The 56,602-nt window shown below is 71.4% G+C and carries 54 protein-coding genes, 1 other RNA gene and 2 pseudogenes (1 of these 57 running past the window's edge); 16 read left to right on the forward strand and 41 right to left on the reverse strand.

The features are described from left to right. From mptB (AB0C22_RS15205) to AB0C22_RS15220, 4 genes are all read right to left on the reverse strand, one after another. Positions 1-1,607 (reverse strand): polyprenol phosphomannose-dependent alpha 1,6 mannosyltransferase MptB (mptB, locus tag AB0C22_RS15205; protein ID WP_357535421.1); only part of this gene is annotated, 1,607 nt, incomplete at its 3' end. Between the two features lie 13 nt (positions 1,608-1,620). Next, positions 1,621-3,036 carry a polyprenol phosphomannose-dependent alpha 1,6 mannosyltransferase MptB gene (mptB, locus tag AB0C22_RS15210; protein WP_357535423.1) on the reverse strand — a complete coding sequence of 472 codons (1,416 nt, stop codon included), beginning with the start codon at positions 3,034-3,036 and terminating at the stop codon, positions 1,621-1,623. 154 nt (positions 3,037-3,190) lie between these two features. After that, complete coding sequence (locus AB0C22_RS15215; protein ID WP_357535425.1) at positions 3,191-4,804, reverse strand: hypothetical protein; 1,614 nt, start codon at positions 4,802-4,804, stop codon at positions 3,191-3,193. 109 nt (positions 4,805-4,913) lie between these two features. Beyond that, on the reverse strand, positions 4,914-5,528 hold the full coding sequence (locus tag AB0C22_RS15220) for an XRE family transcriptional regulator (RefSeq protein WP_308290865.1): 615 nt from the start codon (positions 5,526-5,528) through the stop codon (positions 4,914-4,916). A gap of 101 nt (positions 5,529-5,629) precedes the next feature. Here AB0C22_RS15220 and AB0C22_RS15225 point away from each other — a divergent pair, with 101 nt between their 5' ends. Further along, positions 5,630-6,697, forward strand: coding sequence for an NAD(P)/FAD-dependent oxidoreductase (locus tag AB0C22_RS15225; RefSeq protein WP_357535427.1), 1,068 nt, complete (start codon positions 5,630-5,632; stop codon positions 6,695-6,697). Next, a complete protein-coding gene (locus AB0C22_RS15230; protein ID WP_357535429.1) occupies positions 6,690-7,424 on the forward strand; it encodes a class I SAM-dependent methyltransferase in 735 nt (244 codons plus the stop codon). The genes AB0C22_RS15225 and AB0C22_RS15230 overlap by 8 nt, the downstream gene beginning before the upstream one ends. A gap of 259 nt (positions 7,425-7,683) precedes the next feature. On the opposite strand, the gene AB0C22_RS15235 is transcribed toward AB0C22_RS15230, so the two are convergent. Further along, complete coding sequence (locus AB0C22_RS15235; protein ID WP_219464070.1) at positions 7,684-10,698, reverse strand: bifunctional [glutamine synthetase] adenylyltransferase/[glutamine synthetase]-adenylyl-L-tyrosine phosphorylase; 3,015 nt, start codon at positions 10,696-10,698, stop codon at positions 7,684-7,686. 1 nt (position 10,699) lies between these two features. Next, positions 10,700-11,464 (reverse strand): type 1 glutamine amidotransferase, encoded by a 765-nt coding sequence (locus AB0C22_RS15240; protein ID WP_219464071.1) that lies wholly within the window; start codon positions 11,462-11,464, stop codon positions 10,700-10,702. A gap of 79 nt (positions 11,465-11,543) precedes the next feature. On the opposite strand from AB0C22_RS15240, the gene AB0C22_RS15245 reads away from it, so the two are divergent. Together AB0C22_RS15245 and AB0C22_RS15250 are read left to right on the forward strand one after the other, a co-directional pair. After that, positions 11,544-12,479, forward strand: coding sequence for an LD-carboxypeptidase (locus tag AB0C22_RS15245; RefSeq protein WP_219464073.1), 936 nt, complete (start codon positions 11,544-11,546; stop codon positions 12,477-12,479). Between the two features lie 221 nt (positions 12,480-12,700). Beyond that, positions 12,701-13,177, forward strand: coding sequence for a hypothetical protein (locus AB0C22_RS15250; RefSeq protein WP_219464075.1), 477 nt, complete (start codon positions 12,701-12,703; stop codon positions 13,175-13,177). A 189-nt stretch (positions 13,178-13,366) separates the two neighbouring features. Here AB0C22_RS15250 and AB0C22_RS15255 read toward each other — a convergent pair whose 3' ends face one another. From AB0C22_RS15255 to glnA, 4 genes are all read right to left on the reverse strand, one after another. Then, complete coding sequence (locus AB0C22_RS15255; protein WP_208568771.1) at positions 13,367-13,741, reverse strand: VOC family protein; 375 nt, start codon at positions 13,739-13,741, stop codon at positions 13,367-13,369. Positions 13,742-13,961: 220 nt separating this feature from the next. Beyond that, on the reverse strand, positions 13,962-14,654 hold the full coding sequence (locus AB0C22_RS15260) for a WYL domain-containing protein (protein ID WP_357535433.1): 693 nt from the start codon (positions 14,652-14,654) through the stop codon (positions 13,962-13,964). A 103-nt stretch (positions 14,655-14,757) separates the two neighbouring features. After that, a complete protein-coding gene (locus tag AB0C22_RS15265) occupies positions 14,758-15,183 on the reverse strand; it encodes a DUF350 domain-containing protein (protein ID WP_219464077.1) in 426 nt (141 codons plus the stop codon). 209 nt (positions 15,184-15,392) lie between these two features. Next, the gene (gene glnA, locus AB0C22_RS15270) at positions 15,393-16,742 is read right to left on the reverse strand and encodes a type I glutamate--ammonia ligase (RefSeq protein WP_208568774.1); all 1,350 of its coding nucleotides are present in this window, start codon (positions 16,740-16,742) and stop codon (positions 15,393-15,395) included. A 245-nt stretch (positions 16,743-16,987) separates the two neighbouring features. Here glnA and AB0C22_RS15275 point away from each other — a divergent pair, with 245 nt between their 5' ends. From AB0C22_RS15275 to AB0C22_RS15285, 3 genes are all read left to right on the forward strand, one after another. Continuing rightward, positions 16,988-18,748 carry an NAD+ synthase gene (locus tag AB0C22_RS15275; RefSeq protein ID WP_357535435.1) on the forward strand — a complete coding sequence of 587 codons (1,761 nt, stop codon included), beginning with the start codon at positions 16,988-16,990 and terminating at the stop codon, positions 18,746-18,748. 245 nt (positions 18,749-18,993) lie between these two features. Next, positions 18,994-19,839 (forward strand): 3-methyl-2-oxobutanoate hydroxymethyltransferase, encoded by an 846-nt coding sequence (panB, locus tag AB0C22_RS15280; protein WP_357535437.1) that lies wholly within the window; start codon positions 18,994-18,996, stop codon positions 19,837-19,839. A gap of 66 nt (positions 19,840-19,905) precedes the next feature. Next, positions 19,906-20,421: a hypothetical protein gene (locus AB0C22_RS15285; RefSeq protein ID WP_219464079.1), complete on the forward strand. Its 516-nt coding sequence runs from the start codon at positions 19,906-19,908 to the stop codon at positions 20,419-20,421. Between the two features lie 204 nt (positions 20,422-20,625). On the opposite strand, the gene npdG is transcribed toward AB0C22_RS15285, so the two are convergent. The 4 genes from npdG to AB0C22_RS15305 all read right to left on the reverse strand — a co-directional run bounded on the left by npdG (position 20,626) and on the right by AB0C22_RS15305 (position 24,279). Further along, complete coding sequence (npdG, locus tag AB0C22_RS15290) at positions 20,626-21,324, reverse strand: NADPH-dependent F420 reductase (protein ID WP_357535439.1); 699 nt, start codon at positions 21,322-21,324, stop codon at positions 20,626-20,628. 105 nt (positions 21,325-21,429) lie between these two features. Next, complete coding sequence (locus AB0C22_RS15295; RefSeq protein WP_219464081.1) at positions 21,430-22,860, reverse strand: RNB domain-containing ribonuclease; 1,431 nt, start codon at positions 22,858-22,860, stop codon at positions 21,430-21,432. A gap of 65 nt (positions 22,861-22,925) precedes the next feature. After that, entirely contained in the window at positions 22,926-23,993 is a 1,068-nt protein-coding gene (locus AB0C22_RS15300; protein ID WP_357535442.1) for a hypothetical protein, read from the reverse strand. Between the two features lie 82 nt (positions 23,994-24,075). Continuing rightward, positions 24,076-24,279: a hypothetical protein gene (locus AB0C22_RS15305; RefSeq protein WP_088644869.1), complete on the reverse strand. Its 204-nt coding sequence runs from the start codon at positions 24,277-24,279 to the stop codon at positions 24,076-24,078. A gap of 714 nt (positions 24,280-24,993) precedes the next feature. Between AB0C22_RS15305 and AB0C22_RS15310 the strand changes: the two genes are divergently transcribed. Together AB0C22_RS15310 and AB0C22_RS15315 are read left to right on the forward strand one after the other, a co-directional pair. After that, positions 24,994-25,365: a hypothetical protein gene (locus AB0C22_RS15310; RefSeq protein ID WP_067306011.1), complete on the forward strand. Its 372-nt coding sequence runs from the start codon at positions 24,994-24,996 to the stop codon at positions 25,363-25,365. After that, the gene (locus tag AB0C22_RS15315; RefSeq protein ID WP_308290867.1) at positions 25,362-25,850 is read left to right on the forward strand and encodes a roadblock/LC7 domain-containing protein; all 489 of its coding nucleotides are present in this window, start codon (positions 25,362-25,364) and stop codon (positions 25,848-25,850) included. The genes AB0C22_RS15310 and AB0C22_RS15315 overlap by 4 nt, the downstream gene beginning before the upstream one ends. Positions 25,851-26,809: 959 nt before the next feature. Here AB0C22_RS15315 and AB0C22_RS15320 read toward each other — a convergent pair. Next, positions 26,810-27,283, reverse strand: a pseudogene (locus tag AB0C22_RS15320) (hypothetical protein); the annotation flags it as partial. Between AB0C22_RS15320 and AB0C22_RS15325 the strand changes: the two are divergent. The 3 genes from AB0C22_RS15325 (at position 27,231) to AB0C22_RS15335 (ending at position 29,027) form a co-directional block, all read left to right on the forward strand. Continuing rightward, positions 27,231-27,791 (forward strand): hypothetical protein, encoded by a 561-nt coding sequence (locus tag AB0C22_RS15325; protein WP_208568782.1) that lies wholly within the window; start codon positions 27,231-27,233, stop codon positions 27,789-27,791. The pseudogene AB0C22_RS15320 and the gene AB0C22_RS15325 overlap by 53 nt on opposite strands. A gap of 176 nt (positions 27,792-27,967) precedes the next feature. After that, complete coding sequence (locus AB0C22_RS15330; RefSeq protein WP_219464082.1) at positions 27,968-28,450, forward strand: hypothetical protein; 483 nt, start codon at positions 27,968-27,970, stop codon at positions 28,448-28,450. Positions 28,451-28,718: 268 nt separating this feature from the next. After that, a complete protein-coding gene (locus tag AB0C22_RS15335; RefSeq protein ID WP_219464083.1) occupies positions 28,719-29,027 on the forward strand; it encodes a hypothetical protein in 309 nt (102 codons plus the stop codon). Positions 29,028-29,489: 462 nt separating this feature from the next. On the opposite strand, the gene AB0C22_RS15340 is transcribed toward AB0C22_RS15335, so the two are convergent. The 15 genes and pseudogenes from AB0C22_RS15340 to AB0C22_RS15410 all read right to left on the reverse strand — a co-directional run bounded on the left by AB0C22_RS15340 (position 29,490) and on the right by AB0C22_RS15410 (position 40,830). Further along, positions 29,490-30,554, reverse strand: a complete 1,065-nt coding sequence (locus AB0C22_RS15340; RefSeq protein WP_357535444.1) for a hypothetical protein — start codon at positions 30,552-30,554, stop codon at positions 29,490-29,492. A 49-nt stretch (positions 30,555-30,603) separates the two neighbouring features. Beyond that, a complete protein-coding gene (locus tag AB0C22_RS15345) occupies positions 30,604-31,374 on the reverse strand; it encodes a site-specific integrase (protein WP_357535446.1) in 771 nt (256 codons plus the stop codon). Between the two features lie 104 nt (positions 31,375-31,478). Further along, positions 31,479-31,814 (reverse strand): annotated as a pseudogene (locus AB0C22_RS15350) (site-specific integrase); the annotation flags it as partial. Continuing rightward, positions 31,814-31,993 (reverse strand): helix-turn-helix domain-containing protein, encoded by a 180-nt coding sequence (locus tag AB0C22_RS15355; protein ID WP_204959655.1) that lies wholly within the window; start codon positions 31,991-31,993, stop codon positions 31,814-31,816. The gene AB0C22_RS15355 and the pseudogene AB0C22_RS15350, both read right to left, overlap by 1 nt. Positions 31,994-31,995: 2 nt before the next feature. Then, a complete protein-coding gene (locus tag AB0C22_RS15360; RefSeq protein WP_357535448.1) occupies positions 31,996-33,750 on the reverse strand; it encodes a replication initiator in 1,755 nt (584 codons plus the stop codon). Then, entirely contained in the window at positions 33,747-34,322 is a 576-nt protein-coding gene (locus AB0C22_RS15365; protein ID WP_357535450.1) for a DUF2637 domain-containing protein, read from the reverse strand. Before AB0C22_RS15365 ends, AB0C22_RS15360 begins: the two co-directional genes overlap by 4 nt. Then, positions 34,319-34,510 (reverse strand): hypothetical protein, encoded by a 192-nt coding sequence (locus AB0C22_RS15370; RefSeq protein WP_208565250.1) that lies wholly within the window; start codon positions 34,508-34,510, stop codon positions 34,319-34,321. The genes AB0C22_RS15365 and AB0C22_RS15370 overlap by 4 nt, the downstream gene beginning before the upstream one ends. A gap of 5 nt (positions 34,511-34,515) precedes the next feature. After that, a complete protein-coding gene (locus tag AB0C22_RS15375) occupies positions 34,516-34,770 on the reverse strand; it encodes a hypothetical protein (protein ID WP_067305988.1) in 255 nt (84 codons plus the stop codon). Then, the gene (locus tag AB0C22_RS15380; RefSeq protein WP_357535453.1) at positions 34,767-36,386 is read right to left on the reverse strand and encodes an FtsK/SpoIIIE domain-containing protein; all 1,620 of its coding nucleotides are present in this window, start codon (positions 36,384-36,386) and stop codon (positions 34,767-34,769) included. The genes AB0C22_RS15375 and AB0C22_RS15380 overlap by 4 nt, the downstream gene beginning before the upstream one ends. Positions 36,387-36,662: 276 nt before the next feature. Further along, entirely contained in the window at positions 36,663-37,058 is a 396-nt protein-coding gene (locus AB0C22_RS15385) for a transcriptional regulator (protein ID WP_104113758.1), read from the reverse strand. 512 nt (positions 37,059-37,570) lie between these two features. Beyond that, positions 37,571-38,041: a hypothetical protein gene (locus tag AB0C22_RS15390; RefSeq protein ID WP_357535455.1), complete on the reverse strand. Its 471-nt coding sequence runs from the start codon at positions 38,039-38,041 to the stop codon at positions 37,571-37,573. A 387-nt stretch (positions 38,042-38,428) separates the two neighbouring features. Continuing rightward, on the reverse strand, positions 38,429-39,205 hold the full coding sequence (locus AB0C22_RS15395; protein ID WP_357535457.1) for a glycosyltransferase: 777 nt from the start codon (positions 39,203-39,205) through the stop codon (positions 38,429-38,431). Continuing rightward, positions 39,193-40,014, reverse strand: coding sequence for a GntR family transcriptional regulator (locus tag AB0C22_RS15400; protein WP_357535459.1), 822 nt, complete (start codon positions 40,012-40,014; stop codon positions 39,193-39,195). The genes AB0C22_RS15395 and AB0C22_RS15400 overlap by 13 nt, the downstream gene beginning before the upstream one ends. 149 nt (positions 40,015-40,163) lie before the next feature. Then, on the reverse strand, positions 40,164-40,361 hold the full coding sequence (locus AB0C22_RS15405) for a precorrin-4 C11-methyltransferase (protein ID WP_357535461.1): 198 nt from the start codon (positions 40,359-40,361) through the stop codon (positions 40,164-40,166). Positions 40,362-40,497: 136 nt separating this feature from the next. After that, positions 40,498-40,830, reverse strand: a complete 333-nt coding sequence (locus tag AB0C22_RS15410; RefSeq protein WP_357535463.1) for a hypothetical protein — start codon at positions 40,828-40,830, stop codon at positions 40,498-40,500. Between the two features lie 554 nt (positions 40,831-41,384). Here AB0C22_RS15410 and AB0C22_RS15415 point away from each other — a divergent pair. Further along, positions 41,385-41,807, forward strand: a complete 423-nt coding sequence (locus AB0C22_RS15415) for a GntR family transcriptional regulator (protein ID WP_357535465.1) — start codon at positions 41,385-41,387, stop codon at positions 41,805-41,807. 233 nt (positions 41,808-42,040) lie between these two features. Here the strand turns inward: AB0C22_RS15415 and AB0C22_RS15420 are convergent, their stop codons facing one another. After that, a complete protein-coding gene (locus AB0C22_RS15420; protein ID WP_357535468.1) occupies positions 42,041-43,537 on the reverse strand; it encodes a Fic family protein in 1,497 nt (498 codons plus the stop codon). Between the two features lie 797 nt (positions 43,538-44,334). Further along, positions 44,335-44,753, reverse strand: an RNA gene (gene rnpB, locus AB0C22_RS15425) — RNase P RNA component class A. A gap of 136 nt (positions 44,754-44,889) precedes the next feature. On the opposite strand from rnpB, the gene AB0C22_RS15430 reads away from it, so the two are divergent. Continuing rightward, positions 44,890-45,651, forward strand: coding sequence for a sulfite exporter TauE/SafE family protein (locus AB0C22_RS15430; RefSeq protein WP_357014313.1), 762 nt, complete (start codon positions 44,890-44,892; stop codon positions 45,649-45,651). A gap of 16 nt (positions 45,652-45,667) precedes the next feature. Here the strand turns inward: AB0C22_RS15430 and AB0C22_RS15435 are convergent, their stop codons facing one another. Beyond that, entirely contained in the window at positions 45,668-46,891 is a 1,224-nt protein-coding gene (locus AB0C22_RS15435; RefSeq protein WP_219464086.1) for an MFS transporter, read from the reverse strand. Between the two features lie 69 nt (positions 46,892-46,960). Here AB0C22_RS15435 and AB0C22_RS15440 point away from each other — a divergent pair, with 69 nt between their 5' ends. Then, entirely contained in the window at positions 46,961-47,440 is a 480-nt protein-coding gene (locus AB0C22_RS15440; protein WP_357535471.1) for a MarR family transcriptional regulator, read from the forward strand. 276 nt (positions 47,441-47,716) lie between these two features. Here AB0C22_RS15440 and mctP read toward each other — a convergent pair whose 3' ends face one another. The 7 genes from mctP to AB0C22_RS15475 form a co-directional block, all read right to left on the reverse strand. Next, the gene (mctP, locus tag AB0C22_RS15445) at positions 47,717-49,372 is read right to left on the reverse strand and encodes a monocarboxylate uptake permease MctP (RefSeq protein ID WP_357535473.1); all 1,656 of its coding nucleotides are present in this window, start codon (positions 49,370-49,372) and stop codon (positions 47,717-47,719) included. A gap of 118 nt (positions 49,373-49,490) precedes the next feature. After that, positions 49,491-49,733: a DUF3311 domain-containing protein gene (locus AB0C22_RS15450; protein WP_219464089.1), complete on the reverse strand. Its 243-nt coding sequence runs from the start codon at positions 49,731-49,733 to the stop codon at positions 49,491-49,493. Between the two features lie 251 nt (positions 49,734-49,984). Then, positions 49,985-51,220 carry a bifunctional RNase H/acid phosphatase gene (locus AB0C22_RS15455; protein ID WP_357535474.1) on the reverse strand — a complete coding sequence of 412 codons (1,236 nt, stop codon included), beginning with the start codon at positions 51,218-51,220 and terminating at the stop codon, positions 49,985-49,987. Positions 51,221-51,224: 4 nt separating this feature from the next. Then, on the reverse strand, positions 51,225-51,962 hold the full coding sequence (locus AB0C22_RS15460) for a C4-type zinc ribbon domain-containing protein (RefSeq protein ID WP_219464091.1): 738 nt from the start codon (positions 51,960-51,962) through the stop codon (positions 51,225-51,227). Further along, positions 51,959-52,825: a Nif3-like dinuclear metal center hexameric protein gene (locus AB0C22_RS15465; RefSeq protein ID WP_219464092.1), complete on the reverse strand. Its 867-nt coding sequence runs from the start codon at positions 52,823-52,825 to the stop codon at positions 51,959-51,961. The genes AB0C22_RS15460 and AB0C22_RS15465 overlap by 4 nt, the downstream gene beginning before the upstream one ends. Positions 52,826-52,880: 55 nt before the next feature. Further along, positions 52,881-53,462 carry a flavoprotein gene (locus AB0C22_RS15470; protein ID WP_208568793.1) on the reverse strand — a complete coding sequence of 194 codons (582 nt, stop codon included), beginning with the start codon at positions 53,460-53,462 and terminating at the stop codon, positions 52,881-52,883. 16 nt (positions 53,463-53,478) lie between these two features. After that, a complete protein-coding gene (locus AB0C22_RS15475; RefSeq protein WP_219464093.1) occupies positions 53,479-54,705 on the reverse strand; it encodes a helix-turn-helix domain-containing protein in 1,227 nt (408 codons plus the stop codon). A 251-nt stretch (positions 54,706-54,956) separates the two neighbouring features. Here AB0C22_RS15475 and AB0C22_RS15480 point away from each other — a divergent pair, with 251 nt between their 5' ends. Next, positions 54,957-55,628 carry a bifunctional DNA primase/polymerase gene (locus AB0C22_RS15480; RefSeq protein ID WP_208568795.1) on the forward strand — a complete coding sequence of 224 codons (672 nt, stop codon included), beginning with the start codon at positions 54,957-54,959 and terminating at the stop codon, positions 55,626-55,628. A gap of 461 nt (positions 55,629-56,089) precedes the next feature. Here AB0C22_RS15480 and AB0C22_RS15485 read toward each other — a convergent pair whose 3' ends face one another. Then, on the reverse strand, positions 56,090-56,602 hold the 3' portion of the coding sequence (locus AB0C22_RS15485; protein ID WP_357535753.1) for an FAD:protein FMN transferase. The gene runs 210 nt beyond the window's last position; 513 of the gene's 723 nt are visible here — the last part of the coding sequence; the start codon falls outside the window, past its right edge — the gene reads right to left on this strand; the stop codon is at positions 56,090-56,092.

Here is a 56,602-nt window from a genome sequence, read left to right on the forward strand (position 1 = left end):
CGACACGCCTCGAGTTCGCTCTTTCCCCCCCCTGCTGCTGCGCGCCGCCTCTTAGCTTTTCCACCGGCCGGGCCGGCTCCGCTTCCGCGGAGCCGGCCCGTTCCGTCACGCGGACCTGCACCGTCACGCGGACCTGCACCGTCACGCCGGCCCGTTGGATGCCACCGGCCCCGTGCCGCGCCGACCAGCAGCACCAGCAGCAGCGCGGTCATCACGATCGCGCCGGGTGCCTTGGTGTACCGGGCGACCGACGTGCCGTCGGGCAGGGTGAGGAAGGCCGCCACCGCCGCCGGCGCCACGAACCAGGTCGTCCGGGTCGCCGACACCGCGAGCAGCAGCAACGGCCAGGTCACGTACCACGGGTGCAGGACCGGGGCGAGCAGAACCGTCGCGGCCAGCGCCGCGCCCGCCGCGCCCAGGGTGACCCGGGGCCGGGCCGCCGCCAGCCGGTGCACCCGCTGCCGGACGTCGTTGAGCCGGCGCAGCGCCGTCCACGCCCGCCACCAGAGCAGCACCAGCAGCCCCGCCAGGAGCAGCAGGCCCACGGCCCGGGTCACCGGCACCGCGTCCGGCCGCCGACCGGCCAGCTCGCCGACGTAGTCGACCACGAAGCCGACCGCCGTCGGCGCCGACGTCCACTGCTGTGAGTCACCGCTGCGGGCCAACCCGGCGACCCAGCCCAGCCCCAGGCCGGACAGCGCCGAGACCGCCGCCAGGGTGGCCAGGGCCACCCCGGCTAGCCGGCCGCCGTCGCACAGCAGGGTCCGGAGGGTGTAGCGGCCGTGCACCGCCGCCAACGCCGCGAACGGCAGCACCACCACCGCTGTCGCCTTCACCGCCACCGCCAGCCCGAGCAGCACCCCGGCGACGAGCAGCCCCCGGGTCCGGCCGGGCGCGCGCACCAGCACCAGCAGGCCCAGCAGGAGCAGACCGAGCATCACCACGTCGTTGTGCGCGCCGGCCACCAGGTGCACCCCGACCAGGGGGGAGGCCAACCCCAGCCAGGCCGCCCGGCGGGTGGGTACCCCGGCGGCGCGGGCCAGGCCGGGCAGGCAGAGCGCCACCAGCAGCACCCCGGCCACCGCGTACAGCCGCAGCACCATCAGGGTGCCGACCAGGGTCCCGCCGAGCACCGCGGCGAGCGCGGCCAGCAGCACGAAGGCGGGGCCGTACGGGGCCGGGGTGTCCCGCCAGATCGGCGCGACCGCGTCGACCCACGGGCAGCCGGCCGCCGCCACCCCCACCCGGTACGGGTCGTGCCCGGCCGCGTACGACCACCCCTGGCAGGCGTACGAGTAGACGTCCCGGCTGGCCAGCGGTGGGGTGAGCAGCAGCGGCAGGGTCCACAGCCCGGCGGTGACGTACGCCCACCGGGTGGACGGTGCACCGGCGCGCAACGCCCACCAGGCACCCACCATCAGCGCCGTCCCGACCAGCCAGCAGAGGACCGCTGCCGGCCCGTGTGGCGCGCGCCACGGCCCGGTCGGCGGCACCTCGGGCAGCACCCCGCCCAGCCAGCCGGCCACGGCGAGCAGCACCGCTCCGGTCAACCCGAGGTGACGCGCCGCACGGGCCCGCCTCCTGGTCGGCACGCCGGGCTCGGTCACCGGCCACCTCTCCTCAGTCGGCGGGCGCGTCCACGGGGGCGGGCCGCCGGCCCGCCCGAGCCGACCGTACCAACCGGACGGCCACCACGATCACCAACAGCGTCATCAGCGGGGCACCGGGCATCTTGGTGTACCGGGGCAGCCCGGTGCCGTCGGGCAGCACCAGGAACGACGAGAGCAACGCCACCAACGCGAACCACCGGGTCGGCCGGTGGGTGGTCGCGGCGAGCACGGCCAGCGGCCACAGCCAGTACCAGGGGTGGAACAGCGGCGCGAGGGCCACCGTCGCGGCGAGTGCCAGGCCGGCGTGCCAGAGCGGGTCGCGGGTGCGGGCCCGCCACCACAACCAGACCAGCAGCACCGCCAGCACCAGCATGCCGATCGTCCGGGTCACCGGTAGCGCGTCGATGTCCGCGCCGAACAGGGCCGCGACGTAGCCGGCGGTCTGCCCGACGGCGGTCGGCGGCGACGTCCAGGCGATCGCCAGGCCACCCTGCTGCAGGCCGGAGATCCAGCCGAAGTTCAGTCCGGCCGCCAACGTCGCCCCGACCACCGTCCCCACCGCGCCACCGACCACCCAGCCGCCGTCCCGGCAGAGCCTGCGGATGGAGTACGTTCCGGCCAGCGCGGCCAACGCGGCGAAGGGCACGACGACCAACGCGGTCACCTTGATCCCGGCAGCCAGGCCGAGCAGCACACCGCCGGCCAGCAGCGGGCCGGGGCGGCCGGGATGTGACGCCACCACCGCCAGCCCGGCGACGAGCAGTCCGACCATCAGCGCGTCGTTGTGCGCGCCGGCGACCAGGTGCACCCCGACCAGCGGCGACCCGAGTGTCAGCCACAGCGCCCGTTCCGGTGCCACCCCGCATCGGCGGGCCAGTACCGGCAGCACCGCCGCGAGCAGGGCGACCCCGGCCACCGCCAGCAACCGGAACAGCACGATGCTGCCGACCAGTGAGTCCGTCGCCGCCACCGCCGCGCCGGAGAGCAGGGCGAACAGCGGCCCGTACGGGGCCGGGGTGTCCCGCCAGATCGGCGAGACCGTGTCCAACCACGGGCACGGCAGCGCCGACACCCCCTGCTCGTACGGGTTGAACCCGGCGGCGTAGGTGGCACCCTGGCAGGCGTACGCGTACACGTCCCGACTGGCCAGTGGGGGGGCGACGAGCAGCGGGACGAGCCAGAGCCCGATGGTCACCAGCGCCCACCGGGTCGACGGGACGCGATCGCGCAGCGTCCACCACACTGCGGCCATCAGCCCCAGCCCGACCACCCACAGCGCGACGAGCAGGGGCCCGTTCGGGCCCTGCCAGATGCCGACCGGGGTGTTTCCGTGCCGCGAGGAAGGCAGCGCGCCGCCCAGGAACGCTGCGACGGCGAGCATCGTCGAGCCGGCCAGGCCGGTCCAGCGCGCCAAGGGGAGGGGCATGGGAGAACATGCTGCCAGTACCACGGTGACGCCACGGGGGTGGGCTATGGCAGTGGGCTACGGCGGCGGTGGGCGGGAGCGCCCTGGTGTCGGCACCGGGGCCACTCGGCGGGTGGGCGCGGGCCGGCCACGTCGCGGCGGCCGGTCGACCCGGTCAGCAGTGACGCGCGGGCAGGAGGTCGCTCGACATCCAGAACTCACCCGGGCCGTCCACCCTGATCTCGGTCCACCCGTCGGGTCCCGGCCGCAGACAGCCGGCTGCCCCCGACAGCGAGAGCCAGCGCGACCACCGTACGCGCACCTGCACGTTCCCGGTCCGGTCGGCCGTGAACCGGACCCCGCTCTGATCCGCGGAGACCAGCCGTCCGGGAGCGCTCACCATCGGCGCGGGGTCGGCGACGGCGTACAGCCGCCAGTCGGCGTTGCGCCACACCTCGCGCAGGTAGGGCTGGCCGCCCAGCACCAGGTTGGCTTCGTCGCGCGCCCACCGGTCGGGTGGCGCGTCGGGCGCGACGGCGACGTAGCGGACGGCGTTGGCGCGCAGCCATCGGGCGTACGACTCGGCGGTCAGCCGGCCGGTGTAGAAGATCGCGTTGCGGTCGGCGTCGACCTGCCGTTCCCACCCCCGGGCCAGCGGGACGGTCGGTGAGAGGTACGCCGACTCCCAGTGGTCGCGCAGCGGCACCACCTCGGCCCGGCCCACCGGTTGCCGTCGGGCCAGTTCGTCGACGAGCGGACGGTAGAAGGCGGCGCCGCTCTGCACCGAACCGGCGCGCGTCACGTCGCTGACCATCACCGGGTTCTGCCACCAGACAGCGGCGACGAGCAGACCGGCCAGCCACGGTCCGCGCACCGCAGCGAACGCGGCGAGCAGCGGCAGGCCGAAGAGCATCGGCAGCCGCAGGGCGTTGGAGCCGATCGGGCTGGGCAGGTAGAAGGCGGCGACCAGCAACACCACGGTCAGCAGCGCGCCGATGCGCAGCACCCGGTGTTGCCGGCCGAGGACGGCGTACCCCAGCACGGCCAGCGCCACGTTGATCCGCATCGACTCGGCCGAGTACGGCTGGGTGCCGCCGTTGCCGAACAGCACCGCCATCGGCGCGAGGGCGAGCGCGGGGGTGAGGCTGAGGACGAGTCCGTCGGCCACCGGGCTGGTGGTCCGCCAGCCGCCGGGCAGTGCTCTGCCCGGGCCGTCGCCTCGTCGCAGGGCGGCCAGCAGCACTGCGGCACCGGCCAGTCCGGTGAACAGACCGGCGACCGGGCTGGCCCAGGTGGCGAGGGCGGCGAGCAGGGCGGCTGCCACCAGCCGCAGTGGCCGGCCGGGTCGTTGCGCCGCCACCGCGCAGAGGGCGAGCAGCCCGAACGCGAGCCCGACGGCGAAGGTGATCCGGCCGCTCGCCAGGTTCCCGACCAGGACCACCGCGCCCAGGACCGCGCCCAGCAGGCAATGACGGGCACCGGAGCGGACGAACAGCCAGGCCAGTGCCGCCGACGAGACGACCGCTGCCGACGCGCCGAGCGGCCGTACGCCGACCAGCGCGCCGAGCAGTTGGGTGTAGAGGCTGTAACCGCCCTGGTGGACTCCGCCGTACCAGGCGAAGTCGATGGGGGCCAGGCCGTTGCGGTCGGCGAAGCCCGCGCGGGCGACCTGGGCCGACAGGTCGGTGCCCATCGGCGGGGCGAGCAGGAATGCGACGGCGAGCAGCAGCGACACCGCCAGCGCCGCGAGGACGGGACGCGCGGACTGCTCACGGCGGGTCGTCGGCACCGAGCAGTCCTACCACGGTAGGCGCGGTGACACCCGCCCGGGGTGGTCGCGCGTACCGCCAGCGCACGCCGCCAGTGCACCGCCAGCGCGCCGGCACCCGGGCTGCCGGTCAGGGGCGGGTGGGGCGGACCGGGGACGGGCGGGCGCGGACGTGCAGGCGCTCACCCTGGGGGCCGAAGAGGCTGAGGATCTCCGCCGGCTCGTCGTAGGGGTTGCCGAACCAGTGCGGGGTGCGGGTGTCGAACTCGGCGACCTCACCGGCGTCGAGGGTGAGATCGTGGCTGCCGAGCAGCAGCCGGACCCGGCCGGAGAGCACGTAGAGCCACTCGTACCCCTCGTGCGCCTGCTGGGTCGGCTCCCCCACCGGCACCTGCGGTGGATAGATCATCTTGTACGCCTGGACGCCACCCGGGCGACGGGTCAACGGCACGATGGTGACGCCGTGACGGACGACGGGCCGGCGGTGGACCCGGGGGTCGCGGGTCTGCGGCGTGCCGACCAGATCGTCCAGCGGCACCCGGTGGAAGCGGGCCAGGGCGAGCAGGAGTTCCAGGGTGGGCCGCCGGCCACCGGACTCCAGCCGGGACAGCGTGCTGACCGAGATGCCGGTCGCCGCGCCGAGCTGACCCAGGGTCACGCCGCGCTGCTGCCGCAGCGCCCGCAGCCGGGGTCCGACGGCGGTGAGCACCTCGTCCGGGGGGATGTCGCTGTGGTCGTCGGTCACCGCACCAGTTTGCCATTTCGGCAACCAGATTTGGCAGTACGGTGATCCGGGCGCACGATCCGGGGCATCGGCGGGACGGACCCGCCCGTGAGGAGGCGGTCATGACGTACCCGGTGGTGCACGACGTGGTGGTGGTCGGTGGCGGTGCGGCCGGGCTCAGCGGTGCGCTCGCCCTGGGCCGGTTCCGCCGCGACGTGGTGGTGGTCGACGGTGGTGCCCCGCGCAACGCCCCGGCCGACCACGTGCACAACTTCCTGACCAACGAGGGTGTCCCACCCGCCGACCTGTACGCGACGGGCCGGTCCGAGGTGGCCCGGTACGGCGTGACCGTCCTCGACGGCACCGTCACCGCCACCCACCCGATCGACCCTACCCACCCGATCGACCCGGCCCACCCGCACGACGCCACGGCACCGGCGGGCGACGTCGGTCCGGGGCGGTTCGCGGTGACCCTGGCCGACGGCCGTACCCTGCACACCCGCCGGTTGCTGGTCACCACCGGCCTGGTCGACGAGTTGCCCGACGTGTCGGGCCTGGCCGACCGCTGGGGCCGCGACGTGCTGCACTGCCCCTACTGCCACGGGTGGGAGGTACGCGACCAGGCCGTCGGGGTGCTCGCCACCGGCCCGATGGCCGCCCACCAGGCGCTGCTGTTCCGTCAGCTCACCGACGACGTGGTGGTCTTCACGCACACCGCCGGGCCGTTGCCCGCCGACGAGGCGGAGAAGCTGGCCGCCCGGGGCGTCACCGTGGTCGACGGGGAGGTGGCGGAGCTGGAGGTCACCGGCGACCGGCTCACCGGCGTACGGCTGCGGTCCGGCCGGGTGGTCCCCCGGGAGGCGCTGGTGGTGGCCCCCCGGTTCGGCGCGCGGGCCGCTTTCCTCGCCGGGCTCGGGTTGCCCACCGAGGAATTCGTCGTCGGTGGGCACACCTTCGGTGACCGGGTGGCCGCCGACGCCTCCGGCGCGACCGGGGTGCCCGGCGTCTGGGTGGCCGGCAACGTCACCGACCCGCAGGCCACCGTGATCGCCGCCGCCGCGGCGGGGCTGAAGGCCGCCGCCGCGCTCAACGCCGACCTGATCGCCGAGGACACCGACCGGGCGGTGGCCGCGCACCGGGCCACCGCCGCCCGCACCGGCGACGAGGGCGGCGGACAGGCCAGTGAGTGACCACGGGACCGGCAACGAGGACGGCGGGCAGGGCCGCAGTACCCACGGGACCGGCAACGAGGACGGGCAGGGCGGCGGGACGCACGGAACCGTTGTCGACGCGGCCGTGGACGAGCAGACCGCCCGGCACTGGGACGAGATGTACCGGGCCCGGGAGCGGCAGTGGAGCGGCCGACCCAATCCGCACCTGGTCGACGTCGTCGGGGCGCTGCCGCCGGGCAGCGCCCTCGACCTCGGTTGCGGCGAGGGCGGCGACGCGGTGTGGCTGGCCCGGCAGGGCTGGCGGGTGACGGCGGTCGACGTCTCCACCACCGCGTTGGAGCGGTCGGCCGCCGCCGTGACGGCCGCCGGGGTGGCGTCCCTGGTCGACTTCCAGCGGCACGACCTGGCCCGGACCTTCCCGGCGGGCAGGTTCGACCTGGTCTCGGCGCAGTTCCTCCAGTCGCCGCTGGACTTCCCCCGGGCGCAGGTGCTGCGGGCGGCGGTCCGGGCGGTCGCCCCGGGCGGACGGCTGCTGGTGGTCGAGCACGGCGCGGTGCCCCCGTGGGGTGCCGCCGAACATCGCCACGTGCGGTTCCCCACCCCGCAGGAGACCCTGGCCGAGCTCGACCTCGACCCGGACGGATGGCACGTCGAGCGCCTCGACGCGCCGCAGCGGCAGGCCACCGGCCCCAACGGCGAGGCCGGCACCCTGATCGACCATCTGGTGCTGGTCCGCCGCCGGTGACCAGGCGACGCCGGTGACCGGGCCGCCCTGGTGACCGGGCCGCCCTGGTGACCGGGCCGCCCTGGTGACCGGGCCGCCGTCGTCGCCCGGCTACCCGGCCCGCTACCCGGCCCGCTGGCTGGCCCGGCTGGCTGGCACCGCTGCCCGGCCCGGCACGGCCGCCCGGCCCGGCACCGCTGCCCGGCCCGGCACCGCTGCCCGGCCCGGCCCGGCTGTCCGGCCCGACTATGCCAACGGCTTCGGTGCCGGCGGCGGGGGCTCAGCTCTCCAGGACCCGCTGCATGGCGGCCCGGGACCGCCGGGCAGTGCGCAGGTAGTCGTCGAGGAACTCCCCCGGGTCGTCCGCACCGAGCAACCGCGCCACACCGGCCAGCTCCACCCCGTGCCGGGGAAGCTGGTCGCCGGCCCGACCCCGGACCAGCATCAGCGCGTTGCGGACCTGCGCGGCGAGGGTCCACCCGGCGACCATCGCGGCGGCGTCCGCCGGGTCGACCAGCCCCGCCTCCCGGGCCGCCGCGAGGGCATCGAGGGTACGCGTGCCGCGCAGCTGCGGGTACGCCCCGGCGTTGCGCAGCTGCAGCAGCTGCACCGCCCACTCGACGTCGGCCAGGCCACCCCGCCCGAGCTTGGTGTGGGTGGCCGGGTCGGCGCCCCGGGGCAGCCGTTCGTTCTCCACCCGGGCCTTGATCCGGCGGATCTCGACGACCTGCTCCCGGGTCAACCCGTCGGCCGGGTAGCGGACCGGATCGACCATCGTCTCGAACTCGGTGCCCAGGTCGGCGTCGCCGCAGACGAAGCGGGCCCGCAGCAGCGCCTGCGCCTCCCACACCCGCGACCAGCGGGCGTAGTACTGGGCGTAGGCGGCGAGGCTGCGGACCAGCGGGCCCTGCCGTCCCTCGGGGCGCAGGTCGGCGTCGACGCCGAGCGCCGGGTCGGGGGCGGGGGCGGCGAGCAGCCGGCGCAGTTCCTCGGCGATCGCGTGCGCGGCGGCGCTGGCGGTGCTCTCCGCCGTCCCGGCCGGCGGGTCGTAGACGAACAGCACGTCGGCGTCGGAGAGGTAGTTCGACTCGTACCCGCCGAGGCGACCGAGGCCGATCACCGCGAACCGCAGGCCGGGCAGCTCCGGCTGGGCGGCCCGGACGGCGCGCAGCGCGGCGGACAGGGTGGCGTCGGTGACGTACGACAGGCCGGTGCCGACCCGGGTGACGTCGGCCAGCGGGCCGACCGGCACACCACGCTCGGGTCGCGGGGCCAGCCCGCCGGCCCGGCTGAGCACGTCGGCGCAGGCGATCCGGACGAGTTCCCGGCGGCGCAGCGCGCGTACCGCCCGGGTCGCCTCGACCGGGTCGGCGTGCCGGGCCGCCGCGGCGGCGAACCCGTCGCAGAGCACCTCCCGGGGTCGGGGCGTCAACTCGTTCTCCTCGGCCAGCAGCCGCAGCGCCTCCGGTTCCCGGGCCAGCAGGTCGGCCGCGTAGCGGGACGACGACAGCACCCGGGCCAGCCGCCGGGCCACCGGCCCGGAGTCGCGCAGCAGCCGTAGGTACCACGGGGTGCTGCCGAGGGAGTCGGAGACCTGCCGGTAGTTGAGCAGCCCCCGGTCCGGTTCGGGCGCGTCGGCGAACTCGCTGAGCAGCACCGGCAGCAGGGTCCGCTGAATGGCGGCGGTCCGGCTCACCCCGCCGGTGAGGGCTTCGAGGTGGCGCAGCGCCCCGGCCGGGTCGGCGAAACCGAGGATCTCCAGCCGGTGCCGGGCCGCCTCCGGGGTGAGCCGCAGGCCGTCGGCGGGCACCCGGGCCACCGACTCCAGCAACGGCCGGTAGAGCAGTTTGGCGTGCAGCCGGCGTACCTCGGTGGCGTGCGCGACCCAGTCGGCGCGGAAGCTCTCCACGGCGCTGCGGCCCGGGATGGCGGCGTAGCCGAGCGCGGCGGCCAGCCAGCGCAGCGCGGCCGGCTCGGTCGGCACGGTGTGGGTGCGCCGCAGCGCCTGGAGCTGGAGCCGGTGTTCGACCCCGCGCAGGAAGCGGTATCCGCGCAGCAGCGCCTCACCGTCGGCCCGCCCGACGTAACCGCCGGCCACCAGCGCGCGCAGCGCCGGCACGGTGCCCGGCACCCGCAGCGACTCGTCGCCTCGGCCGTGCACCAGTTGCAGCAGTTGGACGGCGAACTCGATGTCCCGCAGCCCGCCCGGACCGCGCTTGATCTCGCGGTCCAGCTCCTTCGGCGGGATGTTGTCGATGATCCGGCGGCGCATGGCGCGTACGTCGGAGACCGCCTCGGGACGCTCGGAGGCCCGCCAGACCAGCGGGGCGAGGGCGTCGACCCACTCGCCGGCCAACGCCAGGTCACCGGCGGCCGGGCGGGCCTTGAGCAGCGCCTGGAACTCCCAGGTGCGGGCCCACCGCTGGTAGTAGGCGAGGTGGCTGGCCAGGGTACGCACCAGCGGCCCCCGGTTGCCCTCGGGGCGCAGCGCGGCGTCCACCGGCCAGGCGACCAGCCCGCAGATGTGGATCAGCCGGGCGGCGACGGTGGTCGCGGCGGGCAGGTCCTCGTCGGTCGCGGCCACGAAGATCACGTCGACGTCGGAGACGTAGTTCAGCTCGTCGCCACCGCACTTGCCCATCGCCACCACGGCCAGCCGGGGCCGGGGCGTGCCCGCCGGCAGCTCACCCACCGCGATCTCGTACGCCGCCGCGAGGGTCGCGTCGGCCAGCGCGGACAGCGCCGACATCACCTGCTCCAGGCCGCGTCCGCCGGTCAGGTCGGCCGCCGAGATCCGCAGCAACGCCAGCCGGTACGCCTGCCGCAGCACCGCCACCGGCGCGGTGGCGACGGTCAACCGGCCGGCGAGGGCCAGGTCGAGTCGACCGTCGGCGGTGGGGGCCAGCCCGTCCGGGGCGGTGCCGAGCACCGTCCACTGCCCCGGGTTGGCGACCAGGTGGTCACCCAGTGCGGAGGAGGCCCCGAGGACGGCGACCAGCCGACGCCGCAGACCCGGATCGGCGGCGAGCCCGGCCAGCAGGGCCGACCCGGTGGCGTCGGCGGCGGTGCGGCGTTCGGTCTCCACCATCCGGTGCAGTTGACGCAGCGCCAGATCCGGGTCGGCGGCCCGGGAGAGCGCGGCCAGCAGGTCGGCCGCCGCGCGGTCGGTGGGCTCCTGCTCGTCGGCCTGCCACAGCCCGAGCCCGTCCGCGCCGAGCAGGTCGGCGGCGCGGACCCCGCCGTCGCCCTCGGCGAAGCCGTAGCGGGCCAGCCGTCCCCTGGTCGATCTGCTCATCTCAGTGCCCGAGCAGGGGCAGGCTGCGGCGGGTGTCGTCGTCCAGCTCGCCGAGGGCGAGGGCGGCGAACCGGACGGCGAACGGCTGCCACACCTCCTCGACGTCGGCCATCACCCGGTCGCAGGCGGCCACCACCAGGTCCTCGTCGTAACCCAGCTCGGCGAGCAGTTCGGAGCCGCGCGCCCACCCGGCGATCATCGCGGTGTCGCACTCGATGTGGAACTGCAGGCCCCAGGCCCGGTCGCCGAGCCGGAACGCCTGGTGCGGGTAGCGGGTCGAGGCGGCCAGCAGGGTGGCGGCCCGGGGCAGCTCGGTGATCTCGTCGGTGTGCCACTGGAGCACGTCCGGGATCAGCGGCACGTACCGGAACAGCAGGTCACTTTCGGCGGCGTCGCGCCGGCCGACCACGCCCGGGCCCACCTCGGGGCCGGACGGGCTGCGCTCGACCAGGCCGGCGTGCGCGGTGGCGAGCAGTTGCGCGCCGAGGCAGACGCCGAGGGTCGGCACCCGGTGCCGCACGGCCTTGCGCAGCAACCCTTCGAGCTTCGGGAACCAGGGTGCGCCGGGGGTGCCGTCGGGGGCCGGGTAGGCGTGCTGGTCACCGCCGAGCACCACCAGCGCCACGTGGCCGGCGAGGTCGTCGGGGAGTTCGTCGCCGGCGTACGGGCGCAGCAGCCGCAGCTCCAGGCCCCCCTCCACCAGCCACTCCCCCAGCCGTCGGGGGTCGTCGGTCGGGTCGTTCTCGATCACCAGTGCGGTTCCCACGCCGTCGAGGCTATCGGGTTCGTCGACGGACACCCGGAACGCCTCGGACCGCGCGGCGGGGCGACTATGCTCGGCCGCTGTGATCGCCGACGACCCGTCCGTCCTGCGCCCGCCCGTGCTGCGCGAGGGCGACACGGTGATGCTGGTCTCGCCGTCCGGGCCGACCCGGCCGGAGCGGGTGGCCCGGGGTGTCGAGTTACTGACCGGCTGGGGGCTGCGCCCGGTGGTGGCACCGAACGCGTACGCCCGACGGGGTTACCTCGCCGGTGACGACGCGCTGCGCGCCGCGGACCTGAACGCCGCCTTCGCCGACCCGCAGGTGCGCGGGGTGATCTGCACCCGGGGCGGGTACGGCGCGCAGCGGGTGGTCGACCTGATCGACATGGCCGCCGTGCGGCGGGACCCGAAGGTGGTGGCCGGGTTCTCCGACATCACCGCCCTGCAGTTCGCCCTCTGGCGGGGGGCCCGGCTGACCGGCGTGCACGGCCCCGGGGCGGCCTGGGTCGACGAGCGGACCCCGCTGCGCTCGGCGGAGTCGCTGCACGCCGCGCTGATGACCACCGCGCCGGTGACCGTGGCGGCGGTGCCCACGGAGGAGACCTACCCGGTGCGGGTCCCCGGTCGGGCGGTGGGTCGGCTGCTCGGCGGGAACCTCTGCCTGATCACCGCCACCCTGGGCACCCCGGACATGCCGGACCTGACCGGGGCGGTGCTGCTCGTCGAGGAGGTGCAGGAGCCGCCGTACAAGGTCGACCGGATGCTCACCCACCTGCGCCGCGCGGGCGTGCTGGACGGCCTGGCCGGGGTGGCGGTGGGCCAGTTCACCGACTGCGCCGACGGCTGGGACACCACCGTCGTGGACGTGCTCACCGACCGGCTGGGCGACCTCGGCGTGCCGGTCCTCGGCGGCCTGCCGATCGGCCACGGCCCCGGCCAACTCACCGTCCCGGTGGGCACCCCCGCCACCCTCGACACCGAAACCGGCACCCTCACCACCACCCCCGCCGTCCAGTAACCCCCACCCCCACGCCCCACCCCCACCCGCTCCGGCCCCGACCGTTCCGGTGATCAAGAGGTTCGCGTCACCGGAAAGCCCGTTCCTGACCGCAACCTCTTGATCACCGGGGCGGTGGGCGGGATTTTCAGCTGGGGGACAGGGTCGGGAAGGGGGATTCCCAGGTTCGGTGGTCACTGTCGGTGACGTCAACGCATCACCACCGACGTACTGGAGGACCGATGTCCCGCATGATGTCGAAGAAGCGCCTGCTGGTCGGTTTCGCCGCCGCTGGTGTGCTCGGGGTGGGGATCGCCGCTCCCACGGTCGCCTTCGCCGAGAACGGGGCCACCCCGACGCCGAGCGCCAGCAGCGAGGCCGCTCAGGGCACCGACCGGCAGCAGCAGCGCGCCGACCGGCAGAACGAGTTCGTCGAGGCGCTCGCCAAGGAGTTGGGCGTGGACACCGACAAAGTGACCGCCGCCCTGGAAAAGGTGCGCGAGCAGCACAAGGACCGCGCCACGGGTGACCGGCCGGAGCGTCCGTCGCCGCAGGACCGGCAGGAGAAGCTGGCCGAGCGGCTGGCCCAGGCGGTCAAGGACGGCAAGCTCACCCAGGACCAGGCCGACGCGATCACCAAGGCCGTCGAGGCCGGGGTCTTCCCGGGGCCGGGTGGCCCCGGTCACCACCGCGGCCCGGCGGGTACGCCCGGCGAGTGACCCACCTCCGGCCCGCCCGACCCGGCGGGCCGAAAATCGACCCGCCAGGGCCGACGTTGCGGTGTCCGACGCACTGGGACACCGCAACGTCGGCCCTGGCGTAAAGCGCTGCCACCCGAGGAAGCGCAACACCGATCCCCTGGCGTCAGGCGCTGCCACTCGAGGAACCGCAACGTCGACCCACTGGCGTCAGGCGCTGCCACCCGAGGAGAAGAGACCGAGGTGGGTGCCCACCGGGTCGCGCACCAGGGCGAGGGTCAGGCCGCTCGGCGTGGTCCGGGGCGGGGTCAGCACCGTGCCGCCCGCCGCCTCGGCCCGCCCGCAGGTCTGCGCCACGTCGGCCACCTCGGCGTAGAGGATCGCGTAGCCGGGCGCGTCCTCGGCGAGAGCCCGGATGCCGCCGCCGATGCCGGTCGGCTCCCCCGCCGTGGTCGTCCGGTAGGAACCGCCCTCGGCCGTGCCCTCCTCGGTGAAGGTCCAGCCGAACAACTCCGCATAGAAGCTCTGCGCCTCGTCCGGCCGGTCGGTGCCGATCTCGAACCAGGTGACGGGTGTACTGGTCACGCGTTGCCTCCTGTTCCCCGCCGACCGGGCGGCCGGCGGGCTCGGCAGTCAGCCTCCCGGGTGTCCGCGACACCGTCCTGTCGGTGTTTACCGCCCGGTCCACACGGCCCGCACGCCGACCCGTCCGGACAGCCCGCACGCCAACCGGCCTGCACGGCCCGCACGCCGACCCGTCCGGACAGCCCGCGCCGACCGGACTGTGCGGCCGGCCCACGCCGAGTCAGACCAGGGTCAGCCGGCGCACCCGCTCGGCCGGGACGTCCAGGTCGGCCGGGGAGAACTCCCGGGTCACCCGCTGCGACAACGCCTCGACCCCGACGATCCGGTCGGTACGGAAGCAGCGCAGCCCGTCGCGGAGCCGGCACCAGGCGAGCAGGTACCAGTGCCGGTCGTTGCCCAGGTAACCCAGCGGCTCCACCTCGCGCGACGAGGGCACCCCGCCGCGGTCGGCGTACCGCAGGCGGAGCACCCGACGGGCGGAGACCGCGTCGGCGACGACGGCCGGGACAGACGTGCCCGGCCCGGTGCCGACCAGCAGCACCCGGCCGGCGAGCAGGCGCGCGGCATCGGCGTCGGCGGCCGGCAGCACCGCGAGCAGCTTGCGCAGTGCGGTGCTGCCGGCCACGGCGAACGGGGTGCCGGCGAGCCGGTGCAGGGCCACCGCCATCGCCACCGCCTCGGTGGCGGTCAGGTTGACCGGCGGCAGGGTGTGCGACCGGTCGACCACGTAACCGCCGGTGCGGCCGGGCTCGGCCCAGATCGGCACGCCGGAACCCTGGAGGGCGACGATGTCGCGTTCGACGGTGCGGGTGCTGACCTCGAAACGGGTGGCCAGCCAACGGGCGCTGCGCGGCCGGGGCGACACCGCCCGCAGCTCCTCCACCAGGGCGTAGAGACGATCCGTCCGGTTCACCCCCGCACGCTACGACGGGGGTACGACGCACCGCCCCTGTCCGCCCCGGCGGGGAGGGCGGACGGGGGTCGGCTCGGACGGTACGGGCGGCAGGGCCCCCGGTTCAGGCGATGCAGGCGCAGACGATCAGAGCCGCACCGAAGTGGGTGGCGGCGCTGACCCGGGCCGCCGGGTGCGGCTGGTCCGAGCAGATGACCTCACCGAGCTTGCCCGGGGTGAGCAGGTCCAGCACGCCGAAGGCGAGCGCCATGACAGCCAGCCCGATCAGCCCGAAGAGCACCGTGGAGGCGAGCCCCTTGGCGAAGTCGTCGTAGCTGGTCACGATCGCGGTGAAGACGATGCCGGCGACACCCAGCTGATTGGCGGCCAGCAGCAGCCCGGCGTTGCCGTTGCGCTGCACCCAGATCAGCTCGCGCAGCTTGCCCGGGGTGAGCACGTCGACCAGCACGAAGCCGGCCGCCATCAGCGCCACCCCGACGATCCCGAACACGACGCTCTGCCATGCTCCGGTGAGCAGATCATCCAGCACCGACGGCCTCCCGACCTCCTGCGCCCGGCGCGGGTGCCGGCACGGTGATCGAGACGATAGCGGCACCGCGCCACCCCCGACACCCCCCCGGACCGTCGAATGCCCGGACCGTCAGCCGGCCCGGCACCGCCGAACGCCCTGGGCCCCGGCGGACCCGGGACGTCGAGGACCCGGGGCCGCGCGGGCCCCGGGTCCTCGACGTCAACGGATCACAACGACAGGTAGCGCTGCCGCTCGTACGGGGTGACCTCGCGGCGGTACTGCTCCCACTCGGCCCGCTTGTTGCGCAGGAAGAAGTCGAAGACGTGCTCCCCGAGCACCTCGGCGACCAACTCGGAGCCGGCCATCACGTCGATCGCCTCGGACAGGTTCTCCGGCAGTGCCTCGTAGCCCATCGCGCGGCGCTCGGCGCTGGTCAGCGACCAGACGTCGTCCTCCGCGCCGGGTGGCAGCTCGTAGCCCTCCTCGATGCCCTTCAGGCCGGCGCCGAGCATCACCGCGAACGCCAGGTAGGGGTTGGTCGCCGAGTCCAGCGACCGGACCTCCACTCGGGCCGAGTTCGGCTTGCCGTACGCGGGGACGCGGACCAGCGCGGACCGGTTCAGGTGCCCCCAGCAGACGTACGCCGGGCTCTCGGTGATCCGGTCCGGCAACGCCTGCGGGAACAACCGCTTGTACGAGTTGACCCACTGGTTGGTGACCGCGGTGTACTCCCGGGCGTGCATCAGCAGGCCGGCGATGAACGACTTCGCCACCTTCGACAGTTTCATCGGGTCACCGGAGTCGTGGAACGCGTTGCGCTCCCCCTCGAACAGCGACAGGTGGGTGTGCATGCCGCTGCCCGGCTGGTCGGTGAACGGCTTCGGCATGAAGCTGGCCTGTACGCCGGTGGACAGCGCCACCTCCTTGACCACGTGCCGGAAGGTCATGATGTTGTCGGCGGTGGTCAGCGCGTCGGCGTAGCGCAGATCGATCTCCTGCTGGCCGGGGGCGACCTCGTGGTGGCTGAACTCCACCGAGATGCCGATCCGCTCCAGCGCGAGCACGGCCTGGCGGCGGAAGTCCCGCGCGACGGCGTGCGTAGTGTGCTCGAAGTAGCCGCCGGTGTCCACGGCGGTGGGCACCGAGCCGTCCTGCGGGCCGTTCTCCAGCAGGAAGAACTCGATCTCCGGGTGGGTGTAGAAGGTGAAGCCCTTCTCGGCCGCCTTGGACAGCATCCGGCGCAGCACGTGCCGCGGGTCGGCCCAGGACGGGCCGCCGTCGGGCAGCAGGATGTCGCAGAACATCCGGGCGCTCTCACCGCTGACCCCGCCCTCGAACGGGAACACCTGGAAGGTCGTCGGGTCCGGCATGGCGACCATGTCGGACTCGAAGACCCGGGCGAAGCCCTCGATGGCCGAGCCGTCGAACCCGATGCCCTCCTCGAAGGCTGCCTCCAGCTCCGCCGGGGCGACTGAGACGCTCTTGAGCGTCCCCAGCACGTCGGTGAACCACAGCCGGACGAACCGGATGTCCCGCTCTTCCAGCGTACGGAGGACGAACTCCTGCTGACGGTCCACTTCCCCAACCCCTCGCGACGTACGTCCGGCACCGGTCGGCCGGTCCGTCCTGACCGCCCAGTCTTCACCGGCCTGGTTAAGCAGACGTTACGCGACCTGCCGCCGCTCGTCCTGCGGTGTCCCGACGGCCGGATCGACGGGCGGCCCCGCCACCAGCGGCGGGCCGGCCGGGCGCGGCGAAAGGGTGGCCGTCGTCTCGTCGCAGCCGCCGGGTCGACCGCCTGCGGCTGGGGCAAGATGAGGTCATGCCCACCCTGCGTCTGGCCCTGTGCCAGGTCAACCCGACCGTCGGCGACACCGTCGGCAACGCCGAGCTGATCCGCGCCTGGACCCGTCGGGCCGCCGACGCCGGCGCCCAGCTCGTCGCCTTCCCGGAGATGACACTCACCGGCTACCCCGTCGAGGATCTGGTCTTCCGCCGTTCCTTCGTCGCCGCCTCACAGGCCGCGGTGCGGCAGCTCGCCGCCGATCTGGCCGCCGACGGCCTCGGCGACCTGCCGGTCGTGGTCGGCTACCTGGACGCCGACGGTCCACCCCAGGTCAGCGGGGACGCCCAGCCGGGCCGGGGGGCCCGCAACGCCGCCGCGCTGCTGCACCGGGGTGAGGTGGTCGCGACCTACTTCAAGCACCACCTGCCCAACTACGGCGTCTTCGACGAGGACCGCTACTTCGTGCCCGGCGACACCCTGACCGTGGTCCGGGTGGGCGGGGTGGACGTGGCGTTGACCATCTGCGAGGACCTGTGGCAGGCCGGGGGCCCGTTCGCGGTGGCCCGGCAGGCCGGCGTCGGCCTGGTGGTCAACATCAACGGCTCGCCGTACGAGTTGAACAAGGACGACGTCCGGCTGCCGCTGGTGCGTCGCCGGGCCGCCGAGGCCGGGGCCCCGATCGCGTACGTCAACATGGTCGGTGGTCAGGACGAACTGGTCTTCGAGGGCGACTCGATGATCGTGGACGCCGACGGGGAACTGCTCACCCGCGCGCCGCAGTTCGTCGAGCACCTGCTCGTGCACGACGTGGAGCTGGCCGGGGCGGGACCGCACGCCGCCGACACCGAGGACCTCGCCGACGGGATGCGGGTGCTGCGTCGTACCGTCGAGGTGGTGCCGGCGGCCCCGACCGGGCCGGCGGCCGACGGCGGCCTGCTGGCGCCGGTGGCCGACGAGGCCGAGGTGTGGCAGGCGCTGGTGCTGGGCCTGCGGGACTACGTCAACAAGAACCGCTTCCCCTCGGTGGTGCTGGGCCTGTCCGGCGGGATCGACTCGGCGGTGGTGGCCGCGCTGGCCGTCGACGCGCTCGGCCCACGGCGGGTGGTCGGCGTGTCACTGCCCAGCCAGCACTCCTCGGAGCACTCCCGGACCGACGCGGAGGACCTGGCCAAGCGCACCGGCCTGGACTACCGCGTCGAGCCGATCCAGCCGATGGTGGACACCTTCCTGGCGAACATCTCGCTGTCCGGGGTGGCGGTGGAGAACCTCCAGGCCCGGGTGCGCGGGGTGATCCTGATGGCACTGTCGAACCAGGAGGGCCACCTGGTCCTCACCACCGGCAACAAGAGTGAGCTGGCGGTCGGCTACTCGACCCTCTACGGCGACTCGGTCGGCGGGTTCAACCCGGTCAAGGACGTCTGGAAGACGCTGATCTGGCGGCTGGCGAAGTGGCGCAACGCCGACGCGGCCCGCCGGGGCGAGACCCCGCCGATCCCGGAGAACTCCATCGGCAAGCCCCCGTCGGCCGAGCTGAGCCCCGGCCAGCTCGACAGTGACAGCCTGCCCGACTACGACGTGCTGGACCCGATCCTGATCGGTTACGTCGACGGTGACCTGGGCCGGGCCGGCCTGGTCGAGTCCGGCCACGACCCGGCGGTGGTCGACCGGGTGCTGCGGCTGGTGGACACCGCCGAGTACAAGCGTCGGCAGTCCGCCCCGGGCACGAAGATCTCGATGAAGGCGTTCGGCCGCGACCGTCGGCTGCCGATCACCAACCGCTGGCGCGAGGACGGCTGAGCATCCGGGCCGGCCGACCTGCGGCCGGCTGAGCATCCGGGACCGACCGACCCGGTCGGCTGAGCAGCACAGCCCGACCGACCCGGGTCGGTCGGGCACCCCGACGCCGGCCGGCCACGGTCGGTCGGCGTCGCCCCGGCGGAGTGAAATCCTGCACTGTTCCCTGCCGTCGACCGGTCGCGTGGTGCGACGATCGCGACGGAACCCGGGGACCGCGACAGCGGCCTCGAGGAAAGGAGACAGTCATGGTGGAGTCCACCCCGACCGAGGTGACCGCCCTGTACGGCGGGCCGGCCACCCGACGGGTCCGCACCCGCGACCTGATCGCCGCCAAGGAGCGCGGCGACCGGTGGGCGATGCTCACCTCGTACGACCAGTACACCGCCGGAATCTTCGACCAGGCGGGGATTCCGGTGCTGCTGGTCGGCGACTCGGCGGCGAACAACGTGTTCGGTTACGAGACCACCCTGCCGGTGACCGTCGACGAGTTGTTGCCGCTGGTCAGGGCCGTGGTCCGGGCGACTCGGCACACCCTGGTCGTCGGTGACCTGCCGTTCGGCTCGTACGAGGAGGGGCCGACGCAGGCGTTGCGCACGGCGGTGCGGTTCATGAAGGAGGGTGGCTGCCACGCGGTGAAGCTGGAGGGCGGCCGACGCTGCGCCGACCAGATCGCGGCGATCACCGGGGCGGGCATCCCGGTGATGGCGCACATCGGCTTCACCCCGCAGAGCGAACACACCCTGGGCGGCTACCGGGTGCAGGGTCGCGGCGACACCGCCGACGAGGTGCTCGCCGACGCGCGGGCGGTGGCCGGGGCGGGGGCGTTCGCGGTGGTGCTGGAGATGGTGCCGGGTGAGGTCGCCAAGCGGGTCACCGCCGAACTGGCGATTCCCACCGTCGGCATCGGCGCCGGCCCCGACACCGACGCCCAGGTGCTGGTCTGGCAGGACATGGCGGGGCTGCGCACCGGGAAGGCCCCCCGGTTCGTCAAGCGTTACGCCGACCTGGCCGGGGCGCTGACCGAGGCGACCCGCCGGTTCGCCGACGAGGTACGCGGCGGCGACTTCCCCGCCACCGAACACACCTTCTGAGGTCGCGCCGGAGCCTGGTGGGGCGCTGCCCCCACCGCCCCACCAGGCTCCGCTAGGGTTCCGCTCGTGAATCATGCTCGCTTCTCGACTGTCACCCTGACCTGTCTCTCCGTCCTGGCACTCGCGGCGTGCAGCGAGGCGAAGCCGTCGACGACGGCCGCGCCGTCGTCCTCCGCCACCAGCGCGGCCGCGCCGGCCACCTCCCCCTCCGCCACGGCCGCGCCGACCACCGACGCCCCGACCGCAGCCGCCGACCCGGCAGCCGACAAGAAGCTCTGCACGGCGGCCAAGAAGATCGCCGAGACGACGAAGGTCGACGTCGTGAAGGCCGCGATGGCGGGTGGTGACCCGAACCCGGCCATCAAGAAGGCCTACAACGAGATGGCGTCGGGCCTGGCGAAGGCCACGGCCGGCACCCCCGGCAGCGAGGCGGCCACCGCGCTGGCGGCGTTCGGCGTCGCCGCCGGCAGGGTGGCCACCGCCCCGGACATGGACGCCGCCGCCGACGGCCCCGAGTTCCAGAAGACCAGCGCCATGGCGAACGCCGCCTGCAAGAAGGCCGGCGTCGACATCAACTTCTGACGGTGACGAGAGGGGAGCGGGTCACCCGGGCCGTCCGACCCACCGCCCGACCGCCCGCACCGGGGGCCGGCCGGGGTCCCGGAGGTCACCCGTGACCGCGACGGGGCAGCACACCTCGGCACAGCCGGGTGGCCCGCTCCCGCATCCGCACGGTCAGCAACCGAGTCGGGGCAGCCGGGGTGATCTGCTCCCACATTCCCACCGTCAGAGGTCGGTGACCCGGATGCCGGCGTGCGCCTTGTAACGCTTGTTGATGGCGATCAGGTTGGCGGTGAACGCCTCGATCTGGTGGGCGTTGCGCAGCCGGCCGGCGTAGATGCCGCGCATCCCGGGGATCCGGGCGGCCAACGCGCCGACGATGTCGACCAGTTCCCGCTCCTCGGTGCAGATCAGCACGTCGAGGTCGATCCGGTCGATCTCCGGGTCGGCCAGCAACGGCGCGCTGACATGGTTGAATGCCGCGCAGACCCGCGAGTCGGGCAGCAGTGCCGCCGCCTGCTGCACCGCGCTGCCCTCGGCGACCGGCAGCGCGTACGGGCCCTGCTTGTCGAAGCCGAGCGGGTTGACACAGTCCACGACGATCTTGCCGGCCAGTGGCCCGGCCAGCGCGCCGACGGTGGCCGCGTGCCCGTCCCACGGCACCGCGATCACCACCACGTCGCTGCGGCGGGCCACCTCGTCGTTGTCCGCGCCGGTCACGTCGACCCCGGCGGGCAGCCGGGGCAGCACGGCGATCTCCGCCGCCGCGTCGGCCGCCCGGTCGGCGGAGCGGGACCCGATCAGCACCTGCTGACCGGCGCGGGCGAACCGGTAGGCCAGCCCCCGCCCCTGGTCGCCGGTGCCACCGATGATGCCGACGGTCAGCCCGGACACGTCGGGAAGGGTGCTCGCGTCGTATGCCATGGCGTCATCCTCGCAAACCGCCCGCACGGTCAGCGGCACAAGGCGCTGTGACGCTGCCCGCCCCGCCAGGGCCGCCGGACAGGGCGGGACCCGCCGGGGCCGGGTTCAGGCCCGCGCGAAGAGGACCTTGCGGCCGACCGGGTCGGCGGTGACCAGGCGTACGGTGACCCGCTCCCCCAGTGGCAGCTCACCGGTGCAGCGGGCCCGTACCGGCGGATCGTCCAACGCCACCGTCCCGCCGGGCACCCGACCGGGCTTCGACTGACTGTTCGGCGGTGCGTCCACGTCCAGCACCGCCGCCGAGAACGTCTCCCCCACCCGGTGCTCCAGCAGCACCGCCTCGGCCAGCTCGATCGCACCCCGGGTGGCGGTGCCCGCCGTCCGGTCGGTCGAGGCCATCGCCTCCGGCAGCCGGGGCAGCGCCGTACGGGCCCACTCCGGCACCTCACGGCCCTCGTGCAGGGCCAGGCAGACCTCCGTGGCGTACCGGTCGGCCAGTCGACGCAGCGGGGCGGTGACATGGGCGTACGCGGCTGCCACCCCACCGTGCTCCGGCTGTTCGGGCAGCTCGCCGTCGAACGCCGTGTACGCCGCACCGCGCATCAGTTCGGCCGCCTGGTCGACGAAGGCGGCGGCCCGGGGCTGCGAGGCGTCCAACCCGGCCAGCACCTCCCCCACCCGTACCCCGTCCGGCCAGTGCACGCCCAGCGGGGCCGCCGCCGCGCGCAGCCGGGCCACCGCCTCCGGCTTCGGTGCCGGCATGGTGCGCAGCAGCCCGATCCGACCGGCGAGCATGATGTCCGCCGCCGCCATCCCGGTGAGCAGCGAGATCTGGGCGTTGTGGTCCTCCATCGGACCGGGGCCGCGCAGCACCAGCCGCCACCCGTCCCCGTCGGGCTCGACGTCCTGCTCGGGCAGGGGCAGGTTGACCGCACCCCGGCGCAGGCCACGGGCGGTGAGCAGGGCGCCGATCTCGGGCAGCAGGGCGATCGGTTCGGGGAGCCGACCGGCGTCGGCGGCCACCTGCACGCCCGAATAGTCCAGTTTGGCGCGGCTGCGGACCAGGGCGCGCTCCAGCCCGACGGCGACGGTGGCCCCGTCGGTGTCGAGGTCGATGGTCCAGAGCACCGCCGCCCGGTCGACGTCGGGCAGCAGGCTGGCCGCCCCTTCGCTGAGGGTGTGCGGGTGCAACGGCACGTTGCCGTCGGGCAGGTAGACGGTCTGCCCGCGCCGCCAGGTCTCCTCCTCCAACGGCCCGCCGGGGCGCACGTGGGCAGCGACGTCGGCGATGGCGTACCGCACCCGGTAGCCGCCGGGGCGGGCGCTGAGGTGCATCGCCTGGTCCAGGTCGCGGGAGGCGGCCGGGTCGACCGTGACGAACGGGATGTCGGTACGGTCGGCCACGGCGGGCGGCGGGGCGTCGGCCGCCTCGTCCGCCTCGCGCTGCGCTGCGGCCGGGAAGCTGTCGGGCAGTCCCAGCTCGCGGCGCAGCGCGCCGAAGTCGATGCGGGGCGCGAGCACACGTCGGATGACCACGGGTCAATCCTGGCAGCGTGCCGCGCGATCCGCTCTCCGGCAGGCGGGCGACGGTCTCCGTACGGTCAGCCGGTGGCCTTCCGGGCGCTGGCCGGCGCGGTGGCGCGCGCCGGCGCCGTACGGCCGGGGGCCTTGCGGGCGGTGACCTTCTTGGCGGGCGTCTTCGTGGCGGTCGCCTTCTTCGCCGCCGCCGTACGGGTGGCCGTCGCGCTCGCCTTCCGGGCCGGGGCCTTCTTCGCGGTCGACTTCGACGCGGGTGCCGTCTTCGCGGTCGACTTCCTGGCCGGCGCCTTCTTGGCTGCGGCGGCCTTCTTCGCGGGCGTGGTCTTCGTCGCCGCCGAGGTCTTCCTCGCCGCCGTGGTCTTCTTCGCCGCCGTCGCGGGCGTCGCCTTCCTGGCGGCCGTCCTCTTCGCGGGCACGGCCTTCTTCGCGGCTGTCTTTTTCTCGGGCATGGCCTTCGCGGCCGTCGTCTTCGCGGCCGTGGTGCGCTTCGCGGCCGTCGTGTTCGCGGCCGTGGTCCGCTTGGCGGCCGTCGTCTTCGCGGGCGCGGTCCGCTTGGCGGCCGTGGTGTTCGCGGCCGTGGTCCGCTTGGCGGTCGTCTTCTTCGCGGGCGCGGTCTTCCGGGCCATGGTCCGGGCGGTCGCGGTGGTCTTCTTCGCCGCTGCCGTGGTCGTCCGTTTCGCTGCGGTGGTCTTCTTCGCCGCCGTGGTCCGGGCGGTGGCCGTGGTCTTCTTCGCCGCCCCGGCGGTCTTCCGGGCGGCGGCGGTGGTCGTGTCGGCGGCTTTCCTCGCCGGAGCCTTCCTCGCGGTCGACTTAGCCGCGGTGCTCCGGGCGGCCGGGGCCTTCTTCGCGGTCGACTTCGACGCGGGAGCCTTGCTGGCGGCGCTGCGGGTGGCCGGGGTCTTCTTCGCCGGGCCGGTCGCCGCCGTCCTGGCGGTGCCGGTGGACGGGGGCCGGCCCGCGCCGGCACCCGCCGCGTTCGCCGTCGCCCGGCCGGCCGACGCCCTGCGGGCCGCGGTCATGGTGGTGGTGGAGCGGCGGGCCGCAGTGCTCCGGGTCGCGCCTGCGGTCCGCTCCGCCGCGGCGGTCTTCGTCGCGGCCGGGCGGGTGGTGGCCTTTGCTGCTTCGGCCATCTCGGTTCCCTCCTTGGGGACATGCTCCCGCGTGCCTCCTCACGGAGGCACGGAGTCCTCGACGCGGGCCGTCCCGCGCCGTTCAGTTGCCCTCCCCGGCCCAGCGGGCGTCTTCGGCTTCCCACGCCTCGTTGCGCTCCTGCACCTTCTGCAGGGCGTTCTCCGCGTCGGCAGCCGAGGGATACGGTCCGAGAACGTGCTTGGCAGGGCACACGTCGGCATCGGTCTCGACCCGGTGGTGTCGGGTGCACCAGTAGTAGTGCCCACCACTTCCGCTGTCGTTCATGAGATCACTGTGCACCGGGCGCAGCCCGACCGCCACCGGATCGCCGCAATTGGTCGCGACCACATCCACAGTAGACGTGCTCGGCGGCGCCGGAGGCGAAACCACGAAATTGGCCCTGACCTGCGCGGAGGCCGTCGCAGCGGCCCGGCGGCACCCACGTCGGGCCGGGTTCGGCAGCGGCCGGGGCGGGCCCACCGACGGCGACGCCACCCCGCGTGGTCGGCGGTGGGCGGGACCGGCCGAGCCGAAGAGCCGGTGGTACGACTTCGACGACCCCCGGCAGAATCGAACAGCGCGATCATGACGGGGACGTGTCCGCGCCGACGCGGAGTTGAGCCGGCACTTCGACCGGACGGCCCGGACCGTCGCCTGGACCGGCTGAGCCGCCGTCCGGGTGTCCACGGTCGGGACAGCCGCCGGTCCGTGGCGCGCGGTGGCCGACGGGTCGGGGACTTCCGGCCCTACCATCCGGACCTGGTACCTGGTATCAGCTCGCCCCCGAGACGGACCATCCCTCACCCGGTCCCCTCGACGGGACCGCCGGCCGGCCCGGGTCGGCCGGACAGCCCCGATGCGGCAGCCCCGAGTGCGGCCGGACCGGGTTGTGTGCGAGCCTCGTCAGACCTCTTGCGGCGCTGCCACCGCCCGTCAACCGGGCGGGACGAGGACGACGATGTCAACGGCGCCGCCCTGTCGAACCGGGAGAACACCACCGTGGCTAGCCTGGACGTCGCCCTGAAGAATGCGATGAGTATCGATGGAGCGATCGGGGTGGCGCTCGTCGACTACAGCAGCGGGATGACCCTCGGCGTAGCCGGCGGCACCGGCGAGATCGATCTGACCGTCGCCGCCGCCGGAAACACCGACGTCGTCCGCGCCAAAATGCGCACCCTGGAGATGCTCAAGATCGAGGATGAGATCGAGGACATCCTCATCACGCTCGGCAGCCAGTACCACCTGATCCGGCCGTTGACCGGCCGCACCGGCAAGGGCCTGTTCCTCTATCTGATGGTGAGCAAGAGCCGGGCCAACCTGGCCATGGCCCGACACCAGCTGCGCACGATCGAGGAGAGCCTGGAACTGTGAGCGCCGACAAGACCGAGACCGTCCTGCCCCGCCGCTCCACGCGCGCCAGCAAACTACCGGCCGCCCGACCGCTCCCCCCGTCGCTGGCCGGAGACCGCTCGTTGCCGTACCCGGCGATCAGTCGCGAGCTGGCGGAGCTGCGGCACCAGATCCCGGGGGTGCACGGCTGCGTACTGGGCGGCGTCGACGGCCTGCTCATCACGCACAACCTGCAGACCGAGGTGGACCCCAACGACCTGGCCGCGCTCGCCGCGACCACCTTCGGCCTCGGCCGGCAGGTCGGCATGCGGCTCGACCAGGGAGACTTCCAACAGTCCACGGTACGCAACCAGAACGGCTACCTGAGCGTCTACGCCGTCAGTGAGCAGGCCCTGCTCGCCGTGGTCGGCACGGACGCGGTCAACGTGGCCCGGCTGCACCTGCACGCCCCGGGGGTGGCCGGCCGCCTCGCGGCGCTGCTGACCCGCGTACCGACGGACGCCTGAACCGGACGACGGGGGTCGCGGCGGAGCACGCCGCACCCCCAGCGGCCGGCTCCGAGCCCGACCGGCAGGCCCGGCCCACCCGGGCGCAGACATTCTTTACCGGGCGAATCCCGGCCACTGTCCACACTCCACCGCACCACCCGACCAGATATCCCGGATCTGGCTTTTCCGAAATAGCCAACACTGCCGGGAAATAATTATCGCCGATGGGCCGGGACGCGCAAATCAGCAACGATAATTGACCGCGAAAGTAACTACGTCGACACAAGTGTCTGATCAAGTCGACGGATGCCACTCTCGGTGCTCACGCCACCGACGCGGGCCACGCGTCGGCCATTCCTCTTACTGTCCGGACTGATCGCGCTGACCATTCCCCTGGTCGGCACCCCTGCCGAGGCGGAACGTTCCGCCGCCGCCGTCACCATGCCGACCTGCGCCTGGTCGTCGAAGTACGGGGCGACGAGCCTGAACGCCTACTGGCCGGACACCGCCGCCACCTACTGGTCGACCGTCTATCCGGTCACGCCAGGCCTGGAAATCACCATCTCGGGGGCTTTCCCCGACGCCAGATACGCGTCTTTCAACGTCTATGACGACAAGCCCACCTACTTTACGCGCAATGGTGTCAGCTCCAGCATGCCCGATTACCTGATCACCCCGGACGCGGGCAGCCAGAATCCGTGGCAGACCGCCGCCGCGCCGGGCGGCCGGTTCACCCTCACCATCACCCCCGACGTGGCGTTCGGGCAGACCAACCGCCTGCCCCTGGCCCGGGAGGACGCCCTGCCCGGCGCGAAGGCATCGGTGATCTTCCGGGTCTACCTGCCGGCCGGCGGGGACGCTACGGTCGTACTGCCCACCATGACCCTCACCCTCGACGGGGTGGCGCAGACCCTGCCGCCCTGCCCGTCGGGAGGTGGTGGCCCCAGCACGCCCGCGACGGCGAGCGCCCGGGAGGCAGGACCGTCCGGCGTCGGCGGGCCCGGTGGCCCGCCGGGACCTCCCGGAGGTGGACCGGGCGGACCCGGTCATCCCGGCGGACCCGGTCATCCCGGAGGGCCTGGCGGGCCCGGCGGTCCTCATGGGCCTGGCGGACCCGGTGGGCCCGGCGGGCCTGGTGATCCTCATGGGCCCGGCGGACCCGGCGGACCCGGCGGGCCTGGCGGACCCGGCGGGCCTGGTGGTCCTCATGGGCCCGGCGGGCCCGGCGGACCCGGCGGACCTGGTGGGCCCGGCGGGCCTGGCGGACCCGGCGGACCTGGTGGGCCCGGCGGGCCCGGCGGACCCGGCGGACCCGGCGGACCCGGCGGACCCGGCGGACCCGGCGGGCCGGGGCATCCGGAGGAGACCGGGCAGAAGCTCTTCACCCGGACATCCGAGGTGGAGAACCTCGCGCCGAACCCGGACAACGCGTATCTCGGCACCTGGGTCACCCCGCCGACGGCGGATCAGGTGGTGGTGATCCGAGGCCGGGCACCGCGGACGGTCTCCGGCAACCACCCGGGCGTCTGGCCGCGCCGGCACACCGACCTGCGCTACTTCTCGATGTGCACCAACCTCGGCGGCCAGGTCAAGCCCGTCGTGATCAACCGGTTCACCGACGCACCGGCGAGCCTCGGCTGCCGCTACGACGACGACACCCGCCTCGACCGGCACGGCTACTACACCTATGTGCTCGGCCGGGAGCAGCAGCGGACGGCGATCGAGGCGGTCGACGACGCCACCTTCCTGCCGTTCTCCGTCTCCTATCCGGCGGCCCCGCACATGGTCCTGCTGCGCAACCTGATGCCGGTCGCCAACTTCCCGCACGCCACCCAGAACGTGCCGGTGGACAGCACGGCGGAGACCGCCGCGGCCGTCATGGGGCCGCACTACCCGCTGGTGAAGGTGTGCGCGTTGACCGACCTCGCGGCCACCGGGCCGCACGCGTGCACGGCCTGAGCTGAACGTCCGGGCGTCGGCGTCGACACCTCCACCGGTGCCGACGCCGACGTTCCTGTCGTTCCTCCAGTCCGGACGACGAGCAGAGCCGACCGGAATCCGCCCCAGCCGCAACCTGTCCCGCCCGTCACGGGTGTATCCGGTAGAGCACCGAACACGTCCGGACTGGAGGAACAATGGCCCTGAAGAACCTGCGTGTTCTGGCACCCGTCGCCGTGCTGGTAGCCGTGGCCGCCTGCGACCCCAGCTCACCCGACCCGGTGACGGGCTCCGGCACCACCCCGCCCGCGGCCGGCACCACGGGAGCCACCGACGTCACTCCGTCCCCCGACAGGGCATCGCCGACGCGCGGCGCGGTGTCCGCCGCACCGACGGCCACCAGGGCGGCCTGTCCGGTCAGCGCCGCCACCCTCCAGAAGGTGGCGGGGTTGGACGTCAAAACGCACCGGATCGACCCCGACCACATCAACTGCGCGCGGCAGTGGGCGACCGCCGGGGTGATCGCCGTCGACCCGGGGCAACAGGGCGACGGGCTGCTGGTGTTCGCGCACTCGGCGGGCAGGTGGCAGAAGATCGGCGAGGGCAGTGGGCTGGAGTGCAGTCCGTACGGCATCCCGGAGGAGATCGGCGACCAGCTCGGCTGCCGCGACCACAGCTGACCCGCCCACCCTCGCGGCACGGCCGGCAGGACCGTATGCAAAGTCGTGCAGTCAATAGCCGGCGTTGTCCGTCAATGCCATTCTGCGTTGTCTTCCAGCGCCAGTAACACCCCCACGAAACCCGACAGGAATCGTACGAGAACAAAGGCTTTCCATCAGCCGAACCGATTGCTAGGGTGACAGGCAGTCGTACGACGATACACGGGGATCCTCAATGTGGAATCTCGGCCTCCGCCGAGTTCTTTACCGCAGGCGAGGAGAATAGTAAATGAAAAACTACATGACTGCCGGCATTCGCCGTCAACTCGGACGGGCCGCGGTGGTCGTCATGGTGGGTGCGGCCGGGCTGGTGGCAGCGACACCAGCGCACGCGTTCCCGAGCAACTGCGACGTCTGGACCATCTACGAGGACGGCGTGGGTATCGGCGGCGCGACCAAGTGCGCGTCGGGAACCGGTACGCACCGGGTCGGCATCCACTGCTCGAACGGTCAGGACTACTACGGGGATGGAAGAACACGGGAACGTCTTCGACCCGCGTTTCCCGTCGGGAGTGCCCCGCCGTGGGTGTCATCCTGAGCTACCGCTGGCTGGAAGCACAGAGCTGACCGACCGACCCTCGGAATCTCTTTCCGGGTGAATAAAGCCCACGATCCCATCGGGACGTAATGGTGTGGCAAGCCTGAACCGGGCCGAATGCGGTTCAGGCTTGCCACACCACCCGCACCCTTACGCCCAGCGATCGGGTGCGGTCACCACAAGGGACATCTCCGCGTCGAGTTGATCCCGTCCGCCTGGGGCAGACCCCACCGGCACCGCCGCCTACAGGGTCGCAAGAAGGCCCACCAGAACCGTGATCACGGCTCTGAGCTGGTGGGCGACGGACGAGTCGACCTGTACGCCGGATTGTGATCACCGCAGCCTCACTGACCAGGGACGGAGCCCAGCGACAGCCGTTGCAGGCCGCCGCCAGGCCGTCGAGGCGTCCTGAGCGGGCACCATGAGCAAGCCGACAAGCTCCAGAGCTACGACTCGCACATCTCAGAGATCAAATACGACTTCGGGTGGCCGACGTTCCCCCGGAGCACTCTCGCCGAAGACGCGTAGGGCCACCCCCGCCCGCTCAGCGTCGTTTGCAAAGAATTGGTGACCTTTCTCAACCAAACTCAATTGAGCCGCCCAATTGTCAAAATCAGTCGATCCAATGCCCCTTCTTACCGCGCGGGAGGGATTCGGTGGAAGGTCATGCGAAATTAAGTGACTACGAACCCTCGCAGGCTCCTGGCGCGAGTAGAAGCGCGAAAGCCCCCACCATCCATTGAAGTGAACATGCAACAACCTGAAACCACCCGAGCGCATGAGCTGCATGTCTTTAGTTGGACTCGCAGCACACCACTCGCGTAGATTCTTATTATAGTGAGGCACAAAGTGGGAGATTAAAGCATGCTCTGCAAGATCTATGGCAGGCCCAAGCACTCGCGTTGTTTCAAGCTCGACGTAACGACCATAGAATCCTCCAAACAGGATGGGGCCGTCATCGTTGTCGTTGATATGGTCCATAGAACTCAACGTGGCATACTCCACCTCGAGCGGAGTCAGGAAGACGTCGAATCCGCTTGAAAGATGGTCCTCATAGATTCTTGACAGAGTCTCGTGCTTCCGAGTCCGCTCCCATACGTTGCTTGAGCCATCCTGGCCATACGCCTTCCCAACGTACATCACTTCCTGGCCCGCAATCTCTTCGGCCGCATTAGTGAAAAAGCTAGCGAAGGACCAGGCGTCACCATGAATCAAGCCCCGACTACCACGCAGGGAGAAATAACTACCGTCCGCATAGAGTCGAAAGTCGGATATTGGCTCACCTTCGGGCGCGGGGATCACAATTTTTTGACGCCAAATATCGCCGGATCCTTCCCGGCGACCATAGGCGTCCACCCTGACACCATACGGCTTCCAAACAAGGCTAGCCGCGTCAAGGCGCAATTGAGGGCGGCGCGAAATCAGATACAGATGGGAGTTCCTTAACGCCCCAGCCATATCATCGGAGTCAAATCTCCGCTGATATACATGCACCGGCCGCACCCCGATAGTGATCGTTCCCGCCACACCTGCCACTGTAGGCCGATTCCTCTACGATGGACAGGGACCCCGGGGGTCATTGCCGAGAACTAGGCTTCCGATCTCCAAAAAGACCATCGATCGCGTTGCGCGTCCGCTCCTCACTTGCGGGCATCAGATGGGTGTAGACCCTGAGCGTGAAGCCGGGGTCGGAGTGCCCGAGGTACGAGGCGAGAGCCTTGATGCTCTCCCCCGCGTCGAGCAGCGCCGAGGCGTAGAAGTGCCGCAGCGCGTGCATCCCGGTTGCTCGGGTCGGGACGATGCCGGCCGCCGCCACCGCTGGTCGCCAGCTCTTGCCGTCGAAGGTTGCCCGCTTGATCGCACCTCGCCGGGTGGTGGTGAAGATCAGCGGCACCGTCACCCGCTCATCACTAAACGGGTCCTCCCACGGCAGGGTGATCGAAAGAGGGTCGTACTTCTTGGCGTGGTCCTTGAGTGACTGGGCCACTGAGTCGGGCAGCGGTACGCGGCGGTCCCGGTCGTTCTTGGGCAGGCCGAAGACCAACCGGGAGCGGACCACCTTGACTTGCCGGACGATGTGCACCCAGCCCGAAGCGAGGTCGACGTCATCGACGCCCAGGCCGAAGATCTCGCCCTGCCGCATCCCACAGCCGGCCCCCAGGTCGACCATCGGACGGTATCGCTCAGCGAGGCCACCGCGGATTGCCGAAACCTCGTCGGCCCGCCAGGGAACGACGCGACGTTGCACCGGTCGAGGCGGTTTGACCGACGCCGCCGAGCAAGGGTTCTTGGCGATCCGCTCGTCGTCGACCGCCGCGCCGAGGATGGTCCGCAGGTGGGCAAACACCACAGCCGGGTCGCCGGGGCCAGCTTGCCGACCATCCCGGCGTCCCACTCCCGGATATGACCCGGCTTGATCGCGGCCAGTTGCCGAGCGCCGAAGAACGGCACCAGGTGCTTGCGTACCCGGAACTCGGTGCTCTCCCGGGTCGACTCGTCGAAGGCACGGGTCCGCAACCAGTTCTCCGCGTACTCAGCGAAGGTGATCCGACCGGCGGACGGGTCGACGTAGGAGCCCCGGAGTTTGTCCGTCTCGGTGGAGACGAGGAAGGCGTCAGCGTCGCGCTTGGCCCGGTCGGGGAAGGACAGGCTACGTTCACGCCCGTCCGGGCCGATGTACCGCACCCGGTAGCGCATCCCCTTGCCGAACAGATTCGACTTGATCCGCTCCTTCCGGCCGCCGGGGTGCCGGATCACCTTGTACCAACGATCCTCCACGTGCCCCATCAGGCCGCCGCCTGTGCCCGTACCCAGGCCCGGACCGTCTCCGGTTCGTACCGCAGGTGTCGGCCGACCCGGGCCGCCGGCGGACCGTACTTGACCTTGCGCCAGCGGTACAGCGTTTCCTGCGGCACCCGCAGGTAGGCCGCCACCTCCCGCACCGTCCAGAGCCCATCGTTCACCACCGTCACAGCCCCTCCCCCGACGTGCCGCCCGTTTCCATTGCTGATCCGTCGTTGGGGAGTTGCGCGGCTCGGTCCTTGGCGGCGAGCAGTTCGGAGCGCCAGCGGGCACGTTCGCTGATTGACCGCAGCAGTCGATGAGCCATGGCCGGTACGTCAGGGTCATCGGGCCGGGCGAGTTCCCAGGCGTGCCGGACCGGCTCGACGGTGGCGCCCTGGTCGTCGACCCCATCAAGGCCGACCGTGACACCGAGCAGCGACCGCACCCAGGCCCGCACGTCGTGCTTGTGGTCGCTGAGCGTCTTGCCGGACCAGTCCCGCGAGATGAGGATGCGCCGGCCGCCGATGCCGAGGGTGTCCCGCTGGTGGACCTTGCCCCTACAGCGGCCGGGCTTGAGCTTGGCGTGTGCCTTCTTCGGTTGGACGCCGTAGAGCAGCCAGTTGGCGCACCGGTCGGTGCAGGGCGTGACGCGCAGTTCCCGCCATAGCCGGTCGAGGTGTTTGCGTTGCCGGTCGGTGGTGGCCTTGTGCACGTCGCCGGTGTGCTTGGTGATGTACTTCGTGACGTACCGGATGGTCCGTTCCGCGTCGGTGGTGCCGGGCATGACGCCCCGCGCGTCGACCTGGGTACCGAAGCGCACGACGTGCACCGGTTCCGCGTGCGGATTGTCGTCGATGGCGTCGAGGGCTTCCGTCCAGGTGGTCAGCGGCTGGTGGGTGTCCGGGTCGACCCAAGCCGCCACCCGCTCGTCCCACACCGGGGGCCGGTCGGCGGTGTACCGCTGGACGTCAACTGCCGGCCACCACACCTGGTGGTAGGTGGCAGCGGCGACGGTGCGCAGGGTGTCTCGGGGGATGGTGCCCCGGATGGCGAAGTGGGCGTGTGGGGCGAGACGGCGTTGCGGCTCGACGCAGCCGGCGTACTGGACGTTCCAGCCCTCACAGCGGCGCAGGTTCTGCCAGAACCGGTCCAGTAGGCGGGGGAAGTGGACGGCGTCCCAGGCGGCGCGACGGTAGTCGTACCGGTCGGGGTTGACCGGGGTGCCGTCGGGGCGCACCGGGCCGTAGGAGTCGAGGGTGAGCGTCAGCCACATCGACGGCCGGTAGATGGTGCCGTCCGCAGCGGTGTACGTCCTGCCGACCGTGCGCCGCTCGACCTTTCGGCGTGGCAGCTCGGGGGCATCCTGCCGCCGCCGGGTCGAGCGCTTACGACGTGGGCCGGTGTCGTCGTCGCCCTGGTCGTCGTCGCCGGTTGCGTGCGGTGGGGCGACCCGACCCCGGAGCCCTTCGGCCGTAATCGCCTCTTCTACCTCGCGGATAGCGTCGTCGAGGTCTTCGACCTGGTCCCACTGGCACGCCCGGGATGCCTCGTCACGGGAGAACTCCAGATGCCCGCGCAGCAGGATCAGCGCCTTCTGTTCCTCGGTCGCCGGTTCCGGCGGCGGCAACGGCTCGTCATCGCGGTGCCAGCCCTCCCGGATCTGGGCCTGCCGCAGCCGCCGGTTCTTCTTGGCGCACGGGGCGCACTTGTCTTCCCGGGTGGCCCCGCAGGGCAGGTCGATGACTTCGGTCAGGCCGGTGTCGAGATCGGTACGGCGCATGGCGAGGGGGCGCACGCAGACGCCGTACTCGGCGGCGATCTCCTTGAGTACGTCGACCGAGCGGGGTAGCGCCATGCGGGCCGCCCGCGACCCCGGCCGAGGAGGCGCAGCCGGGGTCGGGGCGGCGGATTCGAGGCCCGGCAGGGTGGGGGCGGTCATCGGATGATCCCGACGACGTGCGGCCGGTTCGAGGGGACGACACGCGGAGGCAGGACGGCTGCCGGGGCAGAGATGGCAGCCGGAGCCGGGACAGCCGGCGGCACCGGGCCGGCCGGGCGCTCGGGTTCCGGGTCGGTGGTGGCCTGCTCGGGCACTTCGTACCAGTCGCCCGGGGGTTGGTCCGGTGCGGCAGCCGGCGGGGTGGCGGGGGCGTTGGACAGGACGACCTTGACCAGGGCGAGGAACGCCAGCGACGGCACGGCCGCCACGGTCCAGCCCCACACCGACGGTTCCGCTTCTGCCACTTGGGCGGCGAGGGACAGCAGTGCGAACGCGACCAGGAGCGAGCCGACCAGGCCGACGGGCCGACCGGTACGGCGGCGGGCGCGCAGCTCCAGGCCGAGGTAGATCGCCATCAGCTCGACGGCTACGGCGTTGGCCCAGCCGATCCAGTCGGGTTGGCCGTGGGTGACGGACAGGTCGTGGACGTGGGTGAAGGCGGCTGCGCCGGCCATGGTGCCGATGGCGAGCAGGATGACCAGGCGTACGGCGGTTTCGGTGCGTGCGGTCATCGCCACTCCTGCATCGGCTTCTCGCGGATGGTGAGGTCGATGCGGATGCGCCGGTCGGCCATGTCGGGGCGGCGGTTGACCATGTGCGCGAGGCCGTGCAGGGCGGCGGCGGTCTGGTCGGCGGGGCCGACGAGCCGGATGCGCAGCGGACGCCGGAACCGGTTGATGACGCGGGCAAGGGTGGTCATGGCGGTTACCTCCGGGCCGGTCGGATGTCGGTGCGGATGTAGTCGGGTGGGGTGCCGAGCGTGGCGACGGCTTCGGAGAGGCAGCGCCACAGCGCCCACGCCTCATCGGGGGTCAGGGACATCCGCCGCCGGCCCGCCCCGACCGCGAGATAGACGGGGTACGGGTCGGGTCGGTCGGGGTCGACGCGGACGGACACGGCGGTGACCGGTTCGGGGGTACGCAGCCGGTAGAAGCGTCGGCCGTCGGTCGGGCCGGTCATCGGGGTTCGCCCTGGTCGGCGTCGAGGATGGTGCGCAGCGCGTCGGGGAGCAGTGGCCCGCGTCGGGGCCGGGGCAGCGCCGGCCGGGCCGGTTCCGGGGTGGACTCGCGGCCGACCTGGGCGAGGATGTCCGCCGCGTCGGCCGGAGCCGGGTATCGCTGGGCCAGGTCGCGGATGTCGTCGTCGGTGACGTAGGAGAACCGCACCCGCATCGGCTCCGGGGTGCCGTCCAGGATCACGTACCCCACGCCCTTGGCCCATCGGGGCATCTGGTCGGCGAGGGCGCCACGGTTGCGGGCACCGTCACCCAACACGAGATCAACCTGAGCAGCTTCGGTCAGGCCGAGGGCGATGCGGGTCGGGAACAGGTCCCGGAACGGCAACACCTCCTTACGCGGGTCCTGCAACGCCGCCACCACCAGCACGCCGACCCCGGCACCCTGCGACAGCAGCAACCCCAGCGAGCCAGCAATGCGCTTACGCAGGTCGACGTCTTGCAGGTACGCGGTCAGTGCGGCCATCTCGTCGATGACGACCGCGACCAGGGGGTCAGCTTCGGTCGGCGTGTGAACCCGCACGGTGCCGGCGAGTCGGGTCTGACGCTCCCGCATCACGGTCACGGCCTCGTCGAGGAGATCGGCCATGGCCTCGAACGACTTGCAGGCGAACCGGGCGAACAGCGGCCGACCCATGGCGAACTCCATCCCGCCCTTGGGGTCGATCACCCACAGCCGCACCAGGCCCGACGTGATGCCACCGGCCAGCGACCGCACCAGCGACCACAGCACCGAGCCCTTCCCGGAGCGGGTGGCCCCACCGATCAGCACATGGGTGGCGAGCAGGTGCAGCGACCAGGTCCCCAGGTCCTCCCGCCGCGCCAACGGCAACGCCGTGAAGTCAGGGACAGCCGGGGTGTCGAACGGCGGCACCACCGGCCGCAGCGCATCGGTGCGAACGAGGACCAGGTACACCAGCGTCGGCCGGTCCCGGAACCGCAGCCGATCCGCCCAGCCGAGCGGCAGCGCCCAGTAGCCGGTACGGGTCGGCGGGGTGTCGGGCCGCTCGGAGTAGACCCGGGCGTGCCGCCGACCGAAGGCGTACGCAAGATTCGCGGTGACCTGTTGGAAGTCGGCCGGAGTCTGCCCCCGGACCATGCGCACGGTCAGCACATCCAGGGCCTGATCCGAGCGCACCCGCAGCAACTGCGGCAGAACCGGCAGATGGTCATACGTCGCGGCCAGGCCGCACAGGGTCATCGCCTCGTCCCAGGCCCGCCGATAGACGAAGACCTGACGGAACCGGCCGAGCAACGGCCCGGCGCACCACCGCCACCAGGACGCCTCATCACGCCACCGCCACAACGCCGACACCGCCGACGCCAGCACCAGCGGCACCACCACACCCGGCCAACCGTGTTCGACGTAGAGGACGACGGCGGTCACGACCAGGCCCACGGCGACCGGGTGACGCAGGCACCACCAGCAGAACCGGGCCGCCCAACGCAGCACCAGGCCGAGCACGACCAGCCACATCGGCAGGACGAACCGCTTCGGCCGGACCACCATCAGATCCCCGGCGGTCACCATCACCACCCCGCCACGAGCCCGGCGGATCATCGCCCACCCCGCAGCGACACGAACCGGCCCGACGCATCCCGGACCGGAGGAAACGGAAGAACGAGCTGCCCGACACACCCGCCACACCGACCATCGGCACCGGTGGCCGGATCGAACCGGGACTGACACACCTCGCACCGAGGCGAAGCCGGAGCAGCCGAACGCCTACGCTTGGACACGTCACTACCTCTCTCGACAGAGCAGGGGAAAGAGACACCAAGGGGGCGGGGCTGCCGTCCGCCAAGACCAGACAGCCCCGCCCCCAACCTTCAGCGGCTACGCCGCCGCCTTCTTCGCCACACCCGCCGGAGCACGCATCCCGGTCGCCCGCAGCGAGTACGCCATCCGGTTGTTGTTGGTCACGTACGGCGTCACCGTCATGCCCTCGAACTCCACCGCCTCGAACGGCGCACCCGTCGGCGGCACCGGCTGGTAGTCGGCGGAGATCTTGACCGTCGTCTCCCGGGAACGCTTCCCAAGCTCCGGGTCCAGGTCCATCACCCGCACCTGCCACACCCGCTGACCGGTCAACTTGTCCTTCGCCGGGCTACGCCGCCCGGTCTTCTCGTCGTAATCCTCGACCTCACCCAGCGACTCGGGGACCAGGGCGCACCCCGCCGGGAAGACGTCCTCACAACGCACGGCGAACCTCGTACCGCCACGCAGAGCCATCGCTCAACCTCCAAGTCGTTGACATGTCTGCCAAGTGGAGACTCCAAGGTAGACCCCACTTGGCAGACAAGTCAACAACCCTGGATGGCACCGCACCCCCGCCTTCGGGCACCCAGCAGCGCGTACCTCAGGGGCGAAGCCTTGAATACAAAGTGGCCACCCCCCAGGGGTGGCCACTGCTCTTTCCGCCGGAAGATCCGCACGCGAGGAACCTTCGGCAAGTTATCAACGCGGCAAGGGCGTGATGTTGAAGCCCTCTACAAGGCCACAGGCATGCATCACAAACATGGCCACTAGTCGGCTAGCTATCATCCCGCTTCTTGCGAAGGTATTCCGCCACCACCTTGGTAATAATGGCCGAGGCGGCAAGAGCGACACCAATCGCAGGGACCGCAGCCACTCCGGCCGCCACAGCTATAGAAGCCACTGCGCTGCCAACAGTTGCAGCCGCACCTGCGGCCGCAGCCACCTTTTCGGATTGAGAGTGACCTTCGAAATTGTCAGAGTCATTCCTATTGCCGGTCATAAACTGCCACCCCTGCCCAAACGGCGCTCAAGAGAACGAGCACTCCAAAGGCATTAGCCACTAGGACCCACCCAAGCCCCCACCAGCCCCAAGGCTTAATTTCAGCATTAGGCCCGTAGGCAAATATTCTCAGGAAAAAGGGGAGGCCGCTGCAGCCGAAGAATATTGCAACGAAACATAGGAAGAGTTGCAGCTGAGGAATCTGCTTGCCCTGACTCGCTGACACGACTATAGATCCAGAGAGTGCAAGCGCTGCCGCAATCACCCAATCGGACCAGAAGAGGGCATCGTCTCGACTCAAGCCGTGGTTTTTTCCTGCATAATTGGTTCGACTGAGACCCTTCATTACAAGCTGGAGCGCTGCGGTGCCCAGTGCCATAACGACAGTGGTAACGACTTCTCGCAGCCTAATCACCTCCTTCTCAACAACTTCGCGGCACGCTTCGACAGCCTGCATCCATCTTCGGATTCCAGGCCAAGATCGCAGCCGGCCACTTGCTGAGCCTTGCATCGATAGTGGGCGAGTCGCAACCTAAGGGCAACCAGACAACGCAATTGTCAGAAATTTGACAACATCTCGCGTTGCATCTCATGGTCACGGATTGATCGCAGGAGCGAACAGGCGAGGTCCCTGCTGTGTGGTCCAGCCAGAGCTAGTCGACCTGAATTTCGGTGCGGGAGTGCAACGTTTTGGCGAATAGATGGACGTTTCCAGGTCGCGGAACAGTCCAATGACAGTCTTTGTGCGCGGCCCAGGGCATCACGCGGGCCGCGAGAGTTGAACCAGTGCCGGTGGCTGGGTAAAAGAGACACAGAGGTATACGTATGGGATACCGGGACAGAGCTATGCCTTTGCGCCGCCGCCACCGAAGTTGGGGATCATCGAGGTCAGGGCGTTGGCTCTGGCCTCGATGATCTTCATGCGCGCTTGGTATTCGGCGGGTTCGCGGTGTGCAGCTTGGCTGGTGACCTGTCCGGGCCACTTCCGGTACAGCAGGCCATACTCACGGGTGAAGTAGCCGGCGGTAACGGCGTTGGCCGCCAGGAGTAGGCCGGTGTCTTCGGAGGCGGGTAGGGCCATCCAACCACCCAGGGCGAAGACGAGGTCCCGGCGTAGGCACAGGGTCGCCGGGTGTACGGATGCCCGGTAGTCGTTGGCCTGCCAGAACGCCAGGACCGCGCCCCGGTCGATGACCCCGCCGGCCGGGTCTTTGTCCCATCCGGCGGTCGACCCGTCGGGGAGCAGGTCGAGTACCCGCGAGGTGGTCCACCCGATCTGTGGGTGCGCGTCGAACGCGGCGATGTCCCGCCCCAGCGCACCGGGGGTCAACTGGTCGTCAGCGTCCAGAACCTTGATGAGATCCCCGTCAACCCGGGACAGCGCAAGGGTCCGAGCAACACCCGGGCCACCGGGACGACCGGTGCCGAGGCTGATCCGTGGGTCGTCGGGCAGGACGTCGGCCAGGGCTCCGGTCTGTCCGTCTTCCTGGACGAGCCATTGCCAGTCCCACCCCGGCGGCATCTCCTGCTTGGCCAGCGACGCGTACGCGCCAGCCAGGTATTCGATGCTGGGCGCGTGGACCGGGGTGATGACCGAGACGAGCTGCGTCAAGTTTTCCACCGCTGGAGTTTGTGGGAGTAGACGAGCTCGGTCCGGTCCCCCGGCATCACCACGTCCGCCACCTCGACCACCCGGCCGGTGGTGTCGACGGAGGTCTTCCGCACGGTGAGCACGGAGACGCCCGGGTCGATGTCCAACAGCTCGGCCTCATCCGGCGACGGGGGCCGGGCGCGGATCTCGTCGTCGATGCGGTCCAGCTCGATGCCGAGGGTGTAGAGCTGGTGTTGCGTGCCGCCGGGCCAGGGTTCCTTGCCGGCGTCGAGAAGGTCCGGGTTCGCGGCGACCAGGTCATACGGGAGGTAGGAGTACGACACGGTCAGCGGCGCGTTCTCGTGCCGCGACGACGTCCAGTAGACCCGGCGCAGCAGCGACGCACCCGGCTCCACCTGGAGGGCCGCCGCCATCTCCTCATTGGCGTCGACACGGGTGTACTCGGCGTGGAACTTGAGGTCGTCGACGGTCAGGCCGGTGTCGTGCTCGGTCGCGCCGGTCTTCAACCGTTCGTCCTCGTCGAGCAGGACCCGGTCCTTCTCCCACTGGTACCGCTCGGTGTTGCGGCGGCGTACCCGCTGGCGGGGTGCCCGCACGTAGGTGCCGCGTCCCTGCTCTGCGCGGACCAGGCCCCATTCGCGGAGCTGCCGGATGGCGTTGCGGACGCTCGTGCGGGACAGCCCGGACGACTCGGCCAGCTCGGTTTCGCTGGGCATCAGCGTGCCGGGGGCAAGCTCCCCGCTCATGATCTTCACCCGCAACTCTTCCGCGAGTTGCAGGTAGCGAGGGCGCCAGTCCCGGCCATGCACACCGGTCACCGTACCCCCTAGACGTTCCAACGTCTGCCAGGTGGTCCCCCCAGCCGGCCGCTCCGGAACCACCGGCACCACCACCGCCCCTGCTCGCGGGAGCTGCCCACGACGGCCACCAGGAGTACGTGCCGCAGCGCCCCGCCGGCCGTTGGTGTTCACCGTGCTTCTCCCGTCCGCCCGTGTCGCCCGGCCTGTGTATGCATGGCTTGTCGGGCGTGGGTCAGTTCCTCGATGAGCCGGTCGACGTGGGTGAGCGTCAGGAGCACGGTTTGCGTGGTGCCGTAGTGGGTCGCGTCGAGCTTGATCGCCGGGTCGCGGCGGGTGAACCGGTCGATGAGCAGTTGCAGACTCACCCACCCGGTCCCCTCCCGGCCGATCGTGGCCAGGTACCCCCGGTGCATCGGATCGTTCGGCCCGCAGCCCCGACACCACGGCGGACACACCACCGGCCGAGGCGACGCCGGCAGCCGTCGGTTCATCGGGAAGCCGTCACTCATCGCCGGCCCCCTGCCCGCCGGCCCGCGCCAGCAACCCGCGCAACTGCGCCACCAACTCGGCCGCCTCCGACAGCGACAACTCCGCCCAGGCGTTCCCCGCCCGACACGACGCGTGCACGCACACCAGCGGAGCACCGGGAGCCTCGGCGCTGATCAGGTACGTGACGACGAGCCCACTCGCCCGCTTCTCACCGACCCGGAGCATGTGGCCGCGATGACGACGGGCCATGTGCGCCATCACCGGCGGCACCAGATAGCCGCACCGCTCCGGAGTGCACCAGTCCGGGTGACTCGTGACCGGGGCCGGCTTGCTCGGGCGGGTCATCGTGTCCACCGCCCGCCGTGCCCCCGGTGCGCCTGAGCCACCGTCATCAACGGCGCATACCGCAGCACGGGCAGTTCCCGAGTGACACCGACCGACCACCACGGCGCAGGGACCACCGACCCACCGGACGACGCCGACGGCGTATCGCTCCTGGTGGTCGGGATCGGTGTACATCGGCGGGGCCACCAGGACGACAACCAACCGCGTCGACGATGAGAGCCGGACATCGCACCTCCACAGGTAGACGAGGAACCGGCGGCCGACCACGAGCACGTCTGTGGCCGGCCGCCGGCCCGGATGAAGGCACGGCGCACCGTCCGACGCCGGACGGGTCGGGTATCGCCGAGCCAACTTGTCTACGCGGCTACCGCAACCGGTCCCCAGGGACGCCGCGCATAGGTGCGACCAGGGCCGACACCGCGACCACTCCTGACACGAGCCGTCACCCCGGCCGCACACCAGGAAACGTATCTACAAGTGGACGAGTTGTCTAGACGTCGAAACACGTCGCTTGCTTGGCACTTGGTACAACAAGTGCCAGGTACGGTGAACAGGTGCCCACCCCGCACTACGGCCAACCCCGCTACCGCACCATCGCCGACGAGCTCAGAAAGCGCATCGAGAGTGGTGCCATCCCGCCCGGAGCCCTCTTGCCGACCGAGAGTGCACTTACCGCTGAGTTCCGGGCAGCGCGCGGCACAGTTCGTCAGGCTATAGCCGCATTGCGCGAGGTTGACTTGGTGGTCACCGATCACGGGCGCGGGACATACGCCGCACCCCACCGAAACGCGCCAGAGCGGGACGGGTGTTTTGAGACGGAAACGGAACAGCGCCAGGTTTTTGCGGACGCAGAACTAGCAGCTCTTTTCGCTGTCGATGTGGGCACGGCACTCTTGGAACACCAAAGCCTCACTCGAACAAACGGAGTCGTCGGAACAGTCGTCAGAACCTACCGACTGCTCCAGGAGAAGAGCTAGAGCAGTTCACGCACGCTGGCTCTAGGATCGCGGGGATTCGTCGATGGGTCGCGATCTGGGGGTGAATGCCTGAGCCGCCCCGCCTGCCATCGACCCAAGCAAGTCGAGCAGACCACCGCCCAATCCACCAACGCTCGTGGGAGCCGTCAAAGTCCGATTGACGTGGTGGCCGGGCAGCTGCCAGATCCCCAGGAGGGCGGGCCGATGACAGCCGGGTCAGCAACGATCAAGTTCTATGTTTCATCATGGCCCAACTGTCGCAGCACTTGGCGGAGCTCATAGATAACACTTTGCACCATGGCCGCCATGAGGCCATCCACAAAAAGGTCGACTCGGGTTTCCGCGCCTGTCCCGACTGAGGGATAGACATCCTCGAACCTTAATGAAACGTCAGGCAGGTTCGAAAACCTGCTGCTACGATACTCGCCTGTGCGGCCGACAAGAATGAACGTAAAGCGAGAATCTAAGCGTTTAGCGTAACCCACCCCAAACGCCACCGATAGTGACACCTCGGCAGGTCTTTGCAGGTGGAGATCGACTTCTCGACTGAATACCTCATTGAAGTCGTCGGGGAACCCAAGGAAGCTTGGAATCGTCTCACCCTGAAAACGAGGGGACTCCATTTCGGCTTTCAGCCCAGCATCGCTAGGCAGGCTTCGCAGCCTTTGCCGCACCTCACTCTCAACGTACCTACCCAGCTCGATTCCCACCTTGCGGGCGCTGCCAATTGTCAACGTCGAGCGGGCAGCAACAAGAGATTGCAGCTGAACTATACTCGCAGCGAATGGCAGCGTCTGTGCACCGGTAGCCTCTTGCTGAGCGCGACCAAGGGTGTCTATCATTCGGTCCACAATATACGAAACGAACAGCCGGGTGTCACCTTTGTCTGCAGCCTCAAGAGCCTGAAAATACGCCTGCTTGCGATCCCCATAAACTATCAGCGGAAGCCCGCAAAGCTGATAACAATAGACAGAGCTAAGCGCTCTACACACCCTGCCATTACCATCAACGAATGGATGAATCTTCGCTACGGAATGGTGCACGTACGCCGCCCTGATTAGCTCATGGGCCGATGTGAATTCAACGGTCTGCATCTGCTCAATGAGACGACGCATCTCCGGACTGGTATCAATCGGAGGTGCGTATTCGGCATAGCTACCGTCCCTTAAATAGCGGAAGTTCGACGTGGTCTTGTATTCACCCTTTGGGAGGGGGCGATCAATCTGCCTCTGCTCCCCATTAAGGAGTGCGGTCGCCTTGTAGGTATCCTGCGCGCGACACAGAATGGCGTGCAGCTCCCGGATATCCGCCTCCGTGATCGGCGTATCCGTGTCAGCCCACTTACGAACCGCCTGGTAGGCACCAATCTGGGAATCAAACAGGCCAATTCCTCGCGGCGGGAGAGCTGATTCCCATCCTTCCGACTCCTCGGCAATCGTACGTGTAGCCCCTGGAGCGAGTTCGTAGAGGCCCTCAACCGCGCCGGTTTCTGCCGCCGCCTCACGGTCTAGCTTTCTTTGAGTCCCATGCAATATCTGTGGTGGCCAAAGTGCAGCTCGGCTCACGAAGTCATCATAGGCCGCCTCCCAGTCCGTCAAGTCGAAATGAGGACTAGACCAATCCGCGAAGTCGACGATGGGCTGGTAAGGGGCATCTAAGCTGTCAGCAGGAAGCCGCTGCTGAGGAAGTTGATGGATCGCGCCGGCCGGGGCGCTGCCCTCGTCAGTCATACCTCCATCCTTCCAGGTCTTTACATACCTAGCGTGACCCGCCGACACCTGGCTATTGTGAGGATTCCTCTCGTTCTCTGCTGTTGCGCGGAACCAGGCAAGGGCCATGACGTCGTAGGTGCCCGGACAGCAACGGTGCCGTCTGGCAGCAGATTGATGAGCCCTGGCGTGGGTGGCCTTCCGAGCGTTCAGCCCCGGCGCACAGAGCTTTGTAAGCGATTTATCGCTTCTGCGTACCCGCTACCACGCACCCTGCACTGCTGCTGAATTGTTCTGTTTTGGATCAAGGCACCGCGCTCCGCGCGGTGCGGGGCGGCAAGCCCGGCCGGCGGCAAGCCGCCCCGGACGCCTACGGCACCGGGGCGGTAAGCCGCCGACAGCCGCCGGGACACCGCCCCACCAACCAGAGGGACCAGGTTCAGCGAGGCCGTGACGGAAGCCGGCGGGTCGGCCTGGTCGCGTGGTCGGGGCTTCCGGCTGCCGCACCAGTCCAACCCCGGGACTGGCTTGCCACCGGGTATCCGGGTCACGCCAGCAGCTCGACCGCCAGGACGTACCCAGCCCCATCCCGCAGGCCCTCCGCCGTCGACGAGGACCAGGCCGCCACCGAGCCCTCAGCAGGCCACCGCAGAACGGGTCCAACTGATCCGAGAGTCAAGGATTCCTGGGCCGTCTCTGGGCCGTCTGGGCCGTCACCGGGCCGTCAAATGCCACCTAACGATGACCAAGGACGACCATCGACGCCCGAACATAGAACCAGCTCAGAGCCTTGATCACGGCTCTGAGCTGGTGGGCGACGGACGAGTCGACCTGTACGCCGGATTCTGTGCGCGGCGCGTACCCCTTGCGGGGCCCGCACCGGCGGCGGCCATCCATCTCGGCCTACCGTCGCCGGCAGGCTCCTGCGGCCTACCCGCAGACATCGGGCGGGCAGCCCTCAAGCGTCTGCGCCGGGTCGTCAGCTTGCGGTGACGGCCCTTGCTTGGCCTTGCTCCGGGTGGGGTTTACCTAGCCACCCCGGTCACCCGGGGTGCTGGTGGGCTCTTACCCCACCGTTTCACCCTTACCGTCCCCGAGTGGGGTCGGCGGTCTGTTTTCTGTGGCACTGTCCCGCGGGTCGCCCCGGGTTGCCGTTAACAACCACCCTGCCCTGTGGAGTCCGGACGTTCCTCGGCGGCGGGCCGCAGCCCGCCGACGCGACCGCCCGGTCGACTCGTCCGTCGCGTCCCCATCCTAACGGCGCGGCGTCCCGCGCCCATCTCACCCCGGGCCGGGCCGTAACAAACCCGAAAATGGTACGCGGTCGACGCGGTGGAGGGGCTCTGATCAGGGCGTACTAGCCTCTGGGCACCATGGACCTCTCCGATGCCGTACTGCTGATCATCGCCGGTCTCGCCGCGGGCACGGTGAACGCGGCGGCCGGCGGTGGTTCCCTGATCACCTTTCCGGCGATGATCGCGGTGGGCATTCCGCCCGTGGCGGCGAACGTCAGCAACTCGGTGTCGGTCTTTCCCGGTTATGCGGCGAGTGTGGCGGGCAGCCGGATGGATCTGCCGCACCGGCGGACGCTGTGGCCGTTGCTGCCGACGGCGGTGCTCGGCACGGGGGTCGGCTGTCTGCTCCTACTGGCCACCCCGGCGCGGGCGTTCGACCTGGTGGTGCCGTTCCTGGTGCTCGGGGCCACGGCGGTGTTGGCGTTCCAGGGGCCGCTGCGCCGGCTGGTCGGTCATCCGGCCGAGTTGGGCCCGCGCCGCCGTACCCTCACGGTGCAGGCGATGGTCGCGGTCGGCACGGTGTACGGCGGCTATTTCGGCGCGGCGCTCGGGGTGATGTTGGTGGCCGGCCTGGCCCTGGTGCTCGATGCGACGCTGGCCCGGGTGTCGGCGGTGAAGAACCTGCTGTCGGCCGTGGTGGGGTTGACCACGCTCGTGGTGTTCGCCCTGTTCGGGCCGGTCAACTGGGCGGCGGTCGCGGTGGTCGCGCCGGCCACGATGCTCGGCGGGTACGTGGGGGCGCGGGTGACCCGCCGGTTGCCGCCGGTGGTGCTCCGGACGCTGATCGTCTGCTTCGGTACGGCGATCGGTCTCTACCTGCTCTGGCGGGCGCTGGGCTGAGCAGCCCCGGGGCCGTTCAGTAGGCCTCCCCGACGGGTTCGTGCTCGGCCTGCCGGGCGGCCCGGTTCCAGTGGGACCAGCGCAGCCGTTCGCCGTAGCCGGCGGCCATCAGGTGGGCGAAGGTCAGGTAGACGAGCAGGCCGACGGCGAGCACCCCGGCGCCGACCCAGAACGGCAGCGTCAGGCTGTGCTCGGCGAGCTTGCCGGCCAGGATCGGCGCGGGTGCGGCGGCACCCCAGCGGACCAGGTTGAACGCGCCGGTGGCGACCCGGCGGTCGGCGGAGCCGAGGCCGAGGGCCAGGTCGGTGAGGTTGGCGTTGGCCAGGCCCATGCACAGGCCGGCGACGACGAGCACCACGAGCGACTCGGCGGTGCCGGCCGAGGTGGCGAAGAGGACCATGCAGGCCAGCAGGCCCACGAGGGCCACCCCGACGGTCTGCACCGCGCCGATCCGGTGGGCGAGCCGGTGGCCGATGAGCAGGATGCCGGCGGCCAGGCCGAGGCCCCAGCCGGTGAAGGCGAGGCCGAGGGGAATGACGTCGAGGCCGAGGAAGAGCGGCGTGTAGCCGAGCACCACGAAGAAGACGAAGTTGTAGGCGGCGGTGACCACGCAGAGGATGAGGAACGCCGGCCGGCGGTAGGTGGCGAAGATCTGCCCCAGTCGTACGGGCGGCTGCCGGTTGGTCGGCTCACGGAGCTTGCGGGCGGCGACCAGCAGGGCGAACACCATGAACATGCCGCAGACGAAGAACGGCAGTCGCCAGCTGATCTCGCCGAGTAGGCCGCCGATCAGCGGGCCGACGGCGAAGCCGAGGCCGAGTGCGGTCTCGAAGAGGCCGACCACCCATTCCCGGTCGTTGGCGAGGTTGACCAGGACCACCATGGCGGTGGCGAAGAACATCGCGTTGCCCAGCCCCCAGACGCCGCGCAGCACCGACAGTTGCACGATGTCGTTGCTGAACGAGGCGGCGATGGCGGCCAGCCCGACCACCGAGACGCCGGTGACGAGCACCGGTTTGAAGCCGAAGCGTCCGCTGGCCAGGGTCGCCGGGATCATCCCGACCGCCATCACCGCGATGTACGCCGTGAAGAGCAGCTCGACCTGCCAGGCGGTGACCCCGATCGCGGTGCCGATGGCGGGCAGGATGGGGTCCACCACGGCGATACCGGCGATGGCGAGGAAGGCCACCAGCGTGGTGGCGTAGATGGCACTGCGGTGGGGCTCGGTTCGCCGGTCCACTCCGCCTCCTGTCGGGCCGAAGCCACAGATAGCTGTATCATACAGTTAATTCTGTTGTATCATACAGCTATGAGCGACGACCAGGCGAAGCGAACGGAGTCGGACGAGGCCACCCTCGGCCGGATCGAGACCGAGGTCGCCCTGTTGATGCGGCTGGGCGAGGCCACCCGCCGGGCCACCGGCAGCGCCGAGCACCGGGTCCTCGACCGGGCGGCGTACGTGATCCTGCGCCACCTGGACACCACCGGCCCGCAGAACGTCTCGGCGCTGGCCGCCCGGCTAAACCTCGACGGCTCCACGGTCACCCGCCAGGTGTCGGCGCTGCAACGCGACGGCCTGATCGCCCGCGCCCCCGACCCGGTCGACGGCCGGGGCACGGTGATCTCTCCCACCCCCGCCGGCCTGCACCGGATGGCCGCCGTCCGGGCCGCCCGGACCCGGCTCTACGGCGACATCCTGGCCGACTGGACCCCCACCGACCGCGACACCCTGGCCACCCTCCTGACCCGCCTCAACCAGGCCCTGGACACCCGCACCCGCCGCCCCTAACCCCACCCCCACCCCACCCCCGCCCGCTCCCCTCCACCCCCCGCCCACCCCCGTTGATCAAGAGGTTTGCGTCAACTTGAAGATCGAACTTGACGCAAACCTCTTGATCACCAGCCCCAGCCGGCCGACCCGGGGCACGGTGACCGGGTCGGTCGCGTGATCAAGAGGTTTGCGTCAGTTCTTGGTCGGATGTTGACGTAAAGCTCTTGATCAACAGGGGCAGGCGGGGGGCGAGGCGGGGAGGCGGGGGCGAGGCAGGGAGGCGGGGGGGCGGGGTTAGGCGATTGGTTCGCGGGCCGGGTCGGTGGCGCGGGCGGGGTCGGGGGTGACGCGGGGGTCGCCCTCGTCGGCGAAGTAGTCGTCGGGGGTGGTGCCGTCCACTCCCTCGGCCACCTTCGCCGCCCGCAGTGCCAGCGTGACCAGCGCCGCCACCACCAGGTTCACCAGCACGGCCACGATGCCGACATAGATCGTCTTCTTGGTGTCGAAGCCGAAGTCGGACAGCGGGAACGCCGACCCGCCGAAGTGCGCGCGCTTCGACGCCGGGTTGGGGATCTGGTAGAGCATCCACATGCCCAACCCCATGCCGGCCGCCCAGCCGGCGATCAGCGCGCCCCGGTGGAACCAGCGGGTGTAGAGGCCCAGCGCCACCGCCGGCAGCGTCTGCAGGATGATCACACCGCCGATGAGCTGGAGGTCGATGGAGAACTGCGGGTCGAGGAAGACGATGCAGGCTACCGCGCCGACCTTGACCACCAGCGAGGTGATCTTCGAGACGTTCGCCTCCTGGGCCGGGCTGGCGTCCCGCTTCAGGTACTCCTTGTAGATGTTGCGGGTGAACAGGTTCGCCGCCGCGATCGACATGATCGCCGCCGGCACCAGCGCGCCGATGCCGATCGCCGCGTACGCCACCCCCGCGAACCAGTCCGGGAACTGCTGGTCGAACAGCACCGGCACCACCGTGTTGCTGTCGACGGTGCCCTCCTTCGCCCCGGGCAGCGGCTTCACCCCGGCCGCGATGGCCATGAAACCGAGCAGCGCGATCAGGCCGAGCAGCAGGCTGTACGCCGGCAACGCCGACATGTTCCGCTTGATCACGTCCCGGTTCCGGCTGGCCAGCACGCCGGTGATGCTGTGCGGATAGAGGAACAGCGCCAGCGCCGAACCGAACGCCAGGGTGACGTACTGGAGCTGGTTGTTGGCGTTGAGCAGGATGCCGTCGTTCGGATTGGGTGAGGCGGCGAACTTCGCGTCCGCCGCGTCGAAGATCGAACCCCAACCCCCCAGCTTGTACGGCAGGTAGATCACCGCCACCAGGATGACGATGTAGATCAGGGTGTCCTTGACGAACGCGATCAGCGCCGGAGCACGCAGCCCCGACTGGTAGGTGTAGGCGGCCAGGATCGCGAAGGCGATGATGATCGGCAGGTGCCGCGCCACCGCGCTGTCCCCGGTGACCCCCATCGTCTTGAGCACCGCCTCGATGCCCACCAACTGCAACGCGATGTACGGCATGGTCGCGACGATGCCGGTGATCGCGATCAGCAGCGCCAGCACCGGCGAGTCGAACCGGCGGCGGACGAAGTCGGCCGGCGTGACGAAGCCGTGCCGGTGCGACACCGACCAGAGCCGGCAGAGCACCAGGAACACCAGCGGATAGATGACGATCGTGTACGGCACGGCGAAGAACCCGGCCGCGCCCGCCCCGAACATCAGCGCCGGCACCGCCACGAACGTGTACGCCGTGTAGAGGTCACCGCCGACCAGGAACCAGGTGATCCAGCCGCCGAAGCTGCGCCCGCCCAGCCCCCACTCGTCGAGGTGGGCCATGTCCTTCGGCGCCCGCCACCGGGCCGCCACGAAACCCATGCCGCTGACCAGCAGGAACAGCGCCGAGAAGACGATGATCTCGGTCAAGTGATCACGCCACATCAGAGCACCCCCTCCGTTCGCGACTGCGGGGCTCGCAAACCCGGCTCACTCCTCGCGCTCACCAGACCCTCTTCCGTTCGCGACTGCGGGGCTCGCAAACCCGGCTCACTCCTCGCGCTCACCGGTGCCCCCGCTTCTTGGTCATCTGGTAGACCAGCGTGGTGGTGGCCACGCCGAGCAGGATCCAGACCAGTTGCAGCCAGTAGAAGCGCGGAAAGCCGAACAACCGGGGCGAGTCCGCATTGAAGAACATCGGGATCAGCGGTACCACGATCGGGATGAAGAGCAACCAGTTCCAGGGGCTGTGGTCCTTCGCCCTGGACGACGCCGCACGCGGCGTCTCCGGTTCGGCAGCGGTCATCTGACCCACCTCCGGTAGTCGTGCCGGCCAGTAACGGCCGGACGCTACGACCCGGTGAACCCGATCACGTTCAATCGGCGCGCGACGATGCGCTCAACGGCCGCCCGGCTGCGCCGAACGGCGCGACGCACGGGCCGACACATCGACCCACGACGAACGATGCGGCGACTCACGACGAACCGGGAAACGACGAACCGGGAAACGACGAACCGGCCCGGGACGTCCCGGGCCGGCCGACGGACTATCCGTGATCAGCGGGTCGGGAGGTGGGCGGTGTCGTTGACGGAGCGGACGGCGACGCCCCCGTCGGGCCACATGTCGAGCACCGAGATGCCGGCCGCGTCCAGGTAGAGCCGGTGCAGGATGGCGTCGCCGGCCGCGAGGGCGTCGCGCAACGCCAGCTTGATCGGCGAGACGTGCGAGACGACCACCACGGTCTCCCCGGGGTACGCCTCCCGCAGCGCCACCATCGCCCGGTCGACCCGCTGCCCGACCTCGGTGAACGACTCGCCGCCCGGCGGGGCCACCCGGGTGGAGGCGAGCCAGGCGTCCAGTTCGCCCGGCCACCGGTCGCGTACCTCGGCGAAGGTGTGGCCGTCCCAGTCGCCGAAGTCGCACTCGACCCAGTCGGCCTGCCGACGGACCGGCAGACCGCCGAGCGCCCCGGCTATCGCCTCGGCGGTGGCCGTACACCGGGACAGCGGGGAGCTGAGCACGGCCGCGACGGACGGGGCCAGCGCGGCCACCCGGGTGGCGGTGGCCCGCGCCTGGGCCTGGCCGGACTCGGACAGCGGCACGTCGGCGCGGCCGGCGTAGCGGTGCTGCACGGTCCACTCGGTCTCTCCGTGCCGGACCAGGATCAGCCGGGTGGCGGTGAAGCTCGGCCTCGGCTCCCAGGACGCCTTGGCGGTCGCCGGGTCGGTCCCGGCGCTGCGGGTGGCGGCACGGGCGGCCACCTCGCGGGCCTGCGCCCGGCCCGGCGAGTCGACGCCCGCCACCGACCGGGACGGCTCGTCACCGGGAGACCGGGACGCCTCGCCGCCGGCCGGTACGGCCACCGCGCGGGACGGTTTGCCGGCGGCGGCGTCCATCGCCGCGTTCGCCAGGGCATCGGCGTGCCGGTTGCGTTCCCGGGGGATCCAACTGAACCGGACGGTGTCGAAGCGGTCCACCAGGGCGGCGGCCCGCGCGGCGAGCGGACGCAGCCCGGGGTGCTTGATCTGCCACCGGCCGCACATCTGCTCGACGACCAGCTTGGAGTCCATCCGGGCGTCGACCTCGACCGCGCCCAGCTCGGCGGCGGCCTCCAGCCCGGCGATCAGCCCCCGGTACTCGGCGACGTTGTTGGTGGCCGTCCCGATCGCCTCGGCGCGTTCGGCCAGCACCTCGCCGGAGGTCGGGTCCCGGACCACGGCACCGAAACCGGCCGGCCCGGGGTTGCCCCGCGACCCGCCGTCGGCCTCGATGACGACCGCGCGTACCGCCACCGGGCTACAGCCCCGACTCGTTGGTACGCACCATGATCCGCCGGCAGTCCTCGCAGCGGACCACCTCGTCCGGGTCCGAACTGCGGATCCGGGCCAGGTCCGCGCCGGACAGCTCCAGCCGGCAGCCACCGCAACGGCCCGCGGTGAGCAGCGCCGCACCGAGGCCGGTGTCCGCGCGGATCTTGTCGTAGAGGGTGACCAGGTCGGCGGGGAGGTCCGCGGCGAGCGGCTTGCGCGCGCCCTGCTTGAACTCCTCCTCCTTGGCGATGGCGGCGAGGCTCTCGTCGCGGCGCTGCTCGGCGGCGGCCCGCCGGTCCCGGGTCTCGGCGAGCCGGGACTCGATCCCGTCGAGGGTGGCTTGCGCCGTCTCCCGCTGCTCCATCAGCTCCAACTCGGCGTCCTCCAGGTCACCCTGGCGGCGGTTGAGGGAGACCAGCTCGTGCTGGAGCGCCTCCAGCTCGCGGGCCGGCCCGCTGCCGCTGGCCAACCGGGACTCGTCCTTGCTCTTGCGGGCCCGGACCTGGTCGATGTCCTTCTCCAGCCGGGCGATGTCGCGGTCCAGGTCGTCGACGGCGACCTGGGCGCGGACCCGCTCGTCCTCCAGCGCGGACAGCTCCCGGGCCAGGCCCTCCAGTTCGGCCCGTTCGGGCAGCGACCGGCGGCGGTGGGCGAGCTGGGCGAGGGTGGTGTCGATCGCCTGGAGATCGAGCAGGCGGCGCTGGACCTGGGGTTCAGCCTTCACGGTCGGGGCTCCTTGTCGTCCATCGCGGGTGCGGCGGCGTGCACGGTCCACGGGTCGGTGTCCAGATCGGACACCACGGTCTCGACGCCGAAGTCGGCCCGCAGGTGGGCGGCCACGTCGTCCAGCCAGGGTCGTTCGGTCGCCCAGTGCGCGGCCTCCAACAGGGCGGGCCCACCGGCGGCGAGGTGCTCACCGGAGGGGTGGTGCCGCAGGTCGGAGCTGAGGAACGCGTCCACCCCGGCGGCGGACGCGGCAGCCAGGAAACCTTCGCCCGAGCCACCGCTGACCGCGAGGGTACGCACGATACGCCCGGGATCGCCTCCGGCGCGAACCCCCCAGACCGTGGCGGGCAGGACGGCGGCGGCGTGCCGGGTCAGCTCGGCCAGCGTCAGCGGGGCGGGCAGCTCGCCGATGCGGCCGATGCCCCGACCACCACCGGCGGACGGGGCACCGGGGGCGGACGGCGCGAGGGGACGCAGGCCGGTCAGCCCGAACCGGGCGGCCAGCGCGTCGGAGACACCCGGCGCGGCGATGTCGGCGTTGGTGTGCGCCACGTAGAGGGCCACCCCGGCGCGGATCAGGTCGTGCACGATCCGCCCCTTCCAGGTGGTCGGGGCGACCGAGGACACACCACGCAGCAGCAGCGGATGGTGCGCGACGATCAGGTCGGCCCCGGCGGCGAGGGCCTCGGCGACCGTCTCGGGAACGACGTCCACCGTGCCGTAGACCCGGCGGACCGGGTCGGTGGGCTCGCCGAGCACCAGACCGACCCGGTCCCACTCCTCGGCCCAGGCCGGCGGGTAACGCCGGTCCAGCTCGGTGACGACGTCGGCGACGGACGGCGGGGACGCGGTTGTGCTCACGGCCGGTCAGCTTACCGGCGCGCACTGGCGGCCACGCCCACGCCCGTCCGGCGGGTCAGGCGGCCGAGGCGGCCCGGGACCGGTCGGGCAGGGCCGCCACCGCCGCCTCCCACGGGAAGGTGTGCAGGTGCCGTTCCCCCGTGCCGGGCGGGTGCAGCGGGTAGACGTGGTCGCCGAAGAGCACCGTGGCACCCCACTCGCCCAGCCGTTGCAGACCGGCCCGGAACGCCGGGTGCGCGGCCATCGCCGCGTTGGTGAACGGCACCACCACCACCGGCACCCCCCGGCCCTGCCCCTCGACCAGCAGGCCCAGCGCCAGGGTGTCGGTGATCCCGGCCGCCCATTTGTTGACCGTGTTGACGGTCGCCGGGCAGACCACCATCGCGTCCGCCGGGGGCAGCAGATCCGGGTCGCCCGGATTCTTGTAATGGGTACGCACCGGGTGCCCGGTCTGCCGGGCCAGCTCGGCCCGGTCCACGAACTTGGCCCCGTCGGGGGTGGTGACGACGCAGACCTCCCAGCCGTCGTCCTGGGCGAGGCCGACGAGTCGATCGAGGTGACGGGCCAGCGGCGAACCGCAGGCGATGACGTAGAGCACTCCGCGGTGCTCACTGCTCTGGTGGGGGCTGCCGCTCATCCGGCCGCCGCCGTGTTCATACTCCGACTCCCATCTGCTCAGCCAACTCCGCTATCGGCGCGGGCAACGCACCCCGTGTGCGACGCAGCACGTCGGACATCACTTCGTGGGCGATGGGTCGGCAGCGGATCTCGGACGGGGCGAGCCGGTCACCGCGCAGCAGCATCTCCCCCGCCTTGGCGACGTCACCGAGCTGGGCGTAGCCCCGGGCGATGTCGAGCAGGTGGTGGGCCCGGCGTTCGGGCAGCAGCCCGTTGAAGCTCGGCTCGGGGATGCGCTGGTGGATCTCCACGGCCCGCCCGCCGTCGCCCAGCTCCACGGCGGCGGCGGCCCGGTGCAGCTCCAGGTTGGTCGGGCCGAACGAGGTCCAGTAGTGGTTCTCGTCGCCGCCGAGCATCAGGGCCGCCTCGTGGGCCCCGTGCAGCAGGTCCTCGACCGTGTCCGAGTCGCCGAACCGGGCCGCCGCCATCGCGCCCTGCAACAGCAGCATGCCGTAGACGGAGAGCCGGTCCGGCGCGCTGTCGTTCATGCCGCCGGGGGCGAGCCGGTTGGCGATGCTGACGTTCAGCTCCAGCGCCGGCCGGGCCCGGCCCATCGCCACCAGCGCGTTGCAGACCCGGGCGGTGGCGACGCCGGCCAGCAACTGGTCGTCGGCCCGCTGGGCGACCGCCATCGACCGGTCGGCCGCCAACCAGGCCAGCTCGCACTCGCCGAGCTTGCGCAGCACCGAGGAGGCGATCTGGTAGACCTGCCCGAGCAGGTGGGCGGCTTCCTTGCCCTGCTCCCCGCCGTAGCCGGCGTCGGCCGCCTGGGCCTCCCGCAGCAGCTTCGGCAGCGCCCGGGTGAGCATCCCGTAGCGGCCGTACTGGTAGGTGAGCCAGGCGTGCGTGACGGCCTTGCGCATGTCGGACAGCGGCGGCGGGTACGCCACGGCGTCGAAGTAGACGGTCATCGAGGCGTACTGCTCCAGGGCGGCCCGGATCTCCTGCACCTCGACCTGGTCGATGCAGCTGAACGCGTCGCTGCGCCGTTCCGGGTCCTTGCCGAGCAGCAGCTGCACGTCGATCCGGAGGATCACGGCGATCTCGTACAGCACGGAGAACTTGTCCAGCCGGCGGACCCCGCGCTCGACCTTGTCGACCCAGCTCTTGGACTTGCCGAGTCGGTCGGCGAAGACCTGCTGGGACATTTTGCGCCGTCCGCGCCAGTAGGCCACCCGCCGCCCTATCGGAAGCTCGTCCATCTTCTCCCGTTCCTCCCCCTCGTGGGTCGTCCGACCGGGCTCCGGACGACCCGCACTGGGCGCCTCCGATCCGTCCGTCCCAGGTATTCGCTGGTCGCACAGGGTGTACGTCGTTCGTACACCTGCTTTTCGTACCTTCGTGCAAGTTGCATGAGCCGTTCGTCAGGTCAACGATCCCGGATCACGACAGTGACGGCGCTCGACGTGAGGGGTGGCGGGTGACCGGTCGAGGCCAGAGGAGAGCACGGGACATGTGGGGGAACGTCGGGCCACGGGTCGCCCAGCTGTCGCCGATCGAACGGGTCCGGCTGCGCCGGATCGCCGTGCGGTACGCGGTGCACGGCTGGGAGGTGACCCCCGGCGCCTGTTTGGCGCGCAGCCGCTTCGTGTGCGGCCGGGCCGGCTGTCCCACCGTCGGCTGCCATCCCGCGCTGGAGAACTGGGAACGGGGGGCGAGCACCGATCCGGCCCGGGTGGCCACCTGGTGGCGCAGCCGCCCGCACGGGGTGCTGCTGCCCACCGGTCGGGCGTTCGACGTGCTGGAGGTGTCGGCGCACCTGGGCCGCCGGCTGCTCGACGCCGTGCCCGGCCACCCCGCCGGCCCCGGGGCCCGGGGTCCGGTGGTGGTGACCCCGACCGGGCGGTGGATGTTCCTGGTCCGCCCCGGTGACCCGCTGCGCCCCGAGCTGGAACACTGCTTCCACGTGGTCCGGCACGGCACCGGCTCGTGGATCCCCGCGCCCCCCACCAGGCTGCCCGAGGGACCGGTGCGCTGGGCGGTCGCCCCCGAGCAGGCCCGCTGGCAGCTGCCCGACTCGTACCTGTTGCAGAACACTTTGATCGGGGCGTTGCGGGCCGACGGGGTGACGCTGACCCCGGAGCTGCTGCCCGGCCAGCTCCCGCTGCCCCGCCGCGGCCACTGACCGCCGGGGCGCGACGGGACGGGCGTCGGCGGGGTCGGGTTCCCGCCAACGTCCCCGCCGACGCCGGACTCGTTGCACACCACGACGGCGCGCACGCGCCACCGGAGCGGGGGTAGGACATGGCCAGGGACGACGAGATGCGGCACACCGGCGGCACCGAACCACCCCACCGGCGACGGCCCCGACACTGGTCGGACACCCGGCCCGCCGGTTCCCGACCCGGCCGCCCCCGGCCGACCGGCTCCCGCCCGGCCGGCACCCACCGCACAGCCCGGTGAACGCCCGCACCGGGCACGCTCGGGTGAGAGCCCACACCGCGCCCGGCCGGGTGAAAATTTGCACCCCACGCGGCCCGGTGAACGCCCGCAACCCACACGGCCCGGAGCACCCCGGACTGCGGGCCGCCGACCTGTGCGTCGGCGCGCGTCGTCCACCGACCTGGTGACACTCGGCACGGGCGGTCAGTCGGCCAGCGGCAGGGCGGTGGAGCGCAGCAGCCGACCGTCGTCGGTGACCACCGCGTGCAGGTGGCCGGGCAGCCGGTCGAGCCAGCCGATCCCGGCCACGCCCATCGCCACCGCCGCCGTGGCGTACGCGTCGGCGACGCCCAGGTCCGGGCCGACCACGGTGACCGAGCGCAGCCCCCGGGCCGGGCCGCCCCGCCGGGGATCGACGACGTGGTGGCCCCGCTCGTAGACGCCCGAGGTGGCGACCGCCAGATCGGTGCCGGTGAGCACCAGGCAGGTGGCGTACGCGTCCCAGGGGTGCCGGACGCCGATCCGCCACGGCCGCCCGGACGACGAGTGCCCGCGTACCCGGACGTCACCGCCGGCGTTGAGGCAGTGGTCGACCGCCCCGGCGGCCACCAGCCGGTCAGAGGCGACCTGCGCCGCCCAGCCCTTCACGTAACCGGAGGGGTCCAGCCGCCCGGTGGCGTACGCGTCGAAGAAGCCGTCGGTGTCGCCCCACAGGTC

It is taken from the genome of Micromonospora sp. NPDC048894 (assembly GCF_040649765.1).
Lineage (GTDB): Bacteria > Actinomycetota > Actinomycetes > Mycobacteriales > Micromonosporaceae > Micromonospora > Micromonospora antibiotica.

Coding starts and splice junctions, on each gene's coding strand:
- mptB (WP_357535423.1), bottom strand. CDS start 3,036: ATGCCCCTCCCCTTGGCGCGCTGGACCGGCCTGGCCGGCTCGACGATG.
- AB0C22_RS15225 (WP_357535427.1), top strand. CDS start 5,630: ATGACGTACCCGGTGGTGCACGACGTGGTGGTGGTCGGTGGCGGTGCG.
- AB0C22_RS15235 (WP_219464070.1), bottom strand. CDS start 10,698: ATGAGCAGATCGACCAGGGGACGGCTGGCCCGCTACGGCTTCGCCGAG.
- AB0C22_RS15250 (WP_219464075.1), top strand. CDS start 12,701: ATGTCCCGCATGATGTCGAAGAAGCGCCTGCTGGTCGGTTTCGCCGCC.
- AB0C22_RS15275 (WP_357535435.1), top strand. CDS start 16,988: ATGCCCACCCTGCGTCTGGCCCTGTGCCAGGTCAACCCGACCGTCGGC.
- panB (WP_357535437.1), top strand. CDS start 18,994: ATGGTGGAGTCCACCCCGACCGAGGTGACCGCCCTGTACGGCGGGCCG.
- npdG (WP_357535439.1), bottom strand. CDS start 21,324: ATGGCATACGACGCGAGCACCCTTCCCGACGTGTCCGGGCTGACCGTC.
- AB0C22_RS15300 (WP_357535442.1), bottom strand. CDS start 23,993: ATGGCCGAAGCAGCAAAGGCCACCACCCGCCCGGCCGCGACGAAGACC.
- AB0C22_RS15305 (WP_088644869.1), bottom strand. CDS start 24,279: ATGAACGACAGCGGAAGTGGTGGGCACTACTACTGGTGCACCCGACAC.
- AB0C22_RS15330 (WP_219464082.1), top strand. CDS start 27,968: ATGGCCCTGAAGAACCTGCGTGTTCTGGCACCCGTCGCCGTGCTGGTA.
- AB0C22_RS15335 (WP_219464083.1), top strand. CDS start 28,719: ATGAAAAACTACATGACTGCCGGCATTCGCCGTCAACTCGGACGGGCC.
- AB0C22_RS15360 (WP_357535448.1), bottom strand. CDS start 33,750: ATGACCGCCCCCACCCTGCCGGGCCTCGAATCCGCCGCCCCGACCCCG.
- AB0C22_RS15365 (WP_357535450.1), bottom strand. CDS start 34,322: ATGACCGCACGCACCGAAACCGCCGTACGCCTGGTCATCCTGCTCGCC.
- AB0C22_RS15370 (WP_208565250.1), bottom strand. CDS start 34,510: ATGACCACCCTTGCCCGCGTCATCAACCGGTTCCGGCGTCCGCTGCGC.
- AB0C22_RS15375 (WP_067305988.1), bottom strand. CDS start 34,770: ATGACCGGCCCGACCGACGGCCGACGCTTCTACCGGCTGCGTACCCCC.
- AB0C22_RS15380 (WP_357535453.1), bottom strand. CDS start 36,386: ATGATCCGCCGGGCTCGTGGCGGGGTGGTGATGGTGACCGCCGGGGAT.
- AB0C22_RS15385 (WP_104113758.1), bottom strand. CDS start 37,058: ATGGCTCTGCGTGGCGGTACGAGGTTCGCCGTGCGTTGTGAGGACGTC.
- AB0C22_RS15390 (WP_357535455.1), bottom strand. CDS start 38,041: ATGCAGGCTGTCGAAGCGTGCCGCGAAGTTGTTGAGAAGGAGGTGATT.
- AB0C22_RS15410 (WP_357535463.1), bottom strand. CDS start 40,830: ATGACCCGCCCGAGCAAGCCGGCCCCGGTCACGAGTCACCCGGACTGG.
- AB0C22_RS15420 (WP_357535468.1), bottom strand. CDS start 43,537: ATGACTGACGAGGGCAGCGCCCCGGCCGGCGCGATCCATCAACTTCCT.
- AB0C22_RS15430 (WP_357014313.1), top strand. CDS start 44,890: ATGGACCTCTCCGATGCCGTACTGCTGATCATCGCCGGTCTCGCCGCG.
- AB0C22_RS15440 (WP_357535471.1), top strand. CDS start 46,961: ATGAGCGACGACCAGGCGAAGCGAACGGAGTCGGACGAGGCCACCCTC.
- mctP (WP_357535473.1), bottom strand. CDS start 49,372: ATGTGGCGTGATCACTTGACCGAGATCATCGTCTTCTCGGCGCTGTTC.
- AB0C22_RS15450 (WP_219464089.1), bottom strand. CDS start 49,733: ATGACCGCTGCCGAACCGGAGACGCCGCGTGCGGCGTCGTCCAGGGCG.
- AB0C22_RS15470 (WP_208568793.1), bottom strand. CDS start 53,462: ATGAGCGGCAGCCCCCACCAGAGCAGTGAGCACCGCGGAGTGCTCTAC.
- AB0C22_RS15475 (WP_219464093.1), bottom strand. CDS start 54,705: ATGGACGAGCTTCCGATAGGGCGGCGGGTGGCCTACTGGCGCGGACGG.
- AB0C22_RS15480 (WP_208568795.1), top strand. CDS start 54,957: ATGTGGGGGAACGTCGGGCCACGGGTCGCCCAGCTGTCGCCGATCGAA.